A 57,671-nucleotide genomic window follows, 5' to 3' on the forward strand; every position below is an offset into this window, starting at 1 on the left:
TTCGTTTGACCAGCGATACCGCCGATCAGATCGACGATTACTGCGATTTCCTGAGAACGCTGCTGCAGCGATTGCAGCTGTTCATTCGATTTGTTAACCGATTTGTATATCGCATTCATCTGATCCATCGTCTTCAGCACAGATTCATTCCCATCCGCTGCCTGCTCTGCCGCATGCTTCGTCAGATCCGAGACATGAACAGTATTCTCGGCTACCTTCTGTATGCCCATGCTGATCTGAGTAAGAGCCTCTACCGTTTGGTTCAACTGATCATTCTGCGTCTCCGTCCGGCTTGCCACCTCCTGGAGTGAAGAAGCTACATATTCCGAAGCCGTCGCTGTTTGCATCGAGCTTGCCGTAAGCTCCTCTGAGGATGCGGCGACATGCTCTGATTTTGAACCGATCTCCTGAATCAGCATTCGCAAATTGTGAGACATTTGATTAAATGAGCTCGCCAGGTCTCCAAGCTCGTCGTTATTCTTCAGCTGAATCTTCTCGGTCAGATCGCCTTCACTAATCCGGGCTGCCGATGTACGCAGCGCTTGAAGCGGCTTCGTAATGGATGCAATAAGGAAGAATACCAGGAGTAAGCCGAGCACAATGGCAACAACAATAACGATACTGGTTGCAATAAGAATAGGCTTGGTAATGCCTTCAATCTCTGTATCAAACACAATACCGCCGACCTTCCAGCCCGTCAGCTCATTCGTTATGAACTCCATGCGCTTCGAATCCCCTTCAAAAGTGAAATCGAACTTGCCTCGTTCAGCTGCGAACATATTATCATAGAAATTATCATCTGCTCTTATACCTAGCTCCATCGTAGGATGAACCACGATATTCCTCTGCTGATCCAAAACAATTGCATAACCGTCTGTACCGATGTTTACTTGACCTGCGACCTGGCTCAAGCTCTGCAGGTTAATGTCCATACCGACAACACCAGAGCCATCCTCGGTCATTTTTGCTACAGCGACGACCAAATTACCGGTGGCAGCCGATACATAGGGATTTGTAATAATGACCTGTCCCTTATTCTCCATGGCTTTTTTATACCAGGGTCTCTGACGTGGATCATAATCTTCAGTAAGCTGCTTTCTCGGAACCTGAATCATGACCCCCTCATCTGTTCCGACATACATGCTGTCCAGATCTCTATTAAATTGAATATAATTATCGAACTCTGCTCTAATATCGGGACTATCAACTCCGTCATACCGCGTAGCATTAATATGATTGGAGAAGATCACAACATCTTCTCGTTTGGGAGCGATAATATCTGTGATGACTGAGTTGATGACCTCGACGCTCACACCTGCGCTGCGCATGAATTCCTTATCCAGTTCTTGCTTCGCGGATTGGTACGATAGTGTCCCTATAACAGAAGAGGGGATGATAAGTACGATGAGAAATACGATGATCAGCTTGTACTTAACGGTTAATCTTAGTTCGTTCTTGTCGAACCACTTCAGCTTCTTACTTAACTTGCTCACTCTAAAAAACCTCCAGTTCATTGGATAAGCTTTGCACCTTCACTATGTTGGAAAATTACTAATATCCAATATAAAGATAAAGATTCACATCTATTCATCGGTCAATCGAGCGTCTTTATTTAACATCACATGTAAATCAATTTTATATGACACAGTTTCTTCTTAAATTTCGGGCAATAAAAAAGGCCCCATCGGACCTTATTCGTAGGCAGGATCTGCGTAATTCTAGGCATACGCACATACCCGCTAATTTTTTCCGTGTCAGTTGCCCCATTATCTCAAGCTAGACTAGTGCACTAACGGACTCCAGCAGCTGTCATATCCTAAGGTAGAAAGGGGATGAGTACAAGTGAAGAAGAAAATGCACTATACAAGCACAACCATCAAGAGCAAATGGACCAAGACCAAATGGCTCGACAAAAGCTCGGAAGTACGAGAATATATTCCCAAAACGTTGCAGTTCAGCCGAAGCAATCTGAGCAGCATGCTGTCACAGTATTCGACTATCTTTTTCAAGCCGGAGAACGGTACCGGGGGCTACAATATTATAAGAATCAAGAAGCGCGAGAACGGATACCAGTACCAGCATAATTCGGTCAAGAAGCAATTCACTTCTTTAGATACTCTATATAATGAATTGAAAAAACGAAATAATCGTGAGCCGTACCTGCTTCAGCAGGGCATTCAGCTTGATAAAACCAACGGCAAACCGTTCGATATTCGGGTCATGGTTCAGAAGTCAAGAAGCAGAAGCTGGAAATCAACCGGTATCTTTACCAAGATCGGAACCCCAGGCAAAGTGGCGACCAATTATCAGCAAGGCGGAAGAATCGGATTTATTCGCCCAACCTTATTAAATGCCGGCTACTCGAACACTACGGCAAAAGAGATCGAAGCAGAACTCAAAAAGCTTGGAAAGTCCGTCGGCAAAGTGTTTGATTCCCACAAGCATGGCTTCCATGAGCTGGGTCTCGATGTTGCACTGGATAAGAATGGGGAGATCTGGATTCTGGAAGTTAACACAAGACCTCAATTCTATCCACTGAAACATATGAAGGATAAAACCCTCTACCAACACATTCTGTCTAACGCCAAAAAGTATGGAAGAAAGAGATGAAGAGCAGCCGCATTTTTTACAGACTTAGAGCTGTGATTATTAGAGAATTAAAGTATTAGAAGATTTGAGGACTTTGCAAATGTCCCTTTACCTGATAATGTTGAAGGCTAAAGGAAACGTTCATGTGATAACTCAGCTGGATTTCTCGTTCCTTAAATTCTAAACGATATGTAACCATGTAAGGTGTTTCAATATAGAACAGCGTCAGCTGCAATGTATGGCTGCTCACCCACGAAGCACAGGCAACAACCTCCTGTACATGAAGGCTTAGATCCTTATAGAATAGCCCTTGCTGTGACACCGGCTTGCTGAGATCGAAGGTTAGCACCTGATCACGCTCATCTCCATAGTTCATTTGAAGATCTAATCTATCCCCAGCGGCATGAAAATGGAGCATACGCAGTCCTTCAGGATGATTCTCCAACCTATAACACCTGCCACCTATGTCTTGAATCCCGATCGGTATCTTCATAAGCTCCGGGAGCCTGGAGCTCAGGTGAAGCTTTTTCTCCATCCGAATTAACTTATCACTGCTTAGCTTCATGGGAGGGCTCAGCACATACGAATAGATGAAGTCCAGCAGCGTTTGCAGCGGCTGCATGCTCTTGAAGCTTGAATGGGCAGCAACGACGATTCCTGCGGAAGGTGCAACGAAGCACAGCTGGCCAAAAGATCCATCCCCTCTATAGCAGCCTTGTCGGCACATATGAAACTGGTATCCATATCCTTGCTGCCAGTCTATTCGATCCTTACGATCGGTCGTGTCACTATGCTTCGTCGTTGCCAGTTCAATGTAGCGTTCGGATACAATGCGTTTGCCTGCGTACATTCCTTTATCAAGCAGCATTTGACCAAATTTTGCGACGCTGTCTGTCGTCAGACTGAGCCCCATACCTCCTGCTGTGATGCCCATGGGACAGGTCTCCCATATTGGACGCGGTATATTTAACGGATCAAACAATGTCGGCATCAGGAAGTCTACCAGATTATGACCGGTGACACGTTCAAGGATCGCAGAGAGCATATATGTGGCATGTGTGTTGTACAGATGATAGGTTCCTGGTTCAGACTTCACTTCTAAGGACAGAAAGGCTCTTACCCAGTCCTGCTCCCTAGCTATCTCTGCATAAATATTATCGTGATGCCCCGTGTTCATAGACAGCAGATGATGAATCGTCATCTTGGCCAGATTAGGAGAGATATAGGATGGAAGCTTATCCGGGAAAAAGGAGATGACCGGATCGTTGAGACGGATGAAGCCCTGGTCCCAAGCGATGCCTGTTGCAATGGATGTAAAGCTCTTACTTAGTGAATACAGCAGCTGCGGACATTCCTTACGATAAGGCTCCCGATAGAACTCGGCCTCTAACCTGCCATCCTTCATAAGTACAAGACTGTTTACCTCTAGTTTTAATTCATCGATTTTGGCTATTAACAAGGAAATCTCGTTTGCAGTACATTCATGAATATCCGGAATCCCCAATGTGTTGTCAGGGTCAGGAGCATCCTTTGTCCCATTCATTGACGTTTACCACCTGCCTTCTCCTTATTCTCCTTCACTCTGAACATAACGATCCTGCTGATAAGCTCATACGGGAGCGGCTGGTCCATTGGAAATTGCGCTGAGCCCTTAGCGCTCTTGTATTTTGATAATTTATCCTTGAACGCGGCGATCCCGCTTGCCCCTGGATAAAAACCAATATGATGCTTGAAGGCTGAATAGTGAACAAGATTGCCTGCGAGTGCAAATTCAAAAGAGGAGGCATCTGGCTCAATGTCATTAAGATGCGGCTTAACTTAATGATATTGGGTATCTGCCCCCACTTTTATCAACTTAATTTAAATCCCCTACGTACGAGTACGAATCTTACCTCTCAAACCTAAACCAGCCAAAGTCGAAATTACTTCCCGGCAGGAAGATGAACGTTACCTTTGTAACACCGGTTACTTTCTCCAGCTCAAAGACCTGCTCTTCATATCTGTTCGACTGCGTGAACTCCACAAGCTGATTACTCTCACCCTCTGGACCTGCAAACCGGATATGGATCGTATTCTTGTCAATCGGTGAACTGCCGTAGAATACAATTCTTGAAGTCCCTTCCGCCGTGAAGTCCATATCACTGAACTCAAGGGATACGTTATTGCCGATGCCCTCTACTAGATCTCCCGAGATCGTGAAGGTGTCACCGTAGATGTGATCGCACCCTGCGGATGCATTCTGCTCGAAGGCTCTATTTTTCTTCTCGAACGTGAAGCCTTTGACGTGAATCTTCTGATTCAGCACAAAATAGATGGACGTAATCCCATTCAGCCGCTTGGACAGACGGTATGTCTCTTCTTGATACACATTCCATTTGGACTCCTTCTGGTACACAACATCCGCCAGCAGGGTACTGCCTTCCTCCTCCGGCATGCCCTCCCAGATCTGAATGAAGTATTCCTCATTGGAGAGTGCAAAGATCGGAATGGTCATCGTGTCCGAACCGTAAGCACCAAAGTCAATGTTCTGGAAGCCTACAACGGTCTTCCCGTCACGGCTCGTCGCAAACCCTTTCTCATTCCCGTTGCTGACATCGCCTATTGCATCATCGTACAGACCTCCGGTAATAAAGCCATACGGATCTTTGAAGGCTGTGCCAAGCCCGTCTGCTCTGAATTCCAAGTGGGAGATCAGCTTCGTCTTATCTGTTCCGTTCTTGCTCGTCGCGCGTACCAGGAATTCACCATCACCAAGTGCGCTGATCGTAGCGGTATGCCCGTCGGCCTCAATCTTCGCGATGTTGGACTCAATACCGGCATCGTTAACGACAGACCACTCAAGATCAGTATAGGACGTATTCACCGGATAAAGATTCGCTGTCACCGTTAATACCTTGTTGGACGGATTCAGCACCTGACCTCCACTACTAATGAGCTCAATTTTGCGCAGCGGAACCTCAGCCGCACTTCCCATCACAATCGGCATTGCCTCATTCTTCGTGTTTGCATCGATGCTGCTCAGCTGTGCATCACCCGTTGCAGGCACAGAATTGAACTCGGCAGATTGCCCTGTAAGCCCCTCAGAGCTCACCTCGATCTTGATGGTTCCCGGCTCCTTCGTCGCACCGATGATCGCCATCAGCTTGCCGCTGAACAGTCTCTTGCTCTGTCCTTTGTACTGATCGTAATCTGTGCTGTCCCCACTATCGAGACCAATCAGGCGCCCTGCTCCGCTTACACTGACGTTCACGCGATTATTTGCATTCTGTACAACATTCCCTGCTTCATCTTCCACATTAATCTCTACAAAAATAAGATCTGTGCCGTCGGCAGTAAGCTCGCTCTTATCCGGCAGCAGGCGGATCTTCGCCGCATCCGTGTAAGATCTTTGTACATCCGTCGCAATCACATGGCCATTCTCATCATAAGCGATAGCTTTCAGTTCACCTTGCTCGTAAGGTACCTTCCACCAGCCAACCAGCTGCGTTCCGTTCGCATGATCAATGTCGTACGTTCCGATGGTACTGCCGTTCAGCTGCAGCTCAATCCTCGGTGCGTTAGAGCACACGCGTACATCAATCATTTGTCCCGGACTGAAATCCCAATATGGGAAAATGTGAACCATTGGCGCCTTCTTATAATCCGTCCATGCGGATTGGTAGATGTAATAGGAATCTTTCTTGAATGTGGCTGTATCCAGCTGTCCAAAATAAGAGTTCTTCGTATGATACGGCGTCGGCTCACCGATATAATCGAACCCTGTCCACAAATACTGTCCAAGGGAGTATGGCGTGTCTCTTTCGGCCAAAATACATGCCTCCGCCGACTTCGCTCCCCAGCTGGTCGTACTGTTGCCGAGCGCAGAGCACTGCTCGTCGTCATCGGCCAGGATGGCCTTGTCAAACGGAAAGTGATAAATCCCACGGCTCTGTACGACCGAAGCTGTTTCGCTTCCGTAGATGATCCAGTCCGGATGCTCTTCATGGTGCTTGTCATAATACTTCTCAGCATAGTTGTAGCCCGCCACTTTAACGATGTCGGCGCATTTCTGAGCATTCTCCCACGGCATATAGTTGGAGCCGATCGTCACGCGTCCATTCTGCTTTGGATCAAATTCCAGCACATAATCCATGAGCATTCGGGTCACTTCTTGTCCACGCTCATCTGCATGCGTATCATATATCTCGTTCCCAATACTCCACATAATAAGACTTGGATGGTTGCGATCCCGCATCACCCAGCTCTTCACATCCGTATGCACCCATTCCGGGAAGAAACGCGCATAGTCATAAGGCGTCTTGGATCTCTCCCACATATCAAAGCCTTCAGAGACAATCAGCATCCCCATCTCATCAGCCAGCTCCATAAAAGCCTTCGCCGGCATGTTGTGGGCTGTGCGAATGGAGTTTACTCCCATCTCCTTCAGCAGCTCGAATCTTCTGCGCAGAGCCGTTACGTTAAATGCCGCTCCCAGAGCTCCCAAATCATGATGCTCGCACACCCCGTTCAGCTTCATCTTCACGCCGTTCAGGCGGAAACCGTCGTTCGGGTCCAAGCTGACCTTGCGGAAGCCGATATGTTGTGCGACCCTCTCCACTGTCTCTCCAGCGATCTTAAGCTCTGTAACCAGCTCATATAGATGCGGCTCATCCGTACTCCAGAGTAGTGGGTCCTCAGCTGTCAACTGCTGATGGTTCATCACTACGGAATCGCTGCCTGCCTTAAGCTGATCTGCAGAAGAAGCAATGACATCCCCCTGATACATGATGTTGTGAACGAGTTCACCGTCCTGCTGGATGAACACGTCCGTATCCACTTCAACCAGCCAGCCTTGTTCCTGCTGAGTTGTAGAAACATAGATCCCGTTCGTCACGATATGACTATTGTCTCTTGTCTTGAGCCATACGTCACGATAAATTCCGGCTCCAGAATACCATCTGCTGTTCGGGCTTTGGTGCACGACCTTGACGATGATCTCGTTCTCACCGGGTACCAGTGCCTTCGTGATCTCATGCTCAAAAGCGGAATATCCATACTTCCACTCCCCAGCAAATTGACCGTTTACATAAACTGTAGAATCCATATAGACACCGTCAAAAGCGAGGAGAACCTGTTTCTCATCCCCGCTATATGTAAATTTTTTGCGATACCAGCCAATGCTGTTCTCGTATAAGTCAAGCGAGTTATAGATTAACCAGTCGTGGGGAAGATCGACCGGCTCATAATGAAGCCCTGCTGCTGTCGTTGCATCCAGTTCACTCGGATCTTGCACTGCTCTCCCTGCGTCCTTTGCTTCAAGGTGCATCTTGGCAAATTCCCAGCCGTCATTAAACAATATTTGTTGATTCATGGGCCACCTCTCACTTTTACAAATTAGATACTGATGATTACGTTTACATTGTATCATGAAAACGTTTAATTTCTTACCCGGAATCTTCGCAACAAAAAGCCACAATAATTCGACATTAACTCCATATCACGAAGCAAACTCTGCGTGGAATATATTAACAATCTAATATTAATATAATTTGTACTCCATTTTTATATTGCGATGATATTCGTTGTATACAGTATGCATATTCTTATCTCAATTGATGGACAACAGGGAGGACTATAGAAGATGGTAGATCAAATTTTGAGAGAAGTGCTTGATAGAAGAAGTGTGGAAATTGTAGAAATATGTGAAAGAGAACATCTGGAGCTCTATAAGCTATTTAGTGAAACACTGGAAAACATGAGACAGCACATGCCTGAGCATTTATATAACAAAACGGGAATGTTGGAAGATATCTTTCTTCATAGCAATATTCAGTTGATCAAGACCGCTCATAAGCTGGGCTATCATGATGCGCAGTCGCTCAAGCAGTGGGGAGAGCATCTGGAAACAACTTCTATTTAAAACCAGCTGATCTACGGTATCAGGAAGCAATTAACTGCAGCCTCCGTTTATTCTGAGTGCTCCTCTCGAAGTGCCCCGTTCGATATGATATGATGATTACCATTGAATCATATAGACGGGACAGGTGAAATTATGGAGCATCTAATCAGGCCGGAGGTTCGCAGCATTGAAGTATCCGGCATACGAAAAATGGCCAACAAGGTCAGTCAATACGACGAGGTGTTATCGCTCACGATCGGGCAGCCGGATTTTCCGACACCGCAGCATATATTAGAGGCCGCCAAGCAAGCAATTGACAGTGGGGAAACGGTGTACACGCCGAATGCGGGAACCATCAAATTGCGTACAGCGGCAGCCCATTTCATGACACAGAAGTACGGACTTACATACGATCCTGCGGATGAGATCATCGTGACGACTGGCGCCAGTGAGGCAATTGATGTGACGTTTCGGACAATTCTTACGGAGGACAGCGAAGTACTTCTGCCAGGCCCCATCTATCCGGGGTATGAGCCCATTATTCGCATGTGCGGCGCGAAGCCGGTGCATATCGATACGACCGGCAGCGGCTTTAAGCTGACAGCCGATTTGATTCGTCAGCATTTGACGGAGCGTACCCGCTGCATCGTGCTGGCATCACCTTCAAATCCGACGGGCTGTACACTGAGCTCTGAAGAGCTTAACGAGATCGCGGATCTGGTTCGGGAGCGCGAGCTGTTCGTCCTGTCAGACGAGATCTACAGCGAGCTTGTATTTGACGGGACGCACACTTCCATTGCGGCTCTGCCGGGCATGCGTGAGAAGACCATTGTGATCAACGGGTTGTCTAAGTCACACTCGATGACCGGGTGGCGTATTGGGCTGCTGTTCGCTCCGGCTTACCTGGCACGCCATATCGTGAAAGTGCATCAATATAATGTCACATGCGCCAGCTCCGTCAGCCAAGCAGCTGCGGTCGAAGCGCTGACCGCCGGCATCGATGACGCACTGCCGATGCGTGCGGAGTATGCACGGCGCCGTGACTATGCTTATGAGCGGCTGGTGAGCGCAGGATTTGAGGTCACACAGCCACACGGTGCTTTTTACATCTTCCCTTCCGTGGCTAAGTTTGGACTTGATTCCACCACGTTCGCCCATCGTCTGCTTGAAGAGAAACGGGTCGCAGTCGTGCCGGGAGCGGCGTTCGCTCCCTTCGGCGACGACTATATCCGCATCTCCTATGCCTGCTCGATGGAGGTCCTCCGTGAGGCAATGGATCGGATAGAATCGTTCGTACAAGGATTGTCCAACTAAACAGGTGCATGCAAAAAGCTGCTTCTGCGCATAAGCGCAGAAGCAGCTTTTTTTAAGGAATGTTCGTTATGAAGAACGATGACGCAAATAATTAGATACAACTTTGATGGCTACGCCGATCGCTTCCTCCTGTGGCTCAAGCTTCGCATGATGCAATCCATAGGACGTGTCAACACCAAGCCAGAACATCAAACCAGGGATATCGCGCAGGAAGTATCCGAAATCTTCGCCCGTCATGGCTTCAGTGCATTCAATCAATTCCACACCGTCAAAATGATGTACGAAGTCCATAAATCGCTCAGCTTCTTCTTCATTATTGTAGACCTGATAATAATTGGAACCGTAATCCAGCTCGGTCTTGCAATTAAAGCCGGCTTCAACACCTGTCAGCAGCGCTTCAATTCGGGCTTTTACATCCGCCATCGAATCTGCTGATAATGACCGGATCGTGCCCTCCAGACGAACCCGTTCTGCAATAATATTCTGTTTGGTTCCACCTGTAATTTTGCCAAGTGTCACAACCACGGAGTCCAGTGGATCGACGTTGCGCGAGACAATGGACTGCATCTGCATCACGAGACTCGACGTCGCAACGATCATATCGATCGCCCGATGCGGATAAGCCGCATGGCCGCCTTTACCTGTCAGATCAATAAACAGCTCTGATGTGTTGGCGAACAGGATACCCGGCTTCGTAGCTATCGTGCCTACCGGGTATTCGGGAGCAATATGCAGCCCCATCATGAAATCAGGCTTCCACGCCTTAAATTCCTCGCTTGCCAGCATGGGCAGAGCGCCGCCTGGCCCCTCTTCCGCCGGCTGAAACACGAACAGAACATCATCATTAATGGGTTCATTCACTATGTCCGTGAGGACCCCGAGACCGATAGCCATATGCAGATCATGTCCACAAGCATGCATGTAACCAGGATGCGTTGATCGGAATTCATAGCTGGTTTCTTCATCAATCGGCAGCCCGTCCATGTCCGCCCGATATCCCAAACAACGCTCGCCAATCAGCCCCTTCACTCGGACCAAAATACCAGTACGCCACGTCTTTATCTCCAGCCGGTCCTGCGGCAGGCCTCTTATATATTCCAGCAGCAAAGCCTGTGTCTTGAATTCTTCAAAGCCTGGCTCAGGAATCTGGTGCAGCCTCCGTCTTAACTCTACAAATATGCTCATTCGATCACTCCTCAAGTCACTCATTAAGCCCGTTCGTTTTCCGTTATAGCTATGTACATTCAAGCATAATCCTGCTCATAAACAAACACGCGCCACTGTTGATGGCGCGCGTTGATTACATTAGCTTGCTTTATTTCAGGTTGCGAAGACCTTCGATAATGGTTGTCTTGGATTTCGTCTTGTCATCAACCATCTTGATTACACGAGCGGGAATACCAGCAACCACTGCGTTCTCAGGCACGTCTTCGATAACAACCGCTCCTGCAGCAATTACAGCGCCTTTGCCTACGCGCACGCCTTCGAGAACAACGACGTTTGCACCGATGACAACATCATCCTCGATGACAACCGGTTGTGCAGAAGGAGGCTCGATCACGCCAGCCAGTACCGCACCTGCGCCAACGTGGCACATCTTGCCGACTTGAACACGTCCGCCAAGCGTTGCGTTCATGTCAATCATTGTGCCTTCACCGATAGAAGCGCCGATATTAATAACCGCGCCCATCATGATAACCGCATTGTTACCGATCTCTACTTTGTCACGAATGATCGCGCCAGGCTCGATACGGGCATTGATTCCCTTCAGGTCAAGCATCGGAATTGCGGAATTACGACGATCATGCTCAACCTCGTAAGACTCAATTCCTTTCTCGTTCGCAAGCAGCTCTTGAACTTCTGCCCAATCGCCAAACAGCACGCCGCCGTCACCATAGTCGAATACTTTAACGCCTTCTACTGGAGAAGTAATTTTACCGTTGAAATACACCTTTACAGGCGTAACCTTTTTGCTATCTTTGATGTAATTAATAACTTCCATTGTTTTATCCATGGCTGGTATGTTTTTCTCCTTTTTCTTCAAGCTTATTTTCCTTGCGAACATTGTAGCATATGCGCTCGAACAGAGTCTACTTTTAGCACTGCAGGACTCGACCATACATGGCATAAATGTTACTGCTCGAACTAGAACCACCTGATATATGTACTATTGAAGTGGCAAGGTCAAAAAGTAGGAATAAAATTCGTCATCTATGACAAATCCATGCTTCTCATAAAGCGTCTGTGCTGCCTTATTTTCTGGCGCTGTAGATAACGCTACCCCTTTAGCCTTAGTCCTTGCTGCGAATTCCTTAACCTGCTGCAGTAGCAGATCCGCAATCCCTTCTCTGCGATGCGTTTCTACTACATATAGATCATTAAGTACCCATGAACGCATCATAGAGATGGATGAGAAGGTTGGATAGAGCTGAGCAAACCCAACGGCTTGTCCATCAGAAGCAGCACGTCCAATAAATACGACCGATTCTGCATGATTAAAGCGGTTGAACAAAAACTCCCTGGCTCCCTCAGGATCGGATGCTTGCCCATAGAACACACGATAAGAATCAAACAACGGAACCAAATCATCTAAATCATGAATCGTTGCTTGGAAGGCAGAATACTTTATTGTCACTTAAGAAATACCCCCTTTCACTTTACCTCGTTAATGTAGCATATTATCAGATTATATCTAGGTTTTTCATATTTTTCTATGATTCTTTTTTGTCATTAAATGACCCGAATAACGAACCAGAACAGGCCAAACAGCATGATGCCCCCGGATACTATGGCATTGCTGTACGTATAGACTTTCGTAAATCTTCTCAGCCACAGGAGCAGCGGAATAACTAAGACCAGCACAGACAGCTGACCAATCTCCACACCAACGTTGAACGAAATTAATGCAAGAACAATGGAATCTACAGGAGATTCCTGAAGCACCTGGGCAAAGCCAAAGCCATGGATCAGACCGAACAGCAGAGCAACGAGCCAGCGCCGGTTCACTTGCTTGCGGAAGATGTTCTCAACAGCAACATAGGCAATACTGAGTGCAATGAAAGGCTCCACGAAGCTTGACGGCAGGCGTACTATGTCCAGTGCAGCCAAAGCTATGGTCAAGCTGTGCCCGACGGTGAAAGCCGTCAGGACCTTCACATAGTCCCATGGCCGCAGCTTGGCCAATACCAGAGCAAGGATAAACAGCAGATGGTCAATGCCCAGCCAGATGTGCTGAACTCCGATCACCAAGTAGTTCCACGTCGTGACCGCCCAGTTGGGCAGCTCCACGGTCGTGCTGCTGCTTCCTTCAGCTGTAATTTCACCGGCAGCCACTTGCTGTCCGTTGGTAAAAACAATATCCTTTGAAGCCTCTCCCATCCGAATGGCAGCAAAGTTCTGATGATTGGCGTCCATATCAAAAAAGAAATTATAGTTGACTGAATAATCATCTGCCGCTTCTGCAAAATCATATCCAAGCTGCATATGCAGGTAGCCGATGTCATTTCGTTCCACGATCCTGATATCATCTATGGATGCAAGCTCGGCAGCCTGACCTTCTCCCTCTACGATTAAGGATTCCTCGATCAAGGATCTAAGCTCGTCCTGTGTCCATGCAACCTCGCCCTCCGGGGGCTTATTGCCTCCACCCAGTACGAACACACCGCCAGATCGAACATCCATCCACTGAGCTACTTCCTGCAGATCAAGCTCTATTTCGTAAATCAATCCGCTCTGGTCCACCTGGATATTGGAATATCCCAATGTATTCATGTGTGCACTTGCCGGGTGAGCAAGAATAGATGATGCCCAAAAAAAGAGGATGAAAGCCGCGATCCGCTTGGTGTATCCTCTCATCCCGATGCAGAACAAGCTTCTGCGCACACGCGAAGCATCCGATTCTACTGTCCTGCCATACTGACCATATAATTGCATGTCATATCCTCCTGTACCGATCTCTTGTACACTCAAATGCAATCAATATAGCATCCTATGTTTATCCGATGATGAAATAAATGTTTAATAATGTAAAATACTCGTTCTATTGAAAAGAAAGGGAGAAAGCCCTCTTGTTGCAGGCCTTCTCCCTAACCTTGTTATTGCATTTGCTCCAGCATCAGAGCGAGAACCTTCGCTGTCTCAGAACGCAATGCCATGCCTTTAGGATCAAAGCTGTTGTTTCCTTTGCCTGCAATGAATCCCATAGCCGTCGCCTTATTGACTGCATCCTTGGCCCATCCGCTGATCTGATTGTCATCGGTAAAGGCTGTACCGCTGCCGGCCTCCAATTCCTTGCCGCTCATATGCTCCAGGGCACGCACAATCATGACAACCATCTCTTCCCGGCTAATTGACTTGCCTGGTTCAAATTGGTCTGCACTTGTGCCATAAACAATGCCCGCTTCATAAGCTGCTTGTACAGCTTCTGCATACCAGCTTCCAGCCTTAACATCACTGAAGGTGTCAGCGCCTGCAGATGCTGTAAGTCCAAATGCTCTTGCCACCAGCGTGACAAATTCAGCTCTTGTTGTCGACTCTGAAGCACCAAACGTTGTATCCGTCATTCCATTGACGATACCTTGGAAACTGAGCAGCTGTACATAATGGTAAGCCCAATGTCCTTCGGTTACGTCCGTAAAGAGTTTGTTAAATTCCATTACGACATACGTACCAGCCTCTTGTACGGTTGCTGAGTAGCTGCCATCTGCATAACTGCCGCCAACCCAGGTTACACTTCCGTCTTCGTCAATATGATAAATACCGGCCAGGCGATCATTCTTCACATTATCGGCCTTCAGCTTGATGGTTACCGAAGCATCAAGCGGCTTCACTGTACCATCCGCACCGCGTTTTCCAATCTCTACCTTAGCTGGATTGCCGACCATTTTAAAGTTTGCTTTCTGTTCCATGCTGTAATCGCGAACTGCTTCGTTCACTGCCTCCTCCGAGGCTGCTTGTGTAGAAACATACAGTAGTTCATTAACACCGAGTTCACCAGCTAATGCAGTTCGTTCTGCTGCACTCATGGTGATCATAGCACCGTCCGCAAGAGTAATCGTCAAGCTGCGGTCTCCCATGCTAGTAAGCGCTGATGAGGTTAAGATCAATCCTGCCGCGTCGTCCTCTGCTCTCAGGCTTACACTGTCACCATCCGCAGAAATGTCTTCCGCTGTGATTTCAGTCCATTCGCTGTCCGTTGATGTACCACTGCCGGAGCCGTTGTTATTGTTATTGTTATTGTTATTGCCGTTTCCATTACCATTACCATTACCATTTCCATCGCCGTCACCGTCACCGTCACCATCACCGTCTCCATTACCGCCGGTACCCGTGGAGAACTTCCAGATTGGCGAGAGTGCCGAGCTGCCGGATGGATCGGTTGCCTTCGCATACCAGAAATAATCCTGATTCGCGTCTAGTGAATCCCAGGTCGTGGTCGCCCTGCTTCCACTTTCGACGGCTTGCTGTGTCCCGATCTCGTTTGTACTATAGAGATTCACTCCGATATAATCTGTAGCTACTCGCTTGAGAGGGTCCTGTGTTTCAAATGGAATGTAGAAATCGTCGGAGCCGTCCTCAAAATAATTCCAGTCATCAAGATAAGGTGAATAAGTCTTCACATGAATCTGCTCTTCCGCCGGATCGAATTCCAGGAAGCGCATGTATCCTGAACCACCCATAGGACCGGATTGATAATCTGCCAGCATTTCTACGACGACGCGGCCGTCTTCCAGATGCTTGACGTTATAGCCTACGCCATGAATATGACCGCAGAGGACCATCTTCACATTCGGATTCTTCGCTACAATCTCATCCCAGATCATTTGACCTTGGCCAGAATAGGCTCCAGATGGAGAAATATATTCATGCGTTCCGATAATAGCGTAACGGTCCGGGTACTTCTTCAATACTTCATTTGCCCACTCCACTGTATCCTCCTGGATGCTCCAGCCCAGATACAAAATAATGAAATCCTGGCCGTTGGCTGATACAAGATCATAGTGATCACGGTTGTTGTTTAAATCGTCTCCGTAAGTTGGCTGACTCTCAAACCGATCACGCCCAAAATATTTCCAGTACTCGGTATAATCGGCGGCATTGAAGTTCACATCATGATTCCCTGCAACGACACCGTATGGAAGTCCGGCTTCCTCAATGATTTTAAAGCTCTCATCTGCTATTGCCCATTCGTCCGGGCGGTACCAGTCGTCAACAATGTCTCCGGTATGAATGAGATAGCGGATATCCATCTCTTCCTTCATATCAGCGATGTACTGCATCTGAGACCGGAAAATATCCGGATAGGAGTCTGCGTAGTACTGCGTATCTGTAGAGAAGGCAAAGGTGAACTTGCCATCACCATCCGGATCTTCCGAAGCGGAGGCATCTTCAGCTACAATCAAGTCCTGAATAAGCACTTGAATAGCTTCGTCCTTCACCATGTCCGCAGCGTTTACGGTGGCTCTCAGTTCAAAATCTTCTGCACCGACGCCTCTGGCAGCCGCTTCCCATTTGCCCGTGTTATAGTTCCACGTATACATGGTCACCTGACGGCCCTCAACGGAGTGCCCCTGCCATACGACTTCAATCTCTTCAATTCCGTTTGCATCTTCGTCCAGCTTGAATTCATAGCGCTGGTAAGGGAACAGACCACTTGCGTCTGTTACGTAATATTCGCCGTCCTGCTTCGCGACGAGCGCTTCTGCTTCTGCTGTGAATGCTTCTTCTCCTTCTGGATTCAATTCAATTGGCGGCTCGCGGTCAACGGCATTGGAATAGGCTTCAATACCCGACTTCTCGTCGAAATCATAACGATAGCCTTGACCAAAGGAAACGTCCACTGCATCTCCATTCGGATCACTTGCGGTTACGCTGAGCACCGCATCATGGCTCACACCTGCTGCACCATCTGATGGAGTCGGATCCTCAGGAGCGTTCGGCGCCGTTTCGTCCGTAGTAAACACACCTTTGCGCGTCACCGTATTTCCTGCCGCATCCGTTGCCGTTACTTCAAAGATATGCTCACCGACCGTGAGTTCTAAAGCATGAACCATAGATGGCAGCTCAACCACTGAGCCGTCAAGAGCAGCCGTTACCGAAGCTACACCTGATACAGCATCCACGATATTCGCATTCAGCTCGAATTCACCTGTGTACAGCTTGCCGTCCTCAATGGAGAAGCTCTCAAATAGAGGCGCGGTATTGTCAACAACGGCGGTTTGCTCGACAGAGTTACCCGCTCCTGAGGACAAGGTGAACAGATGCTCTCCATCTGTTAGTGCTGTCGTATCTACCTCCGCATAGATGCTGCGGAATACATCTGCCGGCACGTTAAAAGTAATTTCGATATACTCGACATATCCGCCGCTATCTCCAATCTTATGGCGGTCTGCCGGATCGATATCTGTAAAGCTGTCTGCGTTTAATGTCTTGGCACGTGCCGAGGTCCACTCGGCCGAAGTACCGTCAGGAAGCAGCAGCTCTACTCCCTCAATCCGATAGTCATCGTTATTGTTCGATGTACCGAACTCCAGTGGGTCTTCCTTCGTCCCGGCCGTAATCTTGATGATATTTTCTCCCGGACGCAGAACATGCTTCGGAATATCAACATACTTCTGCTGATAATAAGTACTTACTGGCAACAAGGTAACCAGCTCATCATTGATAAACAAACCATTCTGGAACCCGTTGTTTATATCGTCAACCCGATACGTAAGCGTTGGCGTCAGGTGCAGAGCGGGATTCGCTTCAAGCTCCGTTCCATCCACCGCCAGACTCATCGTCTCACCGGCAATTTCCGTACTGCCTTGAACAACAGCTGTTCCAGTTAAAAATTCGACATTTGCAAAATCAATCCACAACGGTCCATGATCTACAAAGCCGAGGCTATAGCTGTCTGACTGGACAATATTCTGCCCATCCGTTGCTTCAAAGTAATAATCGACATGCGCTGCGCCAAGCAGCAGTGCCTTGTTCACTTCAGCGGACATGAATATATCCGAGCCTTCCGCTGTGCGCTTCATGTTGACTTCTGTGTAGTCAGCATCCATATCCCGCTTGAAGAACAATGACACACGTTTTGCCATTTCATCATCGGTGACAGTCGCTTCAAATGTCAGCGATCCAAAAGGAGTATCCTCTGTTTTTGCTTCGTGGGTAATGATCGGCTCGCTCGTATCTTCCGGCACTTCAACAAGCTGTTCAGGTACCTGTGCTTCAATAAGCTGGCCTGGTGTAGCCGTCATGCGCGCGGAACGCTTCACCATTTTGGTAGAGCCGTCCTTAGGGTATTCATATACGATACTCGTACCGTCGTTCTCTACCTCATCAATACCTACGTTGAACCAGGCTTGTACAATTGGGTTGCGGGCATGGTCGACCGCAAAATGAGAATCCTCGGCAAGAACAATACGTCCTTCGTTCGAATTGTTCATACCTATCGAGTAGATCGACATGACCCGATCTTCCGGCAGGTTGACGCCCCAGTGACTGTTAAAGCTGCTGACCGGCTCGTCCTTGCTCAGATCAGACTGTACCCAGATCACAGCCGTTTCTCCAGCCGGCAGCTCCAGGTTATGCGGCAGATCCCAAGCGTCCGTTCCGCCATGATAATAAACATATACGATTTGGTAATCCTTCAAATTTACGGTTTGCGTCGAATTGTTGTACACCTCAATGTACTCATACATATCGCTCCCCGTACTGTCTGGCACGAGCTCAGTAATGAGCAGCTCAGGAACTACAGATGGTATGGACTCGAGCACTTTAATTTCATAAGGCTCGTTCTTCACGTCCTTTTTCACTGTAATATGGACTCCATCAGATGCTTCGAAATAATAGTACAGACGGCTCGCGCCTGTCAGTGCTTCTTCCGGTACGACCGCTTCGTACGAATCCCCTTCTTGCCGGGTCATGGACACAGAGGTGAAGTCTGACATCACATCTGTTTTATAATATAGCTTCGCTTCGGTTAAGGCTGTATCATCCGTAATTTGAGCGGAGATGGTATAATCCTCCATCCCGATGCTGCCTGCCCCGCGGGTGTGTTTAATGACTGGAGGCAGATAATCATCCGGGAGAGCAACGGATGTTAACGGTATCTGTTCATCCAGTACGATGCCTGGTGTCGGCGTTACTTTCACACCCCATTTGACCATATCCTCGGTTACATAATTCGGTAAATAGGTCACAGAGGTGTCCGTTAAATTGTCAGGCGCTGGATTATCCGCAGTTGCACTGTCATTATAAGCTGCGGATACAACCTTATGTCCCGATTGGGTTACAATGTTTACAATCCTTGAAGATGTATTCGCAAGGCTGCTGTCCCCTCTGAGATTAGCGATATCTGCTTCTTCAATCTGTTTATCACCTGTCAGCTTGTAAGCAGCGTTGAATTTCTCCACCGAGCCGTTATCATCTGTCGGCTCCATCCGCAGCACAAGCGCTTTGCCTGGCTCCATCTGAACGTTATCACTGAACTGCCAAGTATACTGGGTGACACCGCTTAAATCGGTGTAATCAATGTAGTAATCCTGCAGCGAAATGACCTGATCACTGTTGTTGTACAGCTCAATATATTCCCATGCAGGGACGTCGGCACCGTTGATATTTGGACCGTTAAATACAATTTCCGTAATCAGCAAATATGGAGGCTCTCCATCAAGCTCTACTTGAAGCTCATATGTCTCGTGGTCCTCTGACGGACTCCTTGACGTACCATATTCATTTTGAATCGTGAAATAATATTGAACTTGCTGCGTGCTTGCCATCGCCTTAGCCGGAATAACCCCTGCCACGGAATAATTCCCTTCGGCGCCCTCCGTAATGGTCATCTCAGTACTGCTGTACAAAATCTCATAGTCGGCCTTGTAATACAGCTTGGCACCTATTAAAGCCGTTTCGCTTGTAACGGCAGCTTCAATGGATACATCCTGAGGATTCGTAGTCGTAATCGCCTGCTCATAGCTGATAGCAGGCAGCTGTGTAGGGTCATCTACCTGCGGTAGAGGAACTTGTCCTTCGAGAACGCTTCCTGGTGTCGGAATCTGCTTGGATGCCAGCTTGTCCATCAGAGCGCCGCTCGCCGGATATTTGTAGACGACGCTGGTCTTGTCACCGTTATCCGTCACATCCTTCGGACCGATGGCAATATCGTTATATCTTGCAGATGATACAATCAGGTCATCACCTGTCTTTTTGATGGAAGCCGTGTAGGTTCCTGTATTGACCAGATTGCCCGAGGGCTGATTCATGATCAGAATCTGATCCTGGGTAAGGGATACTCCGTATTCGCTGTTGACGAGAGGAAGGCTGCTGTTTTTTCTGAGCAGCACAACGGTCTTCCAAGGCTGCAGCTCCTGATCGCCCAGCGTCCAGTTATATACGGTGGTACCATTATAGTTCTCGTAAGATACATAGTAGTCTGATAAATTTATCGTCTCGGCGCTATTGTTGTAGACTTCAATATATTCCGAGTATTCATCATTCGGAGCGTTAAACACGATCTCGGTGATGAGCAGCTCCGGAATTTCCCGATCAATTGCAAGCTTATATATCTCTGTGCGGCTCAGCCCTTCTTCATTGCGGGCTGTTATGTAATAATCTATGCTGCCTGAATAACCAATAGAGGTAAGCCCGAGCGTTCCAGAGAGGCTGTAATTTCCTGCTTCTCCTGTTTCCACTGACATTTCAACGGCTGTATAAGTTTTTGCTGAGCTGTCTTTGAAATACAGCGTAGCTGATTCCAGATTGGATGGGCTGTATACGGAAGAGGTGAGCGCAACATCCTGCAGCGGCACCGTGCCGGCAGGTTGATGACTGATCACCGGAAGCAGGGACGGATTCTCTGCTGGTGGATCGGGCACCTGACCATCCAGTAGTGTTCCTGGTGTTGGGATGCCGAAGTTAAACCATTTTTCCATCATGGAGCTGTCTGCGTTATATTTATAAACTACGCTCGTCTTATCCTGATCGTCACCGTTCTCCGAGCTGTTCACTGCTGCATCGTTATAACGGACCGATGATAAGGTTTCGTTGGCGGCAACCGTCTTAATCGATGCTGTGTATGTGCCTGTGTTTACCAGGTTACCGCTAGGCTGGGTCATGACTGCAATCTGATGTTCTGCCAGTGAAACACCGTAGTCACTGTTCACAAGCGGCAGACTGCTGTTCTTGCCGAGCAAGACTACCGTCTCCCATGGCCCTGCTTCCTGATTGGGAAGCGTCCAATCCCGAACCGTGCTTCCATCATGATTCTCGTAGTGCACATAATAGTCGGATAAATTAATAGGCTGCGGGCTGTTATTGTAAACTTCGATATATTCCGATTTTTCTCCATCGCCCGGAGCATTAAATACAATCTCCGTAATCAGAAGACTCGGCGTCTCTTCTACAGCAGGCTGCTCAATTAGAAGCTCATATACCGCTCCCTCTTCAGCCGGACTCCGCGTTGTTCCGTTCTCGCTCGTAACCTCAAAGTAATAATTCACCATTTCAGCGTCCCGCATGACAGACTCCGGAAGGATCCCAGTTAACGCTGAATATCCATCAATTGGATCGCCGATGCTCATTGGCACAGCTTCGAAAGTTTCATCATTATTATCCTTATAGTATAGTGTCCCCGACATGATTGCGGTTTCACTATATACAGACAACGTAACCGTCATGTCCATAGGTACTGTTGACTCCGCTTGCTGCTCATAAGTAACCACCGGGGCGGCGCCAAGGGCTTCAGTTGGAGCTTCAACTGGAGGCTCAACAGGCGCTTCAGTAGGAGTTTCGGTAGGAGTTTCGGTAGGAGCCTCTACAGGAGTCTCAGTAGGAGCTTTTGCTGAAACTTCAGCAGAGGCTTCAGCATATGCCGACTGGACGCCAAACCATGGAGCCACTCCTCCAACCGATCCCGTCACAACCAGTACGGCTGTCATACATACGGCTGTCCATCGCTTCATTTGGTTCAAACTAAACATTCCCTCTTCTTCATCTCCTCATATTGTATAATGATGACCTTTTAAAGGGTATCCGAAGAGGAAGGAAGACGACAATGAACATTTAATTGGAACATATACATTTTTTTAGCTAATCACCGCAAAAAAGCATGAAGTGAAAAAAATGCAAAAATTCTGAAATATCGACACTAAGTTTCTTAACACTCCTATTACATTTCCTACATATATATGAAACAATTCTCTATTAGTATTTGTAAGATACAGCATGTTTTCGGGGAGGTTCATTGAGATGAGCATTAGGTGGGACGGCAGATCCATAACCGGCATGACGACGATATTTGCGCTTATTGCTATCCTGTACTTGTTTACCACCTCCATACTAAATAGGGCAGTTATTAATGAAGCGATAAAAGAATACTTATTCCAGCTGGAGCATACAGCTGTCGGGCTGACTGACTCACAATCACATATGGATATTTCCCATCATCTTGTAGAAGCATCTCACCAGGGGCTCCTTCCTGATAACCTCATCGTATTCGCTGCAAATGGGATGGAGTTGTACAGTTCAGACACAGCAGCAGTCTCCATGCCCATTCCTACATTCCAGCCTGGCCAAAATATAGCCCAATCGCATAACCAATACTATTTTTATACTGAAACCTTGAATGGAACGAAATGGATAAGTGCCGTAAGTAATGCCGAAGTAGCGCGGTCATCCCTCTTCCTGGGCACCATCTTAGCCGTCCTGTACTTGTTACTCGCTATATGCATGACAGGGCTGTTCCTGTTCTACACTCAGATCCGTACTCCGATCAAGGCGATCGGTCAAGCATTGTCCAGCCATGTGCCATTGAACATGGACTCCCGGATTAACCTCAATACAGCCGTACTTGAAGTGAACCGCCTATTAGAAGAACGCAACCATTATATGAAGTGGGCAGCCGAAACCATGCCTTCCATCATCACTTTAGATCATATCAATGAAATCAAGCGTCTTAACCCAGATTTAAAAAGGGCAGGAGAACATCCCCCCGCCAGCAGTACGATTATTGTCTTGTTTAACTCCCCTCCCGAGATCGAGGCTAGTGCAGATAACCCAATGTGTAAATCTTCATCCTGTGATAACGCACACCATTGGATCCTTACGATCCGCCAATTTGCTGAAGCCTGCGCACCTTCTACCCATACGTTTCAAATCGAACCGATGCACATCATCTCCATATTCTATAACACAGACCGGGACGTGCTTATTGCCAATCTAGAAGCGCAAATTCCTCTATGGGAGCAGGAGTTGTTAGATGGTCGGAAACTGCAAATAGCGGTCAGTGATTCATACCCTGGACAATTCCTCCTCAGCGAGATCTATCAGCAGACCCTTCACTTGATTGGACAAGCCCCTGCATCTCAGCGGATTCAGCTGATTACCAAACCGGCCGAAGCACTACCAGCTTCACTTCTGCAACAGCAGCAGCCAAACGTTCATATGCAAGCCTTAGATGAGAGAGAGGAGCCGAGCGAACCAACTGTCGGAATTAAAGATACGCTGGCCGTATATGTGCTTGATATCATTCAGCAGAAGTACCACCAGGACCTGTCACTTAACTATCTGTCCGATCTGCTCAATATGTCCAGCACTTACTTATCAACCTATATCAAAGAAAAAACCGGCAGCACCTTCAGCGAGCATTTGCATCGTGTCCGAGTAGAAAAAGCACAGGAGATGTTAATCACGACTGACATTACGATCAACCGGATTGCCTCCCAGGTCGGATATGTCAATTTCTCCTCCTTCAATCGGATGTTTAAAAAGGAAACCGGCATGACGCCAGGCCAATATCGTAAACAAGAGATTATACATATTCATAAAAGCATTTGAATCAATTTCATAACTCTTGATTCGTTTAAGAAAATATTACCTAAGAGCCTTTCGACATAAGGTGACAAATTTTTCGACACGGAGAAGGTATGATGTATACGAGAATGTTGATTATTCATCTTATACATGACTTACCGATGAAGAACCCCTAAGCAATAACTAACTTAGAAAAATGGACATCAACTGGAGGGCTTATCGATGGTAGAACAAATGATAAAAGATGTGTTAGAAAGAAGATCACAGGATATTGTAGAGATATGCGAAAAGGAGCACAATGACCTTTATCAGCTCTTCAGTGAGACTCTCGAAACGATCAAAGATCAAACTCCCGACAAATTGGACAACAGCATCGGATTATTAGAGGATCTCTTTTTGCAAAGTAACACCCGTGTTATGAAGACAGCATATAAAATTGGATTCAAAGATGCACAAGTGATTAATAAAGAGTTCATTAATTTTCAAGGATAGCCACGAAGCGAGGACCTGACTTCACATGTAGAATCAATCCTGCTTACACTCGAAAAAAATTCAAACTCGTACAGCCCATACTCCTTCATTGGAAGATGGGCTGTTTGTTATTCGAGCTGACTTCTGTCCAGATCTATGAAGACCTGCATGAAGAATGGCTAAACGATTTCTATAAGCTGAATCAGGTTAAAACTGCGGATCGAATGACTATATCGGGTTATATGACATCGTGACCAATGCCAGATATCGCAATCGGAATCTAAGGAATTAATATTTATTTTTAATAACCCCAGCAGCTGGTTCACAGACTAAATGTCTTCCAATTGAAAAAGGCATGATCCCGGTATAATTGCAGGGTTCATGCCGAATAAACTACGGAAACAATCCTCATTAGGTTAAGTACGCTCTTCCGTGAGGTAAGTCTTAACAGAAGGAGCCTTGTAAGTCGAGAACTGCTGAAGAATACCTTCCGGGGTATGATCCGTAAGGATCATGGATCGATATTTCGGCTGCATGAATTGCTCACGCTCCATAACATCAAACATAGATACCAGCGAATTAAAATATCCATTGATATTTAGCAACCCGCAAGGCTTCTGGTGTAACCCAAGCTGGCCCCATGTAAATATTTCAAAATATTCTTCCATCGTTCCAGGTCCGCCCGGAAGAGCAATAAATCCATCTGCCAATTCAGCCATCTTGGCTTTACGCTCGTGCATGGAATCCACCATAATGAGCTCGGATAAGCCCTTATGCGCAATTTCACGAGATTGCAGAAAATGAGGCAGCACGCCGATCACTCGGCCGCCGTGTTCCAAGACCGCATCAGCAACAGCTCCCATCAGCCCTACATTTGATCCGCCGTAAATAAGAGTGATCTGTTGTTTAGCCAGCACCTGACCCAGCTGTGCTGCACTTTCTTTGTATATAGAAGTGCTTCCTTCACTGGAGCCACAGAATACAGCGATTGATTTCATTACCCCACACTCCATTCTTATTATTTTGATGCGTACCGTGCTTGGAGCTTATCTTTATGTGCCTCTAAAATATCTTCGAGAGAGATATCGTACTTATTGGCAATCACAACTAGATTACCCAGCACATCTCCCAGTTCTTCTGTCAGCTCCCTTTTATTCTGCTCATATGTGCCTTCTATTTCATCTGGGCGATCTCGTCCGATCTCCAGTGCACGAATTGCACGCGCCACCTCTCCCGTTTCCTCAGCAAGAAACCCGATACGAACAAAGATATTCAGATCTGACCATTGACGCTGCTGATAATAATCCTTCACCCAATGCTGAAATTCGTTAATATTCATGTTGTTCCCCCATATGCTATAAAAGTTGCGAACAGGCGTTTTACTCAAAATTTTATCATACCCTCATTCCGCAAACCAAGTACAATTATCATCCGCATGATGAAAAACATGTTAAAAACCTAGAGTTATCTCTGTTAAGAGGAGTACTCTCCCAGTAGACCGTCTGGTTAACTACGAGCTGACATGATCTTAAATGTGAAAAAAAGACACTCGAGGGTTACTCTCGAATGTCTTATTGTGATGGGATGCCTAACATCTCACATATTTGCGTTTAAAGCCAAGCTGGTTCTTGTCCACCGCTTTTTGAATATTATCGGTTGCGAGCAAGATGGCGGGCTTCTTATTATCCCGTTTCATCTCAACAGGACCTATTGCCTGTGCAGTTTGGACCGCCTTATCGTGGAGCGCGACATAGGACACGGCCGTTGTGTACACAAAATTGTTCATCGAGGATTTGGTCCGTTCAGGAGATTCGTGAATCGTCTCTCTAACCATGTCCAGCATACCGGCAATTTTACTCTCCGTAAACTGAACATCTGGGCGACTGCCGAGCAGCCAGCAATAGCAGCTCCATCCTGCTGACATCTTCAGCTCATCTCCGCTTGCAATCCACTTATCAGCCACCTCTTGGGCAATATCAGTCTCCGCTAGGGTGACCGCGACGACGTAATCGGACAGCATATAAAAATAAGCTCCATCGATCCAGCGCTCAAAGTCCGCTTCTGTCATGGATTTCGCATCGGCAATGATGCCGGCAAAGTACATCGCGTCATAGTTTCCTGACGCATACAGCTGTTCAGCCAAAGGCTGGTCCATCTTGATCTTCTTCGCCATCGGCTTCATCGCACCTGTCGCCACACCAAACAGCGGTTCATGGGCACCATTAGACATGTACATCTTTTTGAGTCGTTCCTTGCCGAGAGCTTCAAGCTCCTGCATGACAGCTTCAAAATCCATCATTTAACACCTGCCTTTTCTAAGATACCCCTCACTCACAGGAGTACTACCGAGAATCTCTCTATACAGAACAAGCCTTTACTTCCTCTTACCATTTCTGATCACAAGATATAGAAGTGATGCCCAAAATAATAAACTTGATATCTTGACTAATAATTTCGTGACACTGCCGAATTGATCTAAATCAAATAAAATATCAACTAGGGATATGAACCCTGTAATTATCGCGACTACAATGCCAAATAAATACATCGGTAACATCCTCACACTTTCTTAACTTCATGTAATGGATATCTAGAGTTGTCCCTATCAACCAAACCGTTGTTAATCCTTACGCTACAAATCCTCCGTAGCAAGCGTAAATCCTTCGATGACGGCATCTTCGTCGACCTCAATCAAGAGGCACCTTTTCCCTTGATAATTCACCTGCTTCAAGTACTTTAGATCCTGTGGGCTCACTGTAATCGTAGCCACCTTCGTATCGATCTTAATCGATTTTGAGGTGAATTTCGGAATGACGCTGCTCGCTTTAAGCTCATAATTTTTATCGTCAACGACCGTTTCGAACGCAAGCTCTACCTTCTCCGCTGTCACATTCTCCACACCGCTCGAAGTCAGCATCCGTTCCACGTCTTTATAGTCCAGCCTTGCTGGTTCTTCCTGCTCGTTCGTCTCAATGACCTGATGAATCTCCTCGTACACCTGAGCGATCGTGGCGGCATCGAGATGTTCTCCCGCTACCTCCTTCACGATATCCTCAAAGATCGTTCGCTCCTCTTGCGCAGTTATGGTTCTCTCGGCCTTCAGGACTTCCTCAATGAATTGAAAGTTTGGTTCATTGGCTCTCCCTGAGGAATAGAGAACATGGTTCACGTCGGAATAATTATCCGATACGCTAGGGTAGAAGAAGCCTTGCTCCGGCGAGTTTAATTTAATGATAGGATCAACAAAGACATTATACTTATATTCCCGCTCGACATAATCAAACATGAGTGCCTTCTTCTGCTGCTCTGTGGAATTCACACTGCATAAAATAAACGAGTTCGCGAACACCTCATTCTTCTCGCTCTCTTCGACCTCTTCATTTTTTTCCTTCGTCGGTCGGTAATATTGTCCTCGAACGAAAGTGATTACCGTATCTTGCTTATAGTGAGTATCCGCCAGCATTCTCTCCACGAGCAGAAGCATCAGATCATTCCATTCATCTGGATCGCCGGTCACCAGCGCTTGATGAAGGAGCTCACGAGTCGGTTCCTCCGCTTCCTCCTGAAACTTTAACTCGAACAGCTTCTGATCCAATTCACCGGTTAGCAGCTTCTTGAAGTTGGCCATATGCAGCTCCTGCTTCTCCCGATCGAGCATCTCAAACGGCTGACGCTCGTAATGGTAGATCTCATTGCTCTCCTTCATAATATACACGTTAAGAATTTCGTATAGCTTCAGCATTTCGTGATCCATTTTAAACTGCTTGCGAATATGGGCGAGTTCTTTTTTTATCATACTTGATCAGACATCTCCTATAGTAAATTACCCCTGCCAAAATAAACGTTACAGAAGCCCTTCATTTAGAAGGGCTCCTCTTAAAATATCCAAATACGTTTGTTGTTCAACTAACTCATCATACCATAATACCATATATAGGGGCCCGTAATCATTGTATCGTTCCAACACCACATGCACTGAATACGGCAAAAAATATCCATCAGGGAAGTCCCCTACTCTTCCTCCACCCCATCATGCTGTTTACTTGCAAAATCATCAAGCAATGCACGCACTTCACTTGTCGACTTGGTGTTCATTAAGTTGTTTCTTAATTCACTTGCCCCTCGAAACCCACGAACATAGATTTTAAAGAAGCGGGTAAGTGGCTTGAACGAACGGGATTCCAATGCCGAATACTGATCATAGAGATCCAGGTGCAGCCGTAACAGGTCAAGCAATTCCTCACTGCTGTGCTCCCTCGGCTCCTTCTCAAACGCAAATGGATTGTGGAAAATACCCCGCCCGATCATAACTCCATCCACACCATATTGCTCAGCAAGCTTCAGGCCGGTTTGACGGTCAGGGATATCTCCGTTAATCGTCAGAAGCGTATCTGGTGCCACCTCATCACGAAGCTTCTTAATCTCCGGGATCAATTCCCAATGGGCGTCTACTTTGCTCATTTCCTCTCTTGTCCGCAGATGTATAGATAGATTAACAATGTCTTGCTTCAAGATGTGGGTTAACCAATCGCGCCATTCGTCTACCCTGCTGAAACCGAGCCTAGTTTTCACACTTACGGGCAGTCCTCCGGCTTTGGCCGCCTGAATGATGTCAGCTGCGATCTCGGGACGACAGATCAGGCCGCTTCCCTTCCCATTCTCCGCTACATTCGCTACAGGACAACCCATATTAATATCGATCCCTTTAAAGCCTTCTTTGGCCATACCGATACTCATTTGACGGAAATATTCCGGCTTATCTCCCCAAATATGGGCTACAATGGGCTGTTCATCCTCCGTAAAGGTGAGCCGCCCACGCACACTATGATTCCCCTCCGGGTGACAATAGCTCTCTGTGTTCGCAAACTCTGTAAAAAATACATCAGGTCTTGCCGCTTCACTCACCACATGGCGAAAAACGACATCCGTTACATCCTCCATCGGTGCCAGTATAAAAAAAGGACGTGGCAAATCACGCCAAAAATTAGTTGTCATATCTAAAAACCTCTCTATGATTTCAGGACAAATCTTTATCCCTATATTTATGAAATTGATTCAACGCTGTTCATGCTCCTGCTTCTTCTACACTTATAGCATGTTTAGGCACTTCTTATCAAACGATAGTAAAAGTTTAACAATTCACATAACTAAGCCACCGCAGTTCCGAAGAAAAAAATTCAGACTTATGATCACAAGAAAAAACTGTCGACAAGTACATCGCCGACAGTCTGAGAGGGAACATAGCCCCTCATTGCTTTATTTTAATTCTAAATTAATTTGCCCAATATTGCTCCGCAATACGCTGTCCTTGCTTAATCTTCGCCCATTGCTCATCTTCGGTCAGCTCATTTCCACCATCGCAGGACGCAAACCCGCATTGATGAGACAAGAGCAGTCTGTCCTTATCAATAATCTTGGATGCTTCGTCCAGCATTCTTAGTACACGCTCTTTATCATCCAGCGTATTCGTTTTGGAGGACAGCAGGCCAAGTACAATTTCCGTATTAGGCTTGTCTTTGAATACCGCGAGCGCCTCAAGTGAGCCTGCACGCTCATCATCCCACTCCAGGAAGAAACGATCGTATTTCAGCTGCTTCAAGAACAGATTCGCAATCTTGGCATAGGAGCCGCCGCCCATATTACGGGAGTCGTAGTTACCACGGCAGTTATGCGTCCACATTTTGAGGCCCAGGCTATGACCGAAGTCAATAACCGTGTTGTTGATATCAATGAATTCGGCAGCGAGAGCCTGTACTTCCTCCTGATTGATGTTCTCGCCTGTGTATGGAGAGTTCGGGTTGTCATCAGCGAAGAGCTCCCACAAGCAATCGTCGAATTGCAGAATTTTACCGCCAGCCGCAGCAAACTCCTCAACAAATTCCTTATAAGCCTTCACCAGGCCGTTCTTAAGCTCTTGTCTGTCTTTATAAACGGATTCAGTACCGCCAATGTTATCCGACCAGGACAGCTCACCAAAGATATGGGATGGAGACGGTACACACAGCTTCGTTTCACGATCGCCAGCTTGGGCTTGAAGCTTCTTATAGATATCAATAAAGTGATGGTTCTTACCGCCCAGTTCACCCGTAATGCGTAGACCGATATCTTTGCGAGTCTCATATTTCGAAGATCCGTCCGTATCTCTGAAGAAATACCCGTGATCTGCAATGTAGCGCTTGATGCCTTGGAAGCCCCAGACGAAGTCCAGATGCCACATCGATTTGGAGTATTCTCCATCCGTAATAACAGATATATTATTTGCAATCTCTTTATCAACTACAGCTTGAATCGCTTCGGACTCAGACTGCTCATATCCCTCGAAATCCTGATAAAATGGATAGGTAATATCATCGCGATGCTCGATCTGATGTTTATATTCTAATAAATCCGACGGACGCAGCAAGCTGCCTACGATTTGAAATCTATTGCACATGATAAAAGTCCTCCTCTAGAAAGCACAAGTCGTTTTTGATTCCTTTGATTCTAGCATGGAGGTTTACATCCTGTATAAGACTTAAAAGCGATATCTAGTTATAGCTAAAAGCTATATCGACATACTCAAGATAGCCATTAGTTATGATAGATTTATAACATTTATTTGAAGCATCCTAGACGTTAACAAGACAATATTTCATAAATTCGCCATCACCTATCATTTGAACTTTTTGCAGTAGGCGTGTACCTGAAGCTTACTAACGGCTTGTACTGGAAATATTCATCGATCATCCCGCAAATCTGACCATTAATCCCTCATTTTTATTTCTCAACGAAGTTTGTGAGCAAATTCAACAGATCTGCATTCTCTACGCTCCACTCTCTCCGATCATCCTTCGACGCATTGTCGGTCAAATCATCAAGCGCAGGTGCTAATTCCGGGTGTCGATTCTCAATTGCATAGAAAATATAGGGGATCGCCGGAGTGCCCAAAGCTTTCAATTGGTCGATTTTGTCCACATCGTTAATCGGTTCATCGGCTATCAATTCTACCTTGCTGGGGATCTCCTCAATATAGCTCGTATATATCGTTAAAAATTCCTTCCCTGTACTCCATTCCGCTTCTTGTCTCATATCCACCTTCGATATCTGTTCCATCGCTATAGCATAGATAAATTCCATAAGGCCATCTTGTTCTGAATCAATTAGCAACTGCTCCAGTTCAGGCAAAGCAACGACTCCTGCAGCAATAATTGCCTTAAAGTCTTCGTTATTTTTTACATAATCATATGGATTAGAACTAGCGGCTACTTCTGATGAAGCGAGGTTATCAATAGATTCTTGAATGTTGCTAACACTTGACTGAACCTCTTTGCTAGCATCTTCTTGCCCGCTAGAGCAAGCGGATAACAACACGACCAATACTAAAGTAGTCATTACATATAACAGCTGGCCTGTATTGAAAGAGTGTTTCATCTTCTTCATGGCTGCATCCTTTCTATGCATATTCTGCTGAACTCAAACTACGGGAAAACTGGAACTTTGGCTCTATTTAAGGAAATTGCATCTGCTTACTGCGCGGTTCACTACTAATCGATTGGAGGCGCTCCATAATATACAATGAGCGTTCACTTCGATCCTCTCCAACCATGTGTTCCGCACTGTACTCATCTACAATGCATCCATCACGAAACAGGATAACACGATCTCCATAGGTGGCAACATAAGGGTCATGAGTTACGATGAGCATCGACTGTCCGAGCTTATCACGCATATTCAACAGTAACTCTAGTATGTCTGTTGAATTACGTGAATCCAGATTTCCCGTTGGCTCATCCGCCAGCAGTATTGCTGGCTTATGAATAAGTGCACGTGCAATCGCAACCCGCTGCTGTTGTCCTCCAGACAGTTCCGCAGGACGGTGCTTACTTCGCTCTGACAAACCTACTAAATGAAGCATTTCCTCTGTAAGAGAAGCAATCTTTTTCTTAGGCTGACCTGCCAGGATCAGCGGCAATGCTACGTTCTCTTCTGCGGTTAGGGAAGTAATGAGATTGAAGAATTGAAATACGAATCCTATCATATCTCGCCGGTAATGCGAGACTTCAGGTTCACGATAAAATTGCTGCCACTCCCCATTTTGAACTTTGATCTTCCCTTCGGTAGGGGGCTCTAGTCCACCTAGGATCTGAAGCAATGTCGTCTTTCCTGAACCGCTGGGTCCCATTAACATCACGATCTCTCCTGCTGCCAAATCCAGGTCTACATGATCTAGCGCGACGACTTGGTTCGGTTCTTGTCCATAAATCTTGGTCAAATTTCTTACAGCTAATATTGAATCTCCCAAGCGTACATCCTCCCATCGCATTCACTGTTCTACTAATAAGGAATCACAGAACGAGTACAAGATCACTCAACGAACTCACTTCCCCACTACTCCACTGTTAATTCCTCGGTAATGGACTTTGCTCCGAACTGTTTAGAATATAACAGCGAAACAAGCAGCGATATGGCTCCCACAATGACGATAGGTAATGCTAGGGTGAAGCCGTTGATCGTCCATCCTTGTAACTCATTGGTCCCACTAAACAATCCAGTAAGAATCCAGCCACTGGCAATCACACCTACAAAAATAGCGGTAATGGCATACAGTAGTCCTTGCACAATCATTACAGATCTAAACTTGGCTGTTGTCAGCTGAATTGCCCGCAGTATGGCATACTCCCTGCGATGTGAATGAAATGTGGCTCCAAGTGTATTCATAATCCCTACGATACCAACGACGACAAATATGGCCATTACAGCCCACAAAATGGTATACTGCTCTCTTGATTGCTCTGCAATGCGCAATAATTCAGAATCTAGATCTGTAACCCTAATTGCCGGGTCATCTTGAAGTAAATGCTCTAATTCGGCCCTTACATTAGCAATATCTGCACCTTCGCTAACCTGCACATATATTGTTTTGGGCAAAATCTCATTAGAATTGTCATTATCACCTTCAATCCACGATACATTCGGATTCTGATAATCTACTAGAACATGGGTTTCATGCACAATAAAAGATAGGTCTGTCACTCCACTTACAGGCATCTCATATTTCTCTGCCCTCTCACCTAGACTTGTTCTTTGCAGAGATACGGCATCTCCTGATGCTATGCCCATATGAGCAGCATACTCAGGTTGTATGACAATTCCTGATGATAGATCGCCATCATCTAACTTCATTAACCCCATTTGCTGCATCAGCTTAAAATCCGTCTTTGCAGCTCCTATCCATTCATATTCATACGTCTCATATAAAGATGTACCTTGGAGATACTCAGGATGATAGCTGTTCTGCTCTAGCCATTCGGGATCTGCTCGTTCATAGTCCAGATCTGCAAGCAATACAGCGCTGAACGATCCGACCGGTAACGCCTGATCAACGCCTTCCATTTGACGCACTTGCTCTACTACGTCGGAAGACATTACATCACGACTATGCTCAATCACAATTGGCGTTATATGCTTATTCACTACTTGTTCTGTCTGTACACGCGTGAGGTTGTCTATAAAGGTAGGAATAGCAATGAATGCTGTCACGATACTCGCTAGCAGCATAACGATGAACGAATTCTGCTTGCGTAAGGCTACGAACTGTTTCATTGCATAGTAGGCTTCAGCAATGACGAATTTGCGAATGAACCAGCCACTAATTCGAGAGATGGCCGGAATCATATATCCCGCACCAAGAATAGATCCCCCTGCTGCTAACAATCCCCCCACAAGCGTAAATATCAGCCTTGTATCCGTGCTAATTAAATCTAGCCACGCCAGACCTAACATGACACAGCCGATAATGAACAGAATTCCCGAGATCCAAGCTTGTGATCTGTTTAATGTCTCTTGCTCGCTATGCCGCACAGCTACAAGCGGAGCAGATCCCGCAGCAGTCACGGCAATTCTCATCACAGATATTGTTAATAGCAACCAGCCCACTACAGCAATTGTAACGACGACTCTCCAATCCATTTCCACGTTGTTTAATGCAATTCCCATCATTGAATTAATAAACAATCCAGCGAGCTGACAGAACAACGCTCCTATACCAACCCCTAACACAACGCCTAATAAATTCATCACGGCCGCTTCCATCATGACCATCTTATAGATGACCCACCTGCTAGCTCCAACCATTCGAAATGTTGATATTTCACGGACACGTCCAAGCAACATCAGTTTGAAACTGCTGGACAAGAACAATAGACAGACGAGCATTAATATACTGCCTAGTCCAATTGCAATAAATCTAAACATTGTATGTTGTTTAATTACATTGTTGTTATCTGAAGTCAGTGAAACACGTATATCTTCATGAAATTCGGATTTGATCGTTTCCTCAATACCCCTGGCAGATATGTCGTCTGCTACATCAAGATATACGTTAGTAGCAACCTTACCTAACGCGTACTCTTCTCGAACATCATCTATATGCAAAATTACTGCTGCAGGATTCGGTGTATAATCCGGTATAATTTCACGGACTACCTTCTTTAGAACAATGTCGTTACTCATGGAGAATTCCTTCGTATCCCCCTGCTGGACTCCCCAGCGTCTCGCCACCTCTTCAGTAATCACCATCTCGCCCAGCTGTAACGTTGCCGTAAATCCAAGAAAATTTCTTATTTTCTCATTAGGCTCGACCCCAGCGTAATTAATATCAGTCTTCATTCTAGCTTCAAGATCGACTCGATTCGTCACAAGCTCTGGAAATACAAGGGTTACACTTGAAGCAATGACACCATCCATAGTTCTTAATCTGGAAATCTCCTCTTCCGTCAATAACTTCCTTTTATCATGGCCTTCGAAAGGACTAAGTGCTGCTACTAAATCAAATCCTCCGACTTCGTTATCTATCGTCCTTTGCACGGTGCGCTCCATTGAGACATACAAGGTACTTATCACGATAATCAGACCGAAGCTAACCCCAATACCGATACAAGTCAACAAGAGTCGCTGTTTTTTGGCAAAGAGCATCCTCATCGCCAATCCAAAGGTAGAGAGTTTCATCATGGCCCTCCATATTTGATTAAATGAATTATTCTATTTTATAGAATTTAATTCATCTATAAGCATATATTGCTTGCTATCTCCCACTAAATCTAACAATTTATTATAATTAATTCAATATTTTTCTATTTTATTATTAAGGAGGAAGTCCATCCATTTAGATGTAAAGTTATGTAGTTGTGAATGCAGGTTTACTCCTAAAATAAAAACAAGACCCACCATGCATTAGGCAAGGTAGATCTTGTTCATTTTAGACAGCGCTGCTTGTGAATACCCATTTCAGATCATCTAGAACATGAGATTAATCTCTTCAGCGTTCAGCAGAGTTATTGAACTGTAGCCATGTTGAAGAGGGGACAATTTGAGCTTTATACTACAATGTACTACGTCGCAGCTCATAAAAATACTGCACAATCGGATGCTTTAGCTTCATCTGCTCGGACATGTTTAAGATCCGCTTTTTCCCAACTCGTCTGTCCACTAAGGCTAGAATATTCAGCAAAATATCATTACCTTCTATGCTCTCCTCTATTGAAGTAGATAAGAACTTAGTTGCTGCAACGGCAAAATTGGATTTACTTAATGATGCCTGTGCAGACATCAGGTCCTTAGCAAGTCCAGATATTTTTCTGCTTCTCGCAATGACGATTAAACGATCCTCAGGAACGGTTCCTTTGGTATCGATTCTGACCGCTTCGATCTCTTCATTGCTGACCGGGATTTGGAGATCGGGATCACTCTTAATTTCCTGCTCTGTCTGATACCAACGAATGGAGGTCGTTCGATCATTCATATTGAGCACATTCTTTTTATCCACGGTAATATAACAATCCCCTGATTTATCAGGTGAATAGCGGTAGCTAGTTGCACGGTACTCGACCTTTCCAACTAACGCAGGAGAAAGGAAACTCTCCAGTTGCTGCTTCAATTTACTCCAGGACATGTATATGTATCCTCCTATGATTTAAAAAGCCCGTTAGCCGTATTTGCGGCGTTCAACGTACTGCTTTGTTTTATTTTTTGTCGGTTAGTAACCGAAGGATCTGATAATCCGTTTGATCGAGCTGCATATAATAATCCTTTCACCGTGAAATGATTTAATAAAAAAGTGTTTCATGGAAGCATCGAATATTTTCAAGATGTTATTTATCATTTAATTATACATCAACCCTTATCCCAAAGTTGAGAAAAAGGGAACATGTAATTGATCATTCACCGCTGAGCAAAATCAATAAAAGGAGCTTATTGCACATGAAAATACAACTGATTCGAAATGCGACACTTGTTGTCCAGTATGCAGGGAAGAAGTTTTTAATCGACCCATTTTTAGGAGAAAAAGGAGCATACCCTCCTTTCCCTAATTCGGTACGACAAGATCAGAACAATCCTTTGGTTGACTTACCAGCATCATTAGACAATATTATCAGCGATCTAGATGCTGTGATTGTCACTCATCTGCATTTAGACCATTGGGACGATACGGCTAAAGAGGTTTTACCAAAGGATACTAAGATGTTCGTACAAAATGAAGAAGACGCAACAGAAGTTGAAAAGGCTGGATTTCAAAATGTAGAGGTGCTGCAACAACATTCAGCCTTTGGAGATATTCAACTCGTCAAAACAAAGGGCGAACACGGAAGAGGAGAAATATTAAAACTTGCTGGACATGTGTGCGGTGTTGTCTTTAAGCACCCTAGCGAAAAAACGCTGTATATTGCCGGAGATACAGTTTGGTATGAAGCTATTCAGGAAACAATCGAAACACACAAACCGGAGACCATTGTTGTAAATGGAGGAGATAATCAATTTCTTCAAGGTGGATCTTTAGTCATGGGGAAAGAAGATATCTACAATGTATATAAAGCCGCCCCAGGATCGAAGATTATTTCTATCCATATGGAAGCCGTTAATCATTGGACATTATCAAGGGAAGAGTTAAGTAGTTATATAAACGATAGAGGAATCTCCTCGAACGTTCTAGTTCCCAATGACGGGGAAACCTACACATTCTAGGATTGATTTAAATAAATATTTCTGCCCGAAAAACAAAGAGGCACGGAAGAAACAATTCCGTGCCCTTTTTAACCATCACCGCCACACTCCTCGACATGAACGGTATGCGGGAAAAGCCCCTTTATTAGGGATTCTGTTAAATAGCTAAACACTAAAATGGCTGTTCCACATTAACCAATTTTCAAGAAAAGCCCTCGTCTCACGTGGCTGGCTATTATTACTTAACTCAGACCGCCCGTTTAGGAAATTCAACCCTAATGAGCTGGTCATTATTATCATCCATATTCTTTTTTAGTTGTTCCTACGAACAGCCTCCAACTTAAGAGACTCTGGATAATATTTAAACTTCTGGCCTTTCTTAGCCATAAAAATGCACCCCCTAGAATTTCATCGGTTAAACTCAGGGTTTTTCCAATGTCTATTCTAAGGGGTGCACTTACATTTACATGTTCCAGATCCGGTAAAGAACCATCGCTGCTTCAGCACGGGTTAATGGATCGGCTGGTGCAATTTTGCCATCTTTGCCGTTGACAATTCCGCTTCCTACGAGGGAAGCTGCACTATCCATGGCGTAACTGGAAATGCTTGCAGCATCGGAATAAGGAACTAGATTTCCGCTGCCGGCAGATTGCTTACCAGCTGCTTTCAAGGCTTTCGCTGTAAGCACCATCATATCTTGCCGAGAAATGCTGCTATCTGGCTTGAATGTGTTATTTTCGTATCCAGATGCAATACCAAGTTCTTTGGCAATAGCCACGGCCTGTGCATAATAAGCGGCCCGCTGTACATCGCTGAAGGATGTCGTGTTTGTGCCCGGACTCTTCAATTCAAGTGCTCTGACTAGCACGGTGATAAAGTCTGCTCTTGTGATGGAAGCCGCAGGAGCGAAGCTGTCATCAGAGATTCCATTAATAATATCGCGTGCAGCCATCGCTTCGATTGCTTGTTTTGCCCACAGCACATTTTGTATATCAGCAAAAGACTTGGTTACGTAAGCTGCAGCATAGGTGCTGAACTCCGTTGTTTCGAACACAATCGAGCCGGATTTGGCATCATATCGTCCGCTTGGTACGGCTGTAGCCTGTCCTTGATCATTAATATATAGGATCACGATTTGATGTGCATTGACAAGCTCCTGTGCAGCAGGAGTGTACGGAACAGATACCGTTACAGGCGCCGCAGGATTGTTCCAGGCCAGGACACGATCCCCAGCTAATACGCTTAGGTTGATCACCGGACGGCTGCCCACATTAGCGCGAACATCTGCACTCAAGCGATCTGCTGAGACTTTGTTAATATGAATAGAGACTTCGTCTGCTTGTTCCATGATATTAGAAAGCATGTTGGACGGAATTTGAAGTGTTGAATTGTCTGTCTTAAGCACGAACTCAGTATTATTGTTATTTTGCAGGTTTGAAGTCGGCAATTGCACCACATAGGATTGTACATTTGCCTGCTTCGGCACGTCGATGGTAACCTGCTTCTTGCCATTTGCACTTGGAGAAGCCTTTTCAATGGCTTTATTCAGGCTGTCGCTCGAGACGGTTGCTGTGGCTGTTCCATTTTCGACTTTTATTACTGGTACAATTACGGAGCCATTGCCCGGAAGAGGCTGCGGAGTAGTACCCGGGCTGGATACGCCGTTACCTCCGTCACTGTTTCCTCCGCCATTGTCGCCGCCGGAAGAAGGTTTGCCCGTCAGCGTCAATTCACCGAATACGGAAGTATCCTGGTAACCTTGGCCGGATGGATCGTTCCAAGCGTTCACACTGATTCTGTTGCCGTCTTTAGCATCATTGATCTGCGCATCAAAGCCAATTCTGGCATTATTCGCAGGCTGAACCTTTTTGAAAGGAATTTTCATTTCAACCGTGTAGTTAGTACCGGAAACAGAGACTTCTGATTCGAAGCCTTCAGCGATCTCCGCAGGATTAAAGGAAGCGACGTTCTCAAAGTTCACTCTGTATTGTCCATCATCATCTTGGAAGGTCGGCGTTTTTCCGTTATTTTCATCGACGAATACTTCGACAGAGTCCTGCTCCCATGCGTTCGGGTTGGTCTTGTTCAATTGATCGTCTCTGACTTGAACGAGCACATACAGATTGTTGTCATCCCAGAGTGCCTTGGCTGTTCCTGCAGCACCTGACCATGCCATTTGCTTCGTATCCAGTTTCAATTCAGGAGCTTTACTCCATATGCTGTCTACGGAGCCATCCATAGTTGGTGTCCCATAGTAAGCGCTTGATTTCTTGTATTCAAGCTCTTCAGGCGGATTGTCCGCCATATATTTCTCAGGATCACTTACCGCATAAAATGCCTCTTTTGCTTGGAAATCCTTATCGAACAAGGTTGGATTCTGCTCGGCTCTCCAGCTGGTGCTGTCATTTAATCCCCAGAAGGTGACACGCGGAATATACTCGCTGTTCTTCTTATAGAGATCCATCAATTGGGCATACAAATAGGCCTGCTGCTTGGCTTCTGTTTCAGTAATTGTGGAGTTGGTACCTGCCGTGATGTCCAATTCGGTTACGCTGACTTCTACACCCAAGGAAATGAAACGCTCGAGCGACATCCTGACATTATCCAATCTGGTGCCCAAATTGTAGTGGGCTTGCATGCCGATACCGTCGATCAGTTTCTCGCCAGGGTGATTTGCGGCGTACTTCTCATTGATCTCTTTAACCATGCTGTAGATCGCTGTAGATTTATTCTGGTTGTCATCATTGTAGTCATTGTAGTAAAGCTTGATATCCCAGCCATTTTCGTCAATGACTTCTTTGGCCGCAAGGAAGGCCTCCTCAATATATTCTGGGCCGATGGCTTGTAACCAGCCGGAATTACGCAATGCATTTTTCCAGTCTTCCGGATTAGGCGGGTTATCGTTCATGGCTTCGTTGACAACGTCCCAGGAAATGACTTGGTCACCAAAGTGCTCAACAACCGTCTTCACATGTGTTCTCAGATTCGCGAGCGCTTCATCACGGCTCAATGGTTCACCATTGTCCGCAGTATGAAGCCATGTAGGTGACTGGGCATGCCATACGAGCACGTGACCGTGCAAATCAAGGTCTGCAGCTTGTACTCTTTGGACAAGGGCATCTTCTGCGGTAAAATCAAATTCTCTGTCAGGGCCATATGCATAATCCGGCTTCATATCATTCTCAAACGTGACAACATTGTGATGCTTCGTCAGAAGCTTGAGCCGAGTCTCGTCAAAAGTAGACGCATTAACAATGTTACCGATCAGGAATTCATCTTGGTAAACATCCTTGAGATTCGGAAGATCCTCTTGAATCGGAGGGGCTGCAGCTACAGGTCCCAAATATTTTAGGACAAAATCATCTAAGAAGAAGGTACGATTGCCGCCGTCATTATTTGCTGTTTCAATATAAGCATTGAGTACGCTTGGAGTCGTGGTGAGCGTATATTTACCCGTTAAGTGTACCCATTCTTGATCTGTAACGTTTGCATTTTGTGATACATTCGCAAAACCGATGTCAGCATATTGAACACTAATACGAAGTGTTGTAGGCGCTTCGCCAGGTGCCATTTTGACCCAAGCAGACAGCTCATATTCGTGATTCTTTGCCATTTTGCCAGCAGCATCAACTAAGGCAGCATCATATTGTGTCGTCGTCGTGACAAGCAGGCTTTGCGTGCCGTCAGGTGTATGATTATCAGCTTGGGATAGGACTACCGATTCACGGCCGTTCCGTGCTTTGAATCCATCCAGACCGTTCTCAAAGTCCGCGGAAATGCCCGACTGATCTACAACCTCCGGTTCGGTTTGACCAGGGGTCACATCGGTGATCATGACTTCATCAATGTAAATATCCGAGGTTAAAGTATTACCCGATGGTTCAACATAGATGATGACCTCATTTGTTCTAGAAGGAATTTCATAGCCCTTGGTTTCAAACAGCGTCCAATCGGAAGCGGTTACAAGCTTGTTGCCTATAAGCCAAGGATACTTCTGATCATCAGGTAGTATTTCGGAATCCATCTTGGAAGCCAAATGGAACTGACCTTCTCCTGAACCGAGTCTAACCTTGAGGGAAATATCATACTTACGGTCGGATGTCATCTTGCCAGTAAGTACAAGCGCAGGGACTGCCTTCTCGTCAGCCCGGTTGAAGAACTTCAGAGATTTTGTACCTTCGGAGGCTGCGTCGTCAACGACCGCAGTATCCCCGTTTGATCCCCAAGACAGCTTGCCCCATCCACCGGAATTTCCGTCTTCAAAGCTCTGGTTAAGGACCACAGTAGGCTCGGCAGGTGCTTCTTCCTGGGTGATCGTGATATCCCCGATATAGAAGCGGACACCCTTACCTGCTTCATCAGACTTTATTCGCAGAGCTGTCTTGTCCACACTGGTAACGGAGAGAGCGGCAGACAGCGTTATTCCTTGTCCCGCTGTAAAGTCAGAAGAGCTGATTTCAGTGTATCCTTCTGATCCAGTGACACCCTTATTGGTTACAACTTCAAGGACAGCTTTCCCGGCAGCCGGTGCATCAGGATCCTCGTCCACATAAACAGAAGCGGTTACCGTATACTCTTGGTCAACCGCCAAACCAAGGTCACCGTATGCGAAATCCACGCCGTCCCAGTTATTGGATCGGTTACTGACTTTTAGAGCGGCTCCATCATTATTACCTTCGAACGGCTTGCCTGTTACAATGTCCAGCTGGGCGCCGCCTGATTGAGTTGCCTTGCCTTGACCATTCTGGAATGTTTCTTGATAGACAATTTGAGAATTAGATGCCACTTGATCCGCAGCGTTGACTGCCGGAGCAAACAAGCTGACCGGAAGAAGCAGAGCCGCTGCGAGTAACCCGGAAACGACCTGCTTAAATGATTTCCTCATTCGAATCCCCCCCACACTAAATTATTTTCAGATCATGTGAAGCGCTTACATAATTTACTGTACCAGCCTCCTTTCACCCCAGATCTTACCACTTCATGAAAGGAAAATCTTTCTCCAAATTAAAGGAAAAACTTTGTTTTTTATAGTAAATGTAATTTTGCGCACATTAACGGGCTTGACCTTAACTTTATCCCCCAGGAGTTAGAGCGACAGGGTTACGAAATCCCGTCACAGGAATAATACGCATGTCCCCCCCCTTTCGCTTAGCGCTCCGAAATCATTAGGGAAGTAAACGAAAGAAATACGTGTGTATTTTTATATATGAGTGATGACGTAGAGGGATATTGGTTGTAAAAGACGCCTTACGGGACGTTTTTATTTTATGCTAAATTGTGATACTCAAAGCCAGTATGCTAAAATTAGGTATATTGAATACTGTTGAAAAAGAGGATCATTCATGAGCATATACGAAAGAGACTATACGCAACTTACCATTGATGAAGTGGAACTGTGGGATGAGAAAAAGGAGAGCAGACTAGGAAATAATTGGATACGTAAAAGTTTATTCAGAGAGTATCCCAAAGCAGCAAGGCATTTCATGAGCCTTTTTCCGAATAACTATCTAGACATTGAAGAGTTGAAAAACGAGCCGGAGCTTAACGCCTTATGCGAAAAATACGCCGAGATGTTAGACAGTCCTGGAACGCCTGAGCGAACTGCTTTAAACTGGATTCGTGAGAATAAAGCCTATTTCATAATCGCCTCCATTTTGCAAAATTACAACTTTGGGCATCACGATGCTTTCATATTTCCAGAGCTTAAGTTGGGTACAACCATCCAAGTCGATTTCTTGATAATCGGTAAAAATTCAGGAGGTTACGAATTTATCTTTGTTGAGTTAGAGGCAAGATACGGAAAAATTACTTTGGCTGACGGTGATTTAGGCGACGCGTTCAGAAAAGGGATTCGACAAGTAAAAGACTGGTCTGAATGGCTCGAATCGTACTATACCTCTTTCCAAGAAACTATTCTAAAGTACAAGAACCCAGAACATCAATTACCGTTAGAGTTTATGATACCAGACAGAACGAGGTTGCATTACGTCGTTGTCGCAGGACGTCGGGAAGACTTTAACGAAAAAACTTACCGAATTAAGCGTCGTACAAAAGAGGAACAAAAGATTGAACTTCTGCATTACGACAACCTTTATGATACGGCTAAGGCTGTTATTGGGAAATCAACTTATTAATAGAAGGGTGACAAAGTGAGCCGTTTGGAAAAGGGCTCTTATTATATTCACGTAAGCTATGCTACTTCTCACTCGGTAGTTCTACGATGTCCCCAGAACATTTCAATTCCTCACCAAAAATTAGATACTATTGTACATTCAATGTTATTAAAGTCTAATGTCTATTTAACAATCTCGTCATTTAATCTCATCGTTTATCCCCTCTAGCTGCTTTTGGTGCTTATGTCGGGGGAAATTATACCCACTCCCGATGTACCTCCATCAAATGAATACCTAACTACCGAACTTTGCAGCTGTGAAAAGAAAATTAACTAAAAGTCTTATCTTAATGTTTTAAAGCCGACGACCTGAATAGAATAGGGGCGTCGGCTTAATCATTACATCTTATTGCTACTTAAGAGTGCGTTCTTAGTTATCACTTACATGTCCAATGACTGGATGACACCTTGCCCATCTTACAAGAAATCCACCTTGAGAAGAGTCAAGACACTTCCGGACGATTTATCAGCTCTTGAAAATTCTTTCAATGAAATGGCTGAGCCTAACTTATTTCTTGTAATCCAAATTTCAGGATCAATAGATGAATACCCATTCATTCGAAAATTTGAAATTAGACACTCTTTGGCAAATGATTTGTTATGGATAGAAGAACCCAATTTCAAGAGATTAATCCTACCAACAAGACTTTTTGACATTCCAAGATGAGTGATTACACCACATTTAGAACCAATAACTGCATAATTCCCTAAATGAAAATCGAGTATACGAAACACAGTTACAAGCTTGGAAACCATGAATTCGTTACTGATTGCTTTGATAGTATCAAAATCGAATGGTGCAGACATAGATATTGGCCTGACCATTTGTTCAGGAAGAAGAAATTCTTTTGCAAATTGGTTCGCCTCTAGTTCAAATGGCTTTCTAGTAGAATCTAACATATCGGCTCGAGAACATTCAAAATGCTCTCCTTTATGATTCAAACTAAAGTGTCCGAGTTCATGTGCTTTTGTGAAATTAATCCTTCCAGCATTCTTTATATCCGTATTAACGAGAATGATTGTCTTTCCTTCGGCACGAATTAGGCTTCCCATATAGTTTGTATTGCCATAATCCATTTCATCATAGATGATATTAAAATGCTCAAATATTTGATCAAAACACAAAGCAGGAGTTGTTATAATACCGAAATCACGTAGCAACTTTCGTGTTTTATCAGCCGGTATCATTGCTGCGATTTGCCGAGTAATTCGGTTACTCTATTTTTAATCTTAATCTTTGTTTCAGAATTAATCTCTCCGTCTGAGCGAGCAGCTATCTCCCAATCTTCGATATCATTAGAGTTTGCTTTAGGGAACTCGACCACATTAAGTTCCTTTACAGACTGACTAAACGCTTCTTGTATCACAGATTGCATCAGCATTTCGCTGTCCAACTTAGATTGTTCCACTGTTTTCTCAAGGTTATCGCATAGTGCCATTAATTGATCAACTTTTTCTACAATTCGTCTTTGTTCGTTAAGCGGAGGGAGTGGGACTAATAAATTGAATAGTAGTTCCGTATTTAGACGACAAGTTCCATGAGTTGATTTTTCAACGAGCTGTAAAATGGCATTTTTTCTACCTTTCAATACAACATAGACAAACTCTGATATTTCCTTGAAATGAGGAGTCAATGACTTCATATCTTGATTTATACATAGCTGCACTCTGTTAACAGAAACCGGAAATGAATGCGCTAGTATCATACCTCTCACGACAAACAACAAGCTATTTGTTGATATTAACTTAAGTGATGAAGTGTTTGAAAGTGCGTCCGCAGATATTTTATCTATGCTATTAATTAAATACTTTTGCTTCATATCTTTAGGACTTATCCAAGGAATTTCACCTTCCCAATAATGCGGATTGCTTTTTGACGGAGTTGCACCACCTTGGTTAGCTCCCAATTCACCCAATCTAACCCATTTCCAACCCTGTGGTAGCTCATAAGGAATCTCATCCTCCGTAATCGTCGGTAAAGGCTTCTCCTTCTTTATGTTTTTCTCTTTAATCAACTGTCCCTTCTCAGCCTCAATTCTCTCCAGCAAAACACTTGCTGGTTCATCATTCGGGTCTTGTGGTACTAGATCACCTTTTATTGCTTGCTGAAGAATGGATTCTCGCAGATGAGATATTTGCTTATCAGAGTCCTCTTTCAATCCCATTATGTTCATGATACCGCTGTTTACATTATTCAGTTTGGTTACCACTTCTTCTTGTTTCTCAAAAGTTGGCAATGGAATTTCAATATTAAGAAATTTATCAACCTTAAGTCTGTTGCGACTTATTGCTGTGCTTCCCTCGCTGTTCTCTAAACAACCGTCCCATACATGTTCTTGGTTAAAGTACCACATCAGATATTCGATACTGATCTGATCATTTTTCACAAGAAAACAAGGAAATTCATTCGATACGTAACAACCATCGAATTCCTCTGTGGCTATTGCAAAAGACCCCTTCCAAGCAAAAAGCCTACTATAGATGAAATCCCCTTTGTTCACTTTATAAATATAGTTCGCTTGAATCTCACTGCCTTTTTTAATATGTTTAACAAACAAACCCTTTGCATACCATCGAACACCTAATACTTTATACTCTTTATCGGTTACAATCACTTCTCGCCGACTAACTTCTTGGAGCAGGTTTCTTAAACAGATCATATTCTTACCTCAAGTGTTTGCTTTATTTGATTTAGAATATCAATGATTTTCTTTTCATTATTTGCGATTTTATCTATCGCTTCTAGAGGATTGTAGTCGAACTCCTGCTGACTACGATTAGGATTTTTTATGTCAAGATTGTAATTTCTATCTTTTACTTGCTGAATATTCATCTTCCATGAATTATCTGTTTCAGTCCTATTATTCCACCATTCTTTTTCCAAATTGAATTCTTCATATCTAATTGCTCTAGTTTTCGTGTAATTTTTATATCCATCTGGAAGCGGGTGCTCAAAAAACCAAACTTCCTCCGTGGGTTTGCCTTTCTCAAAGAACAGCAAGTTAGTATTAATCCCTGTATATGGAGCAAACACACCATTTGGTAGTCTTACAATTGTATGCAGATTAAACTCTTCCAACAGCTTTTCCTTAATCGCTGTCTTCACACCTTCACCGAATAAGAATCCGTCTGGCAATACGATCCCCGCACGACCTCCGTCTTTAAGAAGGTACATAAGGAGTACCATGAACAGATCGGCAGTTTCCTTCGTGCGGAACTTCTCGGGGAAGTTAATCTCCACACCGTCTTCCTCAATGCCGCCAAACGGCGGATTCGTTACGATCACATCCACTTGATCAATTGGACGATATTCACGAACATTTTTAGTTAGAGAGTTGTCATGCTTGATCTTAGGCGCGTCAATGTCGTGTAGAATCAAATTGGTGACAGCAAGCATATGAGGCATCGGCTTCTTCTCAATCCCCATAATCGTATCCTGTAAGATTTGATTGTCTTCTACACTTTTGATCTGCCCCGTATTCTTAAAATGATCGATTGTACTGGTCAAATACCCCCCAGTGCCGCATGCGAAGTCCAATACCTTCTCTCCAAGCTGCGGATTAACCATATCTACAACAAATTGCGTGACAGGACGAGGCGTATAATACTCTCCTGCGTTACCAGCATTCTGTAGGTCTTTCAAGATGTTCTCGTAGATGTCATTGAACATATGACGATCCTTTTGAATAGTAAAATCAATCTCGTTAAGCTTATTGATCACCTGACGCATAAGAGTGCCGGATTTCATGTAGTTATAGGAGTCTTCAAATACAGCTTTCACGATAAAAGCCTTGGGGTCACTATATTCGTCTAGCTCTAATTCTTTTAATTCTTTGAACAACTTATTGTTGACGAAATCGAGTAGTTCATCGCCTGTCATGCCTTCATCATTAATCGCCCAATCCCGCCAACGCAAACCTTCTGGAACAATCGCTTGATACACATCGCGCATCATAGCCCATTCTTCTTCCTTGGCGTCGAATACCTTTAAGAACACCATCCACACCAATTGGGATATACGCTGCGCGTCTCCATCCACACCCGCATCTTTACGCATCGTATCTTGTACGGATTTAATAATTGCTGATACTGACATCTTGCTGCTCCTCCTAAAATGCGTCTATGCTGAATATATTACTTGTCCAAGCTCCTTAATCGCAGTCATGTAACCTTGCTTCCCGCCAAATCGCTTCACAATCTCGATTGGAGAACCGAAGGTCTGAAATTCAGGAATCTTCAAAACTTCGATACTTTCCAAATTCTCGATTCCTGTATCTGCATACTTATCCAATAAGGCTTCTAACACTATTCTTGCCTGATCACTGTACTTCGCAAAGTAATTGCGCTTCTTGACATTCTCCGCTCTCTCTCTCCTTGTAAGCGGGGGCTGGTCGAAGGCAACATGACATATGAGGTCAAATGGATCAAGATCCTGACCTACCTCATCTTTCAGTTCATCAAGCAAGATTCCTTGGGCTTCAAGCTCATGAATCACTGCCTCTTTCTTATCCGCTGCATTCCACTTCTGTAGAAAATCATCGAGCGACTTGTATTCGTTCATCACATTCTTCTTCGTATAGTCAATTAAAGACTCTGTGATCAGTTTACCATCCTTATCGTAGTAGTACACGCGATGATTTAACACTTTGACTTCCACATTCTGCACATAATACTTACTTGGAGGTTCATATATAACCTCCCCTCCGCCAATTGGTGGATCACCAACAGTACCACCACCGTAACCATCCTCACCTGTTGGTTCATCTCCGCTATCCGTATCCTCTGGAGGAATGCTTCCTCCTTCTGGCTGATCAATTATAACAACAGGATCACCGTCAAAGTCAGGATCAGCAAACAGCTTGGTCACATTACGGAAATCGATAATGGTAAAGTATAACTTTCCGAAATCTTCCCGAATTCTTGTGCCACGACCAATAATCTGCTTGAATTCAATCATGCTATTGATATTGGAATCCAAAACAATGTACCGGCATGTTTTCGCATCAACACCAGTGGTCATGAGCTTACTTGTCGTAACAAGAACGGGGTAAGATTCATTAGGATCAATGAAATTATCCAATTCGACTTTACCTTCTTCGTTATCGCCTGTAATACGCATCACGTACTTGTAGTTCTTTGCGACCAAATCCGCATTCTCATTGACCAGTGCTTGACGCATACGTTCGGCATGATCGATATCCACGCAGAAAAAGATCGTCTTAGCCATTCGAGTATTATTCGCTTTTAGATAATCAGATACCATCTTAGCAACGGCCTGTGTACGTTTTTCCAACACCAGATTTTTATCATAATCCTTCATGTTGTACTCGCGATCTACGATCTCATACCCAAATTTATCCCGCTGCCCTTTGGTTGGTCGGAAACCCTCGACATCCTTATCGAGTAGCACCCGAATGACTTTATATGGAGCCAAGAAACCATCCTCAATACCCTGCTTCAATGAATAAGTGTAAAGCGGCTCTCCGAAGTAACTCAAATTTGAAACTGTCTTCGTTTCCTTTGGCGTTGCAGTTAATCCAACATGCGCAGCAGCAGAGAAATAATCTAAAATCTCCCGCCAGGCTGAATCCTCTTTTGCACTGCCGCGATGACACTCATCAATGATGATAAGGTCAAAAAAGTCTCTAGAGAACTCCTTGTACGCATTCTGAAAATCCTCTGCACCTGATATTCCTTGGTACAAGGCTAGATAAATCTCGTGTGCCTTATCAATCTTGCGATTCTTGATCTTCGTCATTTTATCTCCAAATGGAGCAAAATCGTTGGTCATGGTCTGATCAACAAGAATGTTACGATCCGCAAGAAACAAAATACGCTTCTTTAACTTGGACTTCCATAAACGATAGATGATTTGAAACGCGGTATACGTTTTTCCAGTACCCGTAGCCATAACAAGAAGGATTCTGTCTTGTCCTTTTGCAATGGCTTCCACTGTTCGATTGATTGCGATTCGTTGATAATATCGAGGGCTTTTGGATTCTGGTGTGAAATAATAGTCCTCCACAATGGTCTCCTCTAATTGATTATCAATACCCTTTGCTACTTTATAACGCTGCCATAGCTCTTCTGGAGATGGAAACTTGGATATCTCCAGATCTTGCTCGACAACCCCGGATGTAGCCGTTCTATCGTGTTCAAGAAACCCATCGCCATTCGAGGAATAGACGAACGGGATGTCCAGGATATCTCCGTAGGTGATTGCTTGCTGCATCCCAGCACCAATCGAATGCTTGTTATCCTTAGCTTCAATAATAGCAATGGGGATGTTTGCTTTATAATAAAGGATATAATCCGCCCGCTTCTTTTCACCTCGTGTTACTACCTTCCTGCGTACGATAATACGTCCGTCAGTAAAAGTGACTTCTTCACGAATCTGCCTCTGTAAATCCCATCCAGACTGCACTAGTGCAGGAGTTATGAATTTCGTACATATATCACGTTCTGACATATCCTTTTTGTTCAAAATAGGTCCCCCCTCATTGACGAGTTGCTTCTAAAGTAGTTCTTTAGACATATTCCACAGTTCAACTGGAAATCCCTCTATTCGACAGGTTGCTTCCAACATTGTATAGACTTCCAATAATACTACACTGTCAGCGAGTATATATTCGTATGACCAACTTTTTTCGCTAGAGGCATGACTGTTAAATAGTAGCGATTAATAACAGAAGTAGAAGAATAGAGTCTTTACTGTAGCGTTCCTTGACCCTGGATCAGATTTACCGCCAACCCATAGTCAGCAAAGAAGCAACTCGGCCTGACCTAATTTCAAGAAAGCCCTTAAAACAAAAGGAGATCATCGGAAATGGAATGGGAAATAGAAAATTTAAGTCTTACGATTAAAATAAATTATGGGGATTTTCGGAGTGTTATTTTTTCTCATTAGTCTTGCCGATATGGCGGTGGGATTCTGGCTGATAAAGTAAATAAGTTGCTTGACGAGTAAAGAATTCATCATTGATGCCATTTTCACATCGATCTCTCTAAGGACTAAATTCGATCTTCACCTCTTGAACTACAAGTAAAAGAAGGGTGCACGACTACTCGGCACCCTTCCATTTTAGTAACACTGTACACTCAACATGAACCGTATGCGGGAACATGTCCACCGGCGTCACCTCCACCGTCTTAAACCCGCCGTCCTCCAGGACGCGTAGATCGCGAGCCAGTGTCGAGGGATTACAGGATACATACACTACACGCTCCGGTCGCATCTCCAGAATCGTATCCAAGAGTCTTGGGTCGCAGCCTTTACGCGGGGGATCGACGACGATCACGTCTGGCGTGATCCCTTGCTCCTTCCACTGTGGAATAACATCCTCGGATGGACCTGCTTCGAAGGTGGCGTTCGTGATTTCGTTCAGATCCGCATTCTTCTTCGCATCCTCAATCGCTTCCTTCACGATCTCTACGCCGTAGACATGCTCAGCATGCTGGGCAAGGAACAGTGAGATGGTACCGATTCCGCAGTAGGCGTCAATGACGGTCTCTTTTCCAGTTAGCCCTGCGTACTCTACCGTCTTACCATACAGCACCTCGGTCTGCACCGGGTTGACTTGATAGAAGGAACGCGCTGATATCGCGAACTTGATGTCCCCAATGTAGTCATAGATGACTTCACTGCCCCAGAGCACACGGGTAACATCACCGAAGATGACGTTCGTCTTCTTGGTATTGACGTTCTGACAGATACTGGTCACCTGTGGAAGCTGCTCCCGAATGCCATGAATCCACGCTTCTACATGGGGAATGCTGTCTCCGTTCGTGACGAGTACAAGCATTATCTCACCGGTGCGGAAAGCCTTCTTCACAACCACATGGCGAAGCAGCCCTTTACCTGTTTCTTCATTATATGCTCTAATTCCGACACTGCGGCCAATCTGCTTAACCCGCTCTACGACCTCGTCGTTATGCTCATGCTGAATCATACAGCGCTCCATGTCCACGATGCGGTGACTGCCCTTGGCATAGAAGCCGCCAATCAGGCCCCCATCGATTTCACCCATTGGCACCTGTGCCTTGTTCCGATAACGCCATGGCTCCTGCATACCTAATGTCTTAAGCACTTGAATCCCTTCATACACAGGCTTGTCCCCAGCACTGTGAGTATCTTCCATATCCGAAGACAAGTTATCCACTTGTGGATGAGTCTTCATCTCTGCTACATTCAGCTTGCCGATCCGGGTCAAGTTATCCACGACAATCTGACGCTTCCATTCCAGCTGTCCTTCGTAGCTCATATGCTGCAGCTGGCAGCCTCCGCATTGATCATAGATCGGACACGGTGCAGCGACACGGTCCTTGCTTGCTGTGATGATCTCCAGCAGCTTCGCATAACCGTACTGCTTCTTCGTCTTGAGCACCTTCACACGGACCTTCTCCCCCGGAAGTGCTCCAGCAACAAACAAGGTATAGCCTTCCGCACGGCCTACACCCTCACCATCATGATTCATCCCGATGATCTCAATGACAGTTTCGTCGTTCTTTGCAACGGGCAGCCCTAACTCTGCCGCAATATCTCGTGATGCCTGCTGATTTCTTCCCGAGCCAAGGCCGCTGTTCTTGTCTCTACTTCTTCTAGATGTGCGGCTTCTGTTCTTCTCCGAACTTCGAGAGCTCCCTCCTGCCTGTCCAGAACCAGCAGAAAAAGATGCCTCGCCTTGCGGCCGCATCCCTGTTCTTGTTGCTGCTCCAGTCTGCTTGTTACCTGTCTTCCCGGCACGATGATCCTTCCCTTGAAGACGTCCTCCACTAGCCTTACCTGCTCCTGCATTAGCTGATCCGGTCTTTACTTCACTGCTCCGGCGGTTTTTTCCACGACCGCTGCGGTTGTTGTTCATCTTCTTCGCAAATCCTCTCATTTGTTGATTTTGTTCCCTAATGTAATTTACTTCCAGTTGTTACTCCATTAACAATTCAGCAGTATACTGAATCAGATTTCACATTCATTATAAATGCCTGCTTCAATCTATCTGTAGATTTGGATATGATGAGGCATATTTTTGAAGCTTGCCGGTAGTGACCCGCCCAGTTCTCCGTCCAGATTGAGCAGCACTTCACCCGGTGAGGTAACCTCCATATAGTCCGTTTGGAAGTGAATGATCTTCTTGTCGCCAAGATGCTCTCCACGGAGCGCCATCGTTACGAGGCGTATCATCTCCGCAAGATTACATTTCTTCAGTGCAATCACATCGAACAATCCGTCATCGATCGTAGCACTCGGTGCCAGCTTCTCAAATCCGCCGACCGAGTTCGTATTCGCAATCAGGAACAGCATGAATTCATCATGAATGTCCTCCTGCCCCCTGGCCTTGATGTAGAGCTCCTGCGGGGTGAGGTTGATCATCTTCTCCATGCCTTTCATATAATAGGCCAGCTGACCAATCATCGTCTTCAGGCGGCTCGGCACTTCATAGGTCAGCTCTGTCAGCGTTCCTCCACCAGCAATGTTAATAAAATAACGATTATTTACAAGACCAAGATCAACAGGACGCGTCTCCTGGCGGATCACCATATCGCAGTAATCCTCCCAATGCCTTGGGATTCCGAGCGCTCTTGCAAAGTCATTGGTCGTTCCCAGCGGAAAAATGCCCAGCGGCGGCCGATTCTCTTTACCTGCCATCCCGTTGATAACTTCATACAGCGTTCCGTCTCCACCGGCAGCAATGATCATATCGTATCCGCGGTCAATCGCTTCCGATGCTTCCCTTGTTGCATCACCTTCACCTGTGGTTGCGTGACAGGAGGCTTCAATTCCGCCCTCATCCAAGCGCTGTAATATCGACGCAAGTCTTCGCTTCGCCTCTTCCCGACCTGACGTCGGATTATAGATTAATCTCGCCTTTTTCATAGTCATGATCCTTACGCCACCTACTTTTAGCAAATATCCCAAAGATCATCATACAACCAGCCTTGGGCACCTTCTCTTTATCTTTATAAATTGACTCGAGTTCATAATACCCTTATTACCTTGTTATGAACTGAATCCGACCAAACGATAGAAATAGAATTATAGCGTTTATAGTTTGTTCCATCTTCTTACTATTCCCAAAAACACTTCCGCTTAAGTCTCTCTAAGCCTGTTTCTTACATCCAATAGTTTATTATACAACAAAAAACCGGCCGTCGTCTTTATTTCAGTTCGCATCATACCACTGTTTTAGGACAAACGGCCAGGACTCTATACCCTTATTCTATTGTATTCCATAAGCATTTCCAATATTAAGCGAATACAAATAACAACAATTGCACATTCATTCGCGCCTAAGTGTTCGCCAAGGTTCTCAGCATATCGTCCACTTGCTTCTCAATCCACTGATGCAGTAGTGGATGGGGCAGGAGCGTACGATCTCCACTATATTCCACGTGAATTCCACCCAGCCGTTTCGGTATCTCTACATTCGTAAAATACCCTGCACTTAGAAATAGCGGCATGGCCAGAACCCGGTACCCTTGTTCTATATAATCAGCAGCCGTATCATTGATACGATCTGGATTCAACAGTGCGTAATCCGCTTGAGAAACTCCACTAATCTCCTTGACCAGACGAGCGAGCGTCGAGAAGCCCTGCTCCCAGCGCTGCAGAAATCCGTCATGACGGCTTCCGTGTCCAAGCAGAAGAATGATCTCCTTGGAGGGCTCCTGCGAATAGGGCCTCAGCTTGTCCCATATCATCGTGGCAAGCAGCGGATCATCATGCAGCGGATGTCCATAATGAACGCGTGACTTCACCTCGAAAGGCTCAAGATCCGTCACCTTCTCAGGAACAGGCTTCGCTCCAAGCGCATACTCAATCTCATCGACATGGGTGCTGCCCGCTGAAATAAACAAGGGAACAGCGAGTATATCGGTTACTCCATTCTGTTCGAGCTCGTCAATTCCATCCTGAATAAGCCTTCCCTCTACATTTTCCAGAAAAGAAGCATACACAGGTACTCCCGCCGGTAAAGACAGCTGCATCACTGCTTGATCCACAAGCTCAGTCCAGCCTGAATCCTTGGATCCATGGCTGATAATCAGAACTCCGGGCTTCATCATTTAGCGTCCAAGGCGCTCCAGCGCCATCTTGTATCCGTCATTGCCATAATTCAAGCAGCGCTTAACACGGGAAATGGTCGCCGTGCTTGCACCCGTCTCAGACTCAATCTGATTATAGGTATTACCTTTACCCAGCATGCGCGCTACTTCCAGACGCTGTGACAAGGATTGAATCTCGTTCACCGTACACAGGTCGTCAAAGAACACATAGCACTCCTCAATGTCCTTTAGTGTCAAAATGGCTTCAAATAATTGATCTATACTTTTATCATTTAGCTTCTTCAGCTGCATGTCATCATCCCCTAAGGTTACTATGAATATTATTTCATTGTAACTACACGTTATTGGTATTTCAAGCATTACCGTTTTCACGCGATGCAGAATAAAATCATTCCGATACTCCTTGCGCTATACACAGGCGGTAAGATCTTAGAGCACCGCACGCCAAACTACATTATACCATAATGCACAGGTTTGCAATGAAATGTGATACCTTTTGCTCTTGTTTATAAGAAGTCATGGTGTTGTTTATTACCCGGACTTCATGTTTATTCGTTCCCATGTGGAAAGAATCCTGTTGACTCTACCTATTTATCGGCTGTTTCCGATATTTTTTTCACACACATATAAGGCTGCGCTGTTCCTGTGAGCTCATGCTGTTGTGCATCTCCTCTCTGTTCATAAGTGATAGAGCTGCGCCTTGGGCCAGAGCCCAAATCCGCCAATATCCCGGAAAATCTCGCATTTTTTTAAACGCGGAGGACCTCATCAACATACACTATACTAAACCATGTGCAAAGGAATGTGATCAACCGATGTCTCAACAACACTACAGAAGACGCAGCCGGCAAGCTCGGGCATTCACGGACCCTAATCAGTATTCACCATATCCTGGGATTCCACACTATAATCAGCCCCCTGCGCCGGACCATACTGCACAAACCAATGCATTAGTACCAACTCAGCCGCAGGTTCCTCAAGCGATACCTCAGCAGATTACTCCCACTCCCGTCTATCCTGCGAACCAGGTTGTACAGCAGGCTGCTGATACCGGAGCAGCGGCCGCCACTGGAGGTCTGCTCGGCAATTTAGGCGGAATCGGGAATAACTTGAGTAGTCTAAAAGGTCTGTTTGACCGGATCGGCGGCATTGACGGGATCGTCAATGGAATGGGCAAGGTACAGCAGGTCGTCAACGGAGTGCAGCAGATGGCCCCGATGATGAAGCTGTTTGTAGGATTGCTCCCCTTTGGAGCCGCAGCAGCAGCCAATAAAGCAGCAGAGTCCACATCACCCACATACGAGGAGACTTACTACCGCCCAAGAAAGAAGCGTAAACGCAAGAAGTCAAGATCCACGGGCAAAAAACGCCGCAAAACTTCATCTTCCAAGCCTTACTCTCCCTCATCCTCCAAAAAGAGAAGGAGATAAGCTACCCTTGCTTATGCTGGACTCCGCATAAAGCACCCTCCGTAGGAATGATGGCTGATGGAGGGTGCTTCTGTTTTTTTTGAAACATATGCCTTACTTGAACCAGCCCCGTTTCTTAAACCAGATCATCATTCCGCAGCCCAGCAGGATCATCCCTACGATGACCGCAGTGTATCCATAGCGATAACTGAGCTCTGGCATATGATGAAAATTCATCCCATAGATGCCGGCAATCAGCGTAAGGGGCATGAATAAGGTCGTTATTACCGTGAGCGTCTTCATAATGCTGTTCATGCGATCCGAATTCAGCGAAATGTAGCTGTCCCTCAGGTCTGCCGTCATTTCCCGGTCTGCTTCAAGCATATCTGTCAGCTTTAGCAAATGGTCATAAATATTGATAAAATACAGCTTATGATCACTTCGGCTCTGACCCTGTATATGCTGCGAGTTGATGATTCGATACAAGAGATCCCTCATCGGCACGATCGTTTTGCGCAAATGCAGCAGCTTGCTTCGAATGAGAAACACTTGATTAACCAGCTCCTCCGTCGGTGCATTGCCGCTCCTTCCTTCCAGTTCAGCCAGCTCATCCTCAATTGCAAACAAGACCGGAAAGTAACCATCGACCAGCTTATCCATCACTGTATATGCTGCCGCAATCGGAGCTCTGCTCCAAATGGTACGCCTCTCGGCCTCGCCACCGATACGCTCCCAGGCCTGATCCAGTTCGTCAAGCGGCTCATGATGATAGGACACCAGCAGCTTGGGACCAAGAAACAGATCTACCTCATGCGGCTTCTCCTCTTCCTGGCGGATCGCATGAAGCACCATGAATTGAATATCTTCATAGTAATCCAGCTTAGGGCGCTGAAGCACATGCAGGCAATCTTCAATTGCCAGCGGATGAAATTGAAAATACTTATGCAGCAGCTGTGACTCCTGTTCTGTCGGGGCACTGAAATCCGTCCATACAAAATCATAATCATCAAGACTTATATCAAGCAGATGTAACTCTTTGACCACTTTATGATCATGGGTTATTGCCATCGTACGAATAATCGTGCACCACGCCTTTCCATACATATCACCGACATCACGGAACAAAAAAGCCCTGCTTCCTCATCTTTTGTTCATTCATAAATCGTGAACGAGAGGTAAGCACGGACTGTATGATTTCAGCTGATTTATCTATCCACAAGTGGATAACTTTTTATATGAGATCTGTTATTCTTAGATGTCCCCATATTCACAGAGTTATAAACATTTTCCACATGAAACGAATGAAAAACCCGGCAAAAACGCGAAAATGAATCCACAGCTTCGCGATCGTCCGGGTTCTGTTCATTCTACATCTATTTTTGAAATTAAGAGCTTAGAAAAATATCCACATAATAAGGCCGGCAAGAAAACCGGAAATCGGAATGGTAATAAACCAGGTGACTATGATGCGTCCTGCTAGCGACCATTTCACCGATTTGAAACGTTTAGCCGAGCCTACACCAAGGATTGCAGATGTGATTGCATGCGTGGTGCTGACCGGAAGGTGCAGCAGCGTTGCGCCGAAGATGACGGATGCTGCTGAGAAATCCGCTGCAAAACCGTTGATTGGTTCAATCTTGAATATTTTTGTACCCATTGTCTTGATAATTTTCCATCCGCCGACTGCCGTACCTGCCGCCATCGCTGTAGCTGCCGCGATTTTGACCCACAGCGGAACGTCCATTGTATCCTGCACTTTCGCTGCAACGAGAGCGAAAGTAATAATCCCCATCGCTTTCTGTGCATCGTTCGTACCGTGTGTGAAGGATTGGAGTGCAGCTGTAAAGATCTGCATGGTCCGAAAACCTTTGTTGACCGTATGTGGACTGCGCTTGGCAAAGATCCATTTCAGTAAGGTCATCACGATATAACCAATGACGAAGGCAATGATTGGAGAGAAGATCAAACCTTTTACAATATCAGCAAACCCTGCCCAATTCAGCTC

General features: G+C 45.4%; 38 protein-coding genes (2 of these 38 only partly in view). 8 read left to right on the top strand and 30 right to left on the bottom strand.

From position 1 onward, the window contains the following. Positions 1-1,493, bottom strand: partial view of a methyl-accepting chemotaxis protein gene (locus ACFQ3J_RS15730; protein WP_251582584.1) — the 5' portion only. It extends 511 nt beyond the left edge of the window; the window shows 1,493 of its 2,004 coding nt (coding positions 1-1,493); its start codon is at positions 1,491-1,493; its stop codon lies off the left edge, out of view. A gap of 349 nt (positions 1,494-1,842) precedes the next feature. On the opposite strand from ACFQ3J_RS15730, the gene ACFQ3J_RS15735 reads away from it, so the two are divergent. Further along, positions 1,843-2,610, top strand: coding sequence for a YheC/YheD family protein (locus tag ACFQ3J_RS15735; RefSeq protein ID WP_251582586.1), 768 nt, complete (start codon positions 1,843-1,845; stop codon positions 2,608-2,610). Between the two features lie 55 nt (positions 2,611-2,665). Here the strand turns inward: ACFQ3J_RS15735 and ACFQ3J_RS15740 are convergent, their stop codons facing one another. The 3 genes from ACFQ3J_RS15740 to ACFQ3J_RS15750 form a co-directional block, all read right to left on the bottom strand. Beyond that, positions 2,666-4,132, bottom strand: coding sequence for a serine hydrolase domain-containing protein (locus ACFQ3J_RS15740; RefSeq protein ID WP_251582587.1), 1,467 nt, complete (start codon positions 4,130-4,132; stop codon positions 2,666-2,668). Continuing rightward, entirely contained in the window at positions 4,129-4,386 is a 258-nt protein-coding gene (locus ACFQ3J_RS15745; protein ID WP_379293348.1) for an iron chaperone, read from the bottom strand. The genes ACFQ3J_RS15740 and ACFQ3J_RS15745 overlap by 4 nt, the downstream gene beginning before the upstream one ends. Before the next feature lie 91 nt (positions 4,387-4,477). After that, positions 4,478-7,939, bottom strand: a complete 3,462-nt coding sequence (locus ACFQ3J_RS15750; protein WP_251582588.1) for a glycoside hydrolase family 2 TIM barrel-domain containing protein — start codon at positions 7,937-7,939, stop codon at positions 4,478-4,480. A 270-nt stretch (positions 7,940-8,209) separates the two neighbouring features. Between ACFQ3J_RS15750 and ACFQ3J_RS15755 the strand changes: the two genes are divergently transcribed. Both ACFQ3J_RS15755 and ACFQ3J_RS15760 read left to right on the top strand, forming a co-directional pair. Continuing rightward, complete coding sequence (locus tag ACFQ3J_RS15755; protein WP_091160467.1) at positions 8,210-8,488, top strand: hypothetical protein; 279 nt, start codon at positions 8,210-8,212, stop codon at positions 8,486-8,488. Between the two features lie 132 nt (positions 8,489-8,620). Then, complete coding sequence (locus ACFQ3J_RS15760) at positions 8,621-9,781, top strand: aminotransferase A (protein ID WP_251582782.1); 1,161 nt, start codon at positions 8,621-8,623, stop codon at positions 9,779-9,781. Positions 9,782-9,847: 66 nt separating this feature from the next. Here the strand turns inward: ACFQ3J_RS15760 and ACFQ3J_RS15765 are convergent, their stop codons facing one another. From ACFQ3J_RS15765 to ACFQ3J_RS15785, 5 genes are all read right to left on the bottom strand, one after another. Next, entirely contained in the window at positions 9,848-10,966 is a 1,119-nt protein-coding gene (locus ACFQ3J_RS15765; protein ID WP_251582589.1) for an N-acetyldiaminopimelate deacetylase, read from the bottom strand. A 130-nt stretch (positions 10,967-11,096) separates the two neighbouring features. After that, complete coding sequence (gene dapD, locus ACFQ3J_RS15770) at positions 11,097-11,795, bottom strand: 2,3,4,5-tetrahydropyridine-2,6-dicarboxylate N-acetyltransferase (RefSeq protein ID WP_091160472.1); 699 nt, start codon at positions 11,793-11,795, stop codon at positions 11,097-11,099. Between the two features lie 153 nt (positions 11,796-11,948). After that, a complete protein-coding gene (locus ACFQ3J_RS15775; protein ID WP_251582590.1) occupies positions 11,949-12,416 on the bottom strand; it encodes a GNAT family N-acetyltransferase in 468 nt (155 codons plus the stop codon). 95 nt (positions 12,417-12,511) lie between these two features. After that, positions 12,512-13,714, bottom strand: coding sequence for a HupE/UreJ family protein (locus ACFQ3J_RS15780; RefSeq protein ID WP_251582591.1), 1,203 nt, complete (start codon positions 13,712-13,714; stop codon positions 12,512-12,514). Between the two features lie 161 nt (positions 13,715-13,875). After that, on the bottom strand, positions 13,876-21,747 hold the full coding sequence (locus tag ACFQ3J_RS15785) for a lamin tail domain-containing protein (RefSeq protein ID WP_251582592.1): 7,872 nt from the start codon (positions 21,745-21,747) through the stop codon (positions 13,876-13,878). A gap of 268 nt (positions 21,748-22,015) precedes the next feature. Here ACFQ3J_RS15785 and ACFQ3J_RS15790 point away from each other — a divergent pair, with 268 nt between their 5' ends. Together ACFQ3J_RS15790 and ACFQ3J_RS15795 are read left to right on the top strand one after the other, a co-directional pair. Continuing rightward, on the top strand, positions 22,016-23,602 hold the full coding sequence (locus ACFQ3J_RS15790) for a helix-turn-helix domain-containing protein (RefSeq protein ID WP_251582593.1): 1,587 nt from the start codon (positions 22,016-22,018) through the stop codon (positions 23,600-23,602). Positions 23,603-23,800: 198 nt separating this feature from the next. Beyond that, positions 23,801-24,070 (top strand): hypothetical protein, encoded by a 270-nt coding sequence (locus ACFQ3J_RS15795; protein WP_251582595.1) that lies wholly within the window; start codon positions 23,801-23,803, stop codon positions 24,068-24,070. Positions 24,071-24,465: 395 nt separating this feature from the next. On the opposite strand, the gene ACFQ3J_RS15800 is transcribed toward ACFQ3J_RS15795, so the two are convergent. From ACFQ3J_RS15800 to ACFQ3J_RS15845, 10 genes are all read right to left on the bottom strand, one after another. Next, positions 24,466-25,047 (bottom strand): LOG family protein, encoded by a 582-nt coding sequence (locus tag ACFQ3J_RS15800; protein ID WP_091160484.1) that lies wholly within the window; start codon positions 25,045-25,047, stop codon positions 24,466-24,468. Positions 25,048-25,067: 20 nt separating this feature from the next. Further along, entirely contained in the window at positions 25,068-25,388 is a 321-nt protein-coding gene (locus ACFQ3J_RS15805) for a MazG nucleotide pyrophosphohydrolase domain-containing protein (RefSeq protein WP_091160485.1), read from the bottom strand. Positions 25,389-25,637: 249 nt separating this feature from the next. Beyond that, the gene (locus ACFQ3J_RS15810; RefSeq protein ID WP_251582785.1) at positions 25,638-26,345 is read right to left on the bottom strand and encodes a DNA alkylation repair protein; all 708 of its coding nucleotides are present in this window, start codon (positions 26,343-26,345) and stop codon (positions 25,638-25,640) included. Positions 26,346-26,681: 336 nt separating this feature from the next. Next, positions 26,682-27,845: a DUF4317 domain-containing protein gene (locus ACFQ3J_RS15815; protein WP_251582597.1), complete on the bottom strand. Its 1,164-nt coding sequence runs from the start codon at positions 27,843-27,845 to the stop codon at positions 26,682-26,684. A 215-nt stretch (positions 27,846-28,060) separates the two neighbouring features. Then, a complete protein-coding gene (locus tag ACFQ3J_RS15820) occupies positions 28,061-29,044 on the bottom strand; it encodes a tRNA dihydrouridine synthase (RefSeq protein ID WP_251582598.1) in 984 nt (327 codons plus the stop codon). 277 nt (positions 29,045-29,321) lie between these two features. Beyond that, the gene (locus ACFQ3J_RS15825; protein WP_251582599.1) at positions 29,322-30,482 is read right to left on the bottom strand and encodes a cobalamin-independent methionine synthase II family protein; all 1,161 of its coding nucleotides are present in this window, start codon (positions 30,480-30,482) and stop codon (positions 29,322-29,324) included. A 323-nt stretch (positions 30,483-30,805) separates the two neighbouring features. Beyond that, positions 30,806-31,468 carry a hypothetical protein gene (locus ACFQ3J_RS15830; protein WP_251582600.1) on the bottom strand — a complete coding sequence of 221 codons (663 nt, stop codon included), beginning with the start codon at positions 31,466-31,468 and terminating at the stop codon, positions 30,806-30,808. Positions 31,469-31,535: 67 nt separating this feature from the next. Further along, positions 31,536-32,330: an ABC transporter ATP-binding protein gene (locus ACFQ3J_RS15835; RefSeq protein ID WP_251582601.1), complete on the bottom strand. Its 795-nt coding sequence runs from the start codon at positions 32,328-32,330 to the stop codon at positions 31,536-31,538. Between the two features lie 86 nt (positions 32,331-32,416). Continuing rightward, positions 32,417-35,038 carry an FtsX-like permease family protein gene (locus tag ACFQ3J_RS15840; RefSeq protein ID WP_251582602.1) on the bottom strand — a complete coding sequence of 874 codons (2,622 nt, stop codon included), beginning with the start codon at positions 35,036-35,038 and terminating at the stop codon, positions 32,417-32,419. Positions 35,039-35,408: 370 nt separating this feature from the next. Then, positions 35,409-35,978, bottom strand: a complete 570-nt coding sequence (locus ACFQ3J_RS15845; RefSeq protein ID WP_251582603.1) for an SF0329 family protein — start codon at positions 35,976-35,978, stop codon at positions 35,409-35,411. A 308-nt stretch (positions 35,979-36,286) separates the two neighbouring features. Here ACFQ3J_RS15845 and ACFQ3J_RS15850 point away from each other — a divergent pair, with 308 nt between their 5' ends. After that, the gene (locus ACFQ3J_RS15850; protein WP_251582604.1) at positions 36,287-37,048 is read left to right on the top strand and encodes an MBL fold metallo-hydrolase; all 762 of its coding nucleotides are present in this window, start codon (positions 36,287-36,289) and stop codon (positions 37,046-37,048) included. A 442-nt stretch (positions 37,049-37,490) separates the two neighbouring features. Here ACFQ3J_RS15850 and ACFQ3J_RS15855 read toward each other — a convergent pair whose 3' ends face one another. Beyond that, entirely contained in the window at positions 37,491-41,912 is a 4,422-nt protein-coding gene (locus tag ACFQ3J_RS15855; protein ID WP_251582605.1) for an endo-1,4-beta-xylanase, read from the bottom strand. A gap of 457 nt (positions 41,913-42,369) precedes the next feature. On the opposite strand from ACFQ3J_RS15855, the gene ACFQ3J_RS15860 reads away from it, so the two are divergent. Beyond that, positions 42,370-43,161 carry a Shedu anti-phage system protein SduA domain-containing protein gene (locus tag ACFQ3J_RS15860; protein ID WP_251582606.1) on the top strand — a complete coding sequence of 264 codons (792 nt, stop codon included), beginning with the start codon at positions 42,370-42,372 and terminating at the stop codon, positions 43,159-43,161. Between the two features lie 455 nt (positions 43,162-43,616). On the opposite strand, the gene ACFQ3J_RS15865 is transcribed toward ACFQ3J_RS15860, so the two are convergent. The 8 genes from ACFQ3J_RS15865 to ACFQ3J_RS15900 all read right to left on the bottom strand — a co-directional run bounded on the left by ACFQ3J_RS15865 (position 43,617) and on the right by ACFQ3J_RS15900 (position 54,548). After that, entirely contained in the window at positions 43,617-44,387 is a 771-nt protein-coding gene (locus ACFQ3J_RS15865; protein WP_251582607.1) for an ImmA/IrrE family metallo-endopeptidase, read from the bottom strand. Next, complete coding sequence (locus ACFQ3J_RS15870; protein ID WP_251582608.1) at positions 44,384-45,859, bottom strand: restriction endonuclease subunit S; 1,476 nt, start codon at positions 45,857-45,859, stop codon at positions 44,384-44,386. The genes ACFQ3J_RS15865 and ACFQ3J_RS15870 overlap by 4 nt, the downstream gene beginning before the upstream one ends. Further along, entirely contained in the window at positions 45,856-47,295 is a 1,440-nt protein-coding gene (locus ACFQ3J_RS15875) for a class I SAM-dependent DNA methyltransferase (RefSeq protein ID WP_251582609.1), read from the bottom strand. Before ACFQ3J_RS15875 ends, ACFQ3J_RS15870 begins: the two co-directional genes overlap by 4 nt. Before the next feature lie 24 nt (positions 47,296-47,319). Next, a complete protein-coding gene (hsdR, locus tag ACFQ3J_RS15880) occupies positions 47,320-49,683 on the bottom strand; it encodes an EcoAI/FtnUII family type I restriction enzme subunit R (RefSeq protein ID WP_251582611.1) in 2,364 nt (787 codons plus the stop codon). A gap of 577 nt (positions 49,684-50,260) precedes the next feature. After that, positions 50,261-52,060 (bottom strand): 23S rRNA (uracil(1939)-C(5))-methyltransferase RlmD, encoded by a 1,800-nt coding sequence (gene rlmD / locus ACFQ3J_RS15885; RefSeq protein WP_379293188.1) that lies wholly within the window; start codon positions 52,058-52,060, stop codon positions 50,261-50,263. Between the two features lie 128 nt (positions 52,061-52,188). Next, the gene (locus ACFQ3J_RS15890) at positions 52,189-53,070 is read right to left on the bottom strand and encodes a diacylglycerol kinase (RefSeq protein ID WP_091160622.1); all 882 of its coding nucleotides are present in this window, start codon (positions 53,068-53,070) and stop codon (positions 52,189-52,191) included. A 413-nt stretch (positions 53,071-53,483) separates the two neighbouring features. Beyond that, a complete protein-coding gene (locus tag ACFQ3J_RS15895; RefSeq protein ID WP_251582665.1) occupies positions 53,484-54,257 on the bottom strand; it encodes a sirohydrochlorin chelatase in 774 nt (257 codons plus the stop codon). Continuing rightward, positions 54,258-54,548, bottom strand: coding sequence for a YerC/YecD family TrpR-related protein (locus ACFQ3J_RS15900; RefSeq protein WP_047912825.1), 291 nt, complete (start codon positions 54,546-54,548; stop codon positions 54,258-54,260). It abuts the gene before it with no gap. Positions 54,549-55,072: 524 nt separating this feature from the next. Between ACFQ3J_RS15900 and ACFQ3J_RS15905 the strand changes: the two genes are divergently transcribed. Further along, positions 55,073-55,687 carry a hypothetical protein gene (locus ACFQ3J_RS15905; protein WP_091160518.1) on the top strand — a complete coding sequence of 205 codons (615 nt, stop codon included), beginning with the start codon at positions 55,073-55,075 and terminating at the stop codon, positions 55,685-55,687. A gap of 93 nt (positions 55,688-55,780) precedes the next feature. Here the strand turns inward: ACFQ3J_RS15905 and corA are convergent, their stop codons facing one another. Together corA and ACFQ3J_RS15915 are read right to left on the bottom strand one after the other, a co-directional pair. Next, positions 55,781-56,746: a magnesium/cobalt transporter CorA gene (gene corA / locus ACFQ3J_RS15910; protein ID WP_091160624.1), complete on the bottom strand. Its 966-nt coding sequence runs from the start codon at positions 56,744-56,746 to the stop codon at positions 55,781-55,783. A gap of 313 nt (positions 56,747-57,059) precedes the next feature. Further along, positions 57,060-57,671, bottom strand: the 3' portion of a protein-coding gene (locus ACFQ3J_RS15915) for an inorganic phosphate transporter (RefSeq protein ID WP_251582787.1). The gene runs 375 nt beyond the window's last position; only the last 612 of its 987 coding nucleotides appear in the window; the start codon falls outside the window, past its right edge; the stop codon is at positions 57,060-57,062.

It is taken from the genome of Paenibacillus provencensis (assembly GCF_042678545.1).
GTDB lineage: Bacteria > Bacillota > Bacilli > Paenibacillales > Paenibacillaceae > Paenibacillus > Paenibacillus provencensis.

Coding starts and splice junctions, on each gene's coding strand:
- ACFQ3J_RS15800 (WP_091160484.1), bottom strand. CDS start 25,047: ATGAAATCAATCGCTGTATTCTGTGGCTCCAGTGAAGGAAGCACTTCT.
- ACFQ3J_RS15820 (WP_251582598.1), bottom strand. CDS start 29,044: ATGACAACTAATTTTTGGCGTGATTTGCCACGTCCTTTTTTTATACTG.
- ACFQ3J_RS15905 (WP_091160518.1), top strand. CDS start 55,073: ATGTCTCAACAACACTACAGAAGACGCAGCCGGCAAGCTCGGGCATTC.
- ACFQ3J_RS15825 (WP_251582599.1), bottom strand. CDS start 30,482: ATGTGCAATAGATTTCAAATCGTAGGCAGCTTGCTGCGTCCGTCGGAT.
- ACFQ3J_RS15860 (WP_251582606.1), top strand. CDS start 42,370: ATGAGCATATACGAAAGAGACTATACGCAACTTACCATTGATGAAGTG.
- ACFQ3J_RS15815 (WP_251582597.1), bottom strand. CDS start 27,845: ATGATAAAAAAAGAACTCGCCCATATTCGCAAGCAGTTTAAAATGGAT.
- ACFQ3J_RS15760 (WP_251582782.1), top strand. CDS start 8,621: ATGGAGCATCTAATCAGGCCGGAGGTTCGCAGCATTGAAGTATCCGGC.
- ACFQ3J_RS15890 (WP_091160622.1), bottom strand. CDS start 53,070: ATGAAAAAGGCGAGATTAATCTATAATCCGACGTCAGGTCGGGAAGAG.
- ACFQ3J_RS15875 (WP_251582609.1), bottom strand. CDS start 47,295: ATGTCAGTATCAGCAATTATTAAATCCGTACAAGATACGATGCGTAAA.
- ACFQ3J_RS15790 (WP_251582593.1), top strand. CDS start 22,016: ATGAGCATTAGGTGGGACGGCAGATCCATAACCGGCATGACGACGATA.
- rlmD (WP_379293188.1), bottom strand. CDS start 52,060: ATGAACAACAACCGCAGCGGTCGTGGAAAAAACCGCCGGAGCAGTGAA.
- ACFQ3J_RS15765 (WP_251582589.1), bottom strand. CDS start 10,966: ATGAGCATATTTGTAGAGTTAAGACGGAGGCTGCACCAGATTCCTGAG.
- ACFQ3J_RS15900 (WP_047912825.1), bottom strand. CDS start 54,548: ATGCAGCTGAAGAAGCTAAATGATAAAAGTATAGATCAATTATTTGAA.
- ACFQ3J_RS15780 (WP_251582591.1), bottom strand. CDS start 13,714: ATGCAATTATATGGTCAGTATGGCAGGACAGTAGAATCGGATGCTTCG.
- ACFQ3J_RS15740 (WP_251582587.1), bottom strand. CDS start 4,132: ATGAATGGGACAAAGGATGCTCCTGACCCTGACAACACATTGGGGATT.
- ACFQ3J_RS15755 (WP_091160467.1), top strand. CDS start 8,210: ATGGTAGATCAAATTTTGAGAGAAGTGCTTGATAGAAGAAGTGTGGAA.
- ACFQ3J_RS15865 (WP_251582607.1), bottom strand. CDS start 44,387: ATGATACCGGCTGATAAAACACGAAAGTTGCTACGTGATTTCGGTATT.
- ACFQ3J_RS15785 (WP_251582592.1), bottom strand. CDS start 21,747: ATGTTTAGTTTGAACCAAATGAAGCGATGGACAGCCGTATGTATGACA.
- ACFQ3J_RS15870 (WP_251582608.1), bottom strand. CDS start 45,859: ATGATCTGTTTAAGAAACCTGCTCCAAGAAGTTAGTCGGCGAGAAGTG.
- ACFQ3J_RS15830 (WP_251582600.1), bottom strand. CDS start 31,468: ATGAAGAAGATGAAACACTCTTTCAATACAGGCCAGCTGTTATATGTA.
- ACFQ3J_RS15850 (WP_251582604.1), top strand. CDS start 36,287: ATGAAAATACAACTGATTCGAAATGCGACACTTGTTGTCCAGTATGCA.
- ACFQ3J_RS15855 (WP_251582605.1), bottom strand. CDS start 41,912: ATGAGGAAATCATTTAAGCAGGTCGTTTCCGGGTTACTCGCAGCGGCT.
- ACFQ3J_RS15895 (WP_251582665.1), bottom strand. CDS start 54,257: ATGATGAAGCCCGGAGTTCTGATTATCAGCCATGGATCCAAGGATTCA.
- ACFQ3J_RS15845 (WP_251582603.1), bottom strand. CDS start 35,978: ATGTCCTGGAGTAAATTGAAGCAGCAACTGGAGAGTTTCCTTTCTCCT.
- dapD (WP_091160472.1), bottom strand. CDS start 11,795: ATGGATAAAACAATGGAAGTTATTAATTACATCAAAGATAGCAAAAAG.
- ACFQ3J_RS15840 (WP_251582602.1), bottom strand. CDS start 35,038: ATGATGAAACTCTCTACCTTTGGATTGGCGATGAGGATGCTCTTTGCC.
- ACFQ3J_RS15750 (WP_251582588.1), bottom strand. CDS start 7,939: ATGAATCAACAAATATTGTTTAATGACGGCTGGGAATTTGCCAAGATG.
- ACFQ3J_RS15810 (WP_251582785.1), bottom strand. CDS start 26,345: ATGGATTTTGAAGCTGTCATGCAGGAGCTTGAAGCTCTCGGCAAGGAA.
- ACFQ3J_RS15805 (WP_091160485.1), bottom strand. CDS start 25,388: ATGAATATTAACGAATTTCAGCATTGGGTGAAGGATTATTATCAGCAG.
- ACFQ3J_RS15795 (WP_251582595.1), top strand. CDS start 23,801: ATGGTAGAACAAATGATAAAAGATGTGTTAGAAAGAAGATCACAGGAT.